Source organism: Burkholderia sp. BCC1972 (assembly GCF_905339605.1).
Lineage (GTDB): Bacteria > Pseudomonadota > Gammaproteobacteria > Burkholderiales > Burkholderiaceae > Burkholderia.
In genome coordinates this window covers 170,390-227,638 of record NZ_CAJPGH010000009.1, presented here as the reverse complement: position 1 = coordinate 227,638, position 57,249 = coordinate 170,390, and the positions used below count along the sequence as shown (strand labels likewise).

Annotated in this window: 53 protein-coding genes and 1 pseudogene (2 of these 54 only partly in view); 36 read left to right on the top strand and 18 right to left on the bottom strand. The window is 60.9% G+C overall.

What is annotated here, in order from left to right; genetic code table 11:
• The 3 genes from U5798_RS15965 to U5798_RS15955 form a co-directional block, all read right to left on the bottom strand.
• Positions 1-650 carry the 5' portion of a hypothetical protein gene (locus U5798_RS15965; RefSeq protein ID WP_322082618.1) on the bottom strand. It extends 139 nt beyond the left edge of the window, so the window shows 650 of its 789 coding nt (coding positions 1-650); its start codon is at positions 648-650; its stop codon lies off the left edge, out of view.
• A 182-nt stretch (positions 651-832) separates the two neighbouring features.
• Positions 833-1,780 (bottom strand): aldo/keto reductase, encoded by a 948-nt coding sequence (locus U5798_RS15960; protein ID WP_322082617.1) that lies wholly within the window; start codon positions 1,778-1,780, stop codon positions 833-835.
• A gap of 346 nt (positions 1,781-2,126) precedes the next feature.
• The gene (locus U5798_RS15955) at positions 2,127-2,747 is read right to left on the bottom strand and encodes a LysE/ArgO family amino acid transporter (protein ID WP_124456754.1); all 621 of its coding nucleotides are present in this window, start codon (positions 2,745-2,747) and stop codon (positions 2,127-2,129) included.
• Positions 2,748-2,857: 110 nt separating this feature from the next.
• Here U5798_RS15955 and U5798_RS15950 point away from each other — a divergent pair, with 110 nt between their 5' ends.
• The gene (locus U5798_RS15950) at positions 2,858-3,751 is read left to right on the top strand and encodes a LysR family transcriptional regulator ArgP (protein WP_085038216.1); all 894 of its coding nucleotides are present in this window, start codon (positions 2,858-2,860) and stop codon (positions 3,749-3,751) included.
• A gap of 48 nt (positions 3,752-3,799) precedes the next feature.
• On the opposite strand, the gene fnr is transcribed toward U5798_RS15950, so the two are convergent.
• The 3 genes from fnr to U5798_RS15935 form a co-directional block, all read right to left on the bottom strand.
• Positions 3,800-4,546: a fumarate/nitrate reduction transcriptional regulator Fnr gene (gene fnr / locus U5798_RS15945; RefSeq protein ID WP_124456753.1), complete on the bottom strand. Its 747-nt coding sequence runs from the start codon at positions 4,544-4,546 to the stop codon at positions 3,800-3,802.
• 102 nt (positions 4,547-4,648) lie between these two features.
• Positions 4,649-5,116, bottom strand: a complete 468-nt coding sequence (locus U5798_RS15940) for a universal stress protein (RefSeq protein ID WP_124456752.1) — start codon at positions 5,114-5,116, stop codon at positions 4,649-4,651.
• Positions 5,117-5,573: 457 nt separating this feature from the next.
• Positions 5,574-5,981, bottom strand: a complete 408-nt coding sequence (locus tag U5798_RS15935; protein WP_322082616.1) for a DUF3005 domain-containing protein — start codon at positions 5,979-5,981, stop codon at positions 5,574-5,576.
• A gap of 281 nt (positions 5,982-6,262) precedes the next feature.
• On the opposite strand from U5798_RS15935, the gene U5798_RS15930 reads away from it, so the two are divergent.
• Together U5798_RS15930 and epsC are read left to right on the top strand one after the other, a co-directional pair.
• Positions 6,263-6,496, top strand: a complete 234-nt coding sequence (locus tag U5798_RS15930; protein ID WP_034189753.1) for a hypothetical protein — start codon at positions 6,263-6,265, stop codon at positions 6,494-6,496.
• Between the two features lie 137 nt (positions 6,497-6,633).
• Positions 6,634-7,554: a serine O-acetyltransferase EpsC gene (epsC, locus tag U5798_RS15925; RefSeq protein WP_124456750.1), complete on the top strand. Its 921-nt coding sequence runs from the start codon at positions 6,634-6,636 to the stop codon at positions 7,552-7,554.
• 49 nt (positions 7,555-7,603) lie between these two features.
• Here epsC and U5798_RS15920 read toward each other — a convergent pair whose 3' ends face one another.
• The 3 genes from U5798_RS15920 to U5798_RS15910 all read right to left on the bottom strand — a co-directional run bounded on the left by U5798_RS15920 (position 7,604) and on the right by U5798_RS15910 (position 10,065).
• Positions 7,604-8,407 (bottom strand): SDR family oxidoreductase, encoded by an 804-nt coding sequence (locus U5798_RS15920; protein WP_124456749.1) that lies wholly within the window; start codon positions 8,405-8,407, stop codon positions 7,604-7,606.
• Positions 8,407-9,042 carry a GTP cyclohydrolase I FolE gene (folE, locus tag U5798_RS15915; RefSeq protein WP_322082615.1) on the bottom strand — a complete coding sequence of 212 codons (636 nt, stop codon included), beginning with the start codon at positions 9,040-9,042 and terminating at the stop codon, positions 8,407-8,409. Before folE ends, U5798_RS15920 begins: the two co-directional genes overlap by 1 nt.
• A gap of 96 nt (positions 9,043-9,138) precedes the next feature.
• Positions 9,139-10,065, bottom strand: coding sequence for a LysR family transcriptional regulator (locus U5798_RS15910; protein WP_124456747.1), 927 nt, complete (start codon positions 10,063-10,065; stop codon positions 9,139-9,141).
• Between the two features lie 116 nt (positions 10,066-10,181).
• Between U5798_RS15910 and pobA the strand changes: the two genes are divergently transcribed.
• From pobA to U5798_RS15875, 7 genes are all read left to right on the top strand, one after another.
• Complete coding sequence (gene pobA / locus U5798_RS15905) at positions 10,182-11,414, top strand: 4-hydroxybenzoate 3-monooxygenase (protein WP_124456746.1); 1,233 nt, start codon at positions 10,182-10,184, stop codon at positions 11,412-11,414.
• Between the two features lie 144 nt (positions 11,415-11,558).
• The gene (locus U5798_RS15900; protein ID WP_124456745.1) at positions 11,559-12,275 is read left to right on the top strand and encodes a 3-oxoacid CoA-transferase subunit A; all 717 of its coding nucleotides are present in this window, start codon (positions 11,559-11,561) and stop codon (positions 12,273-12,275) included.
• Between the two features lie 19 nt (positions 12,276-12,294).
• Positions 12,295-12,951 (top strand): CoA transferase subunit B, encoded by a 657-nt coding sequence (locus U5798_RS15895; protein WP_124456744.1) that lies wholly within the window; start codon positions 12,295-12,297, stop codon positions 12,949-12,951.
• 88 nt (positions 12,952-13,039) lie between these two features.
• A complete protein-coding gene (locus U5798_RS15890; protein ID WP_124456743.1) occupies positions 13,040-14,413 on the top strand; it encodes a 3-carboxy-cis,cis-muconate cycloisomerase in 1,374 nt (457 codons plus the stop codon).
• Positions 14,413-15,198, top strand: coding sequence for a 3-oxoadipate enol-lactonase (gene pcaD / locus U5798_RS15885; RefSeq protein WP_322082614.1), 786 nt, complete (start codon positions 14,413-14,415; stop codon positions 15,196-15,198). The genes U5798_RS15890 and pcaD overlap by 1 nt, the downstream gene beginning before the upstream one ends.
• A 10-nt stretch (positions 15,199-15,208) precedes the next feature.
• Positions 15,209-15,595: a 4-carboxymuconolactone decarboxylase gene (pcaC, locus tag U5798_RS15880; protein WP_006480129.1), complete on the top strand. Its 387-nt coding sequence runs from the start codon at positions 15,209-15,211 to the stop codon at positions 15,593-15,595.
• 195 nt (positions 15,596-15,790) lie between these two features.
• Complete coding sequence (locus U5798_RS15875) at positions 15,791-17,149, top strand: MFS transporter (protein WP_322082613.1); 1,359 nt, start codon at positions 15,791-15,793, stop codon at positions 17,147-17,149.
• A gap of 57 nt (positions 17,150-17,206) precedes the next feature.
• On the opposite strand, the gene U5798_RS15870 is transcribed toward U5798_RS15875, so the two are convergent.
• Both U5798_RS15870 and U5798_RS15865 read right to left on the bottom strand, forming a co-directional pair.
• Positions 17,207-17,455: a hypothetical protein gene (locus tag U5798_RS15870; protein ID WP_124456740.1), complete on the bottom strand. Its 249-nt coding sequence runs from the start codon at positions 17,453-17,455 to the stop codon at positions 17,207-17,209.
• Positions 17,456-17,565: 110 nt separating this feature from the next.
• A complete protein-coding gene (locus U5798_RS15865) occupies positions 17,566-18,183 on the bottom strand; it encodes a LysE family translocator (RefSeq protein ID WP_124456739.1) in 618 nt (205 codons plus the stop codon).
• A gap of 537 nt (positions 18,184-18,720) precedes the next feature.
• On the opposite strand from U5798_RS15865, the gene U5798_RS15860 reads away from it, so the two are divergent.
• Positions 18,721-19,008: a hypothetical protein gene (locus U5798_RS15860; RefSeq protein WP_322082612.1), complete on the top strand. Its 288-nt coding sequence runs from the start codon at positions 18,721-18,723 to the stop codon at positions 19,006-19,008.
• 13 nt (positions 19,009-19,021) lie between these two features.
• Here the strand turns inward: U5798_RS15860 and U5798_RS15855 are convergent, their stop codons facing one another.
• Genes U5798_RS15855 through U5798_RS15845 form a run of 3 tightly spaced genes read right to left on the bottom strand, consistent with a single transcriptional unit; the run spans position 19,022 to position 21,360 of the window.
• Positions 19,022-20,170: a hypothetical protein gene (locus U5798_RS15855; protein ID WP_322082611.1), complete on the bottom strand. Its 1,149-nt coding sequence runs from the start codon at positions 20,168-20,170 to the stop codon at positions 19,022-19,024.
• Entirely contained in the window at positions 20,142-21,017 is an 876-nt protein-coding gene (locus U5798_RS15850) for a serine/threonine-protein kinase (RefSeq protein WP_322082610.1), read from the bottom strand. Before U5798_RS15850 ends, U5798_RS15855 begins: the two co-directional genes overlap by 29 nt.
• Positions 20,962-21,360, bottom strand: a complete 399-nt coding sequence (locus tag U5798_RS15845; RefSeq protein WP_158380845.1) for a hypothetical protein — start codon at positions 21,358-21,360, stop codon at positions 20,962-20,964. The genes U5798_RS15850 and U5798_RS15845 overlap by 56 nt, the downstream gene beginning before the upstream one ends.
• Before the next feature lie 179 nt (positions 21,361-21,539).
• Here U5798_RS15845 and U5798_RS15840 point away from each other — a divergent pair, with 179 nt between their 5' ends.
• From U5798_RS15840 to U5798_RS15805, 8 genes are all read left to right on the top strand, one after another.
• The gene (locus U5798_RS15840; protein WP_043204599.1) at positions 21,540-21,752 is read left to right on the top strand and encodes a hypothetical protein; all 213 of its coding nucleotides are present in this window, start codon (positions 21,540-21,542) and stop codon (positions 21,750-21,752) included.
• Positions 21,753-22,247: 495 nt separating this feature from the next.
• On the top strand, positions 22,248-22,604 hold the full coding sequence (locus tag U5798_RS15835) for a helix-turn-helix domain-containing protein (protein ID WP_049029389.1): 357 nt from the start codon (positions 22,248-22,250) through the stop codon (positions 22,602-22,604).
• A gap of 283 nt (positions 22,605-22,887) precedes the next feature.
• Positions 22,888-23,523, top strand: a complete 636-nt coding sequence (locus tag U5798_RS15830; protein ID WP_231883151.1) for a TnsA endonuclease N-terminal domain-containing protein — start codon at positions 22,888-22,890, stop codon at positions 23,521-23,523.
• Positions 23,504-25,453, top strand: a complete 1,950-nt coding sequence (locus U5798_RS15825) for a Mu transposase C-terminal domain-containing protein (RefSeq protein WP_301794349.1) — start codon at positions 23,504-23,506, stop codon at positions 25,451-25,453. Before U5798_RS15830 ends, U5798_RS15825 begins: the two co-directional genes overlap by 20 nt.
• 10 nt (positions 25,454-25,463) lie before the next feature.
• A complete protein-coding gene (locus U5798_RS15820; RefSeq protein ID WP_049029391.1) occupies positions 25,464-26,372 on the top strand; it encodes a TniB family NTP-binding protein in 909 nt (302 codons plus the stop codon).
• Entirely contained in the window at positions 26,369-27,337 is a 969-nt protein-coding gene (locus tag U5798_RS15815; protein ID WP_322082609.1) for a TniQ family protein, read from the top strand. Before U5798_RS15820 ends, U5798_RS15815 begins: the two co-directional genes overlap by 4 nt.
• A 399-nt stretch (positions 27,338-27,736) precedes the next feature.
• Positions 27,737-28,507 carry a TniQ family protein gene (locus U5798_RS37130; protein ID WP_080346084.1) on the top strand — a complete coding sequence of 257 codons (771 nt, stop codon included), beginning with the start codon at positions 27,737-27,739 and terminating at the stop codon, positions 28,505-28,507.
• Positions 28,508-28,881: 374 nt separating this feature from the next.
• Positions 28,882-29,499, top strand: coding sequence for a hypothetical protein (locus U5798_RS15805; RefSeq protein ID WP_043204592.1), 618 nt, complete (start codon positions 28,882-28,884; stop codon positions 29,497-29,499).
• Between the two features lie 334 nt (positions 29,500-29,833).
• On the opposite strand, the gene U5798_RS15800 is transcribed toward U5798_RS15805, so the two are convergent.
• Positions 29,834-30,346 carry a hypothetical protein gene (locus tag U5798_RS15800; RefSeq protein WP_043204591.1) on the bottom strand — a complete coding sequence of 171 codons (513 nt, stop codon included), beginning with the start codon at positions 30,344-30,346 and terminating at the stop codon, positions 29,834-29,836.
• A gap of 533 nt (positions 30,347-30,879) precedes the next feature.
• On the opposite strand from U5798_RS15800, the gene U5798_RS15795 reads away from it, so the two are divergent.
• The 9 genes from U5798_RS15795 to U5798_RS15755 all read left to right on the top strand — a co-directional run bounded on the left by U5798_RS15795 (position 30,880) and on the right by U5798_RS15755 (position 42,846).
• A complete protein-coding gene (locus tag U5798_RS15795; protein WP_322082608.1) occupies positions 30,880-35,316 on the top strand; it encodes an H-NS family nucleoid-associated regulatory protein in 4,437 nt (1,478 codons plus the stop codon).
• Between the two features lie 371 nt (positions 35,317-35,687).
• Entirely contained in the window at positions 35,688-36,560 is an 873-nt protein-coding gene (locus U5798_RS15790; protein WP_322082607.1) for a hypothetical protein, read from the top strand.
• 95 nt (positions 36,561-36,655) lie between these two features.
• Positions 36,656-37,096: a hypothetical protein gene (locus U5798_RS15785; protein WP_080346085.1), complete on the top strand. Its 441-nt coding sequence runs from the start codon at positions 36,656-36,658 to the stop codon at positions 37,094-37,096.
• A 26-nt stretch (positions 37,097-37,122) separates the two neighbouring features.
• Complete coding sequence (locus U5798_RS15780) at positions 37,123-37,659, top strand: hypothetical protein (RefSeq protein ID WP_322082606.1); 537 nt, start codon at positions 37,123-37,125, stop codon at positions 37,657-37,659.
• 70 nt (positions 37,660-37,729) lie between these two features.
• Positions 37,730-38,491 carry a hypothetical protein gene (locus U5798_RS15775; RefSeq protein WP_043204589.1) on the top strand — a complete coding sequence of 254 codons (762 nt, stop codon included), beginning with the start codon at positions 37,730-37,732 and terminating at the stop codon, positions 38,489-38,491.
• Between the two features lie 612 nt (positions 38,492-39,103).
• Complete coding sequence (locus tag U5798_RS15770; RefSeq protein ID WP_322082605.1) at positions 39,104-40,180, top strand: Swt1 family HEPN domain-containing protein; 1,077 nt, start codon at positions 39,104-39,106, stop codon at positions 40,178-40,180.
• A 170-nt stretch (positions 40,181-40,350) separates the two neighbouring features.
• On the top strand, positions 40,351-41,043 hold the full coding sequence (locus U5798_RS15765) for an ATP-binding protein (protein WP_322082604.1): 693 nt from the start codon (positions 40,351-40,353) through the stop codon (positions 41,041-41,043).
• 250 nt (positions 41,044-41,293) lie between these two features.
• Positions 41,294-42,058, top strand: a complete 765-nt coding sequence (locus U5798_RS15760) for a hypothetical protein (protein WP_144417389.1) — start codon at positions 41,294-41,296, stop codon at positions 42,056-42,058.
• On the top strand, positions 42,055-42,846 hold the full coding sequence (locus U5798_RS15755; protein WP_322082603.1) for a hypothetical protein: 792 nt from the start codon (positions 42,055-42,057) through the stop codon (positions 42,844-42,846). Before U5798_RS15760 ends, U5798_RS15755 begins: the two co-directional genes overlap by 4 nt.
• A gap of 905 nt (positions 42,847-43,751) precedes the next feature.
• Here U5798_RS15755 and U5798_RS15750 read toward each other — a convergent pair.
• Positions 43,752-44,156, bottom strand: a complete 405-nt coding sequence (locus U5798_RS15750; protein WP_006494573.1) for a hypothetical protein — start codon at positions 44,154-44,156, stop codon at positions 43,752-43,754.
• 291 nt (positions 44,157-44,447) lie between these two features.
• A pseudogene (locus U5798_RS15745) lies at positions 44,448-44,770 on the bottom strand (TetR/AcrR family transcriptional regulator); the annotation flags it as partial.
• A gap of 112 nt (positions 44,771-44,882) precedes the next feature.
• Here U5798_RS15745 and U5798_RS15740 point away from each other — a divergent pair.
• From U5798_RS15740 to U5798_RS15710, 7 genes are all read left to right on the top strand, one after another.
• Positions 44,883-46,595 (top strand): bifunctional 3-(3-hydroxy-phenyl)propionate/3-hydroxycinnamic acid hydroxylase, encoded by a 1,713-nt coding sequence (locus tag U5798_RS15740; protein ID WP_322082636.1) that lies wholly within the window; start codon positions 44,883-44,885, stop codon positions 46,593-46,595.
• An 8-nt stretch (positions 46,596-46,603) separates the two neighbouring features.
• Positions 46,604-47,674, top strand: coding sequence for a VOC family protein (locus U5798_RS15735; protein ID WP_322082602.1), 1,071 nt, complete (start codon positions 46,604-46,606; stop codon positions 47,672-47,674).
• Positions 47,675-47,710: 36 nt separating this feature from the next.
• Positions 47,711-48,667: a fumarylacetoacetate hydrolase family protein gene (locus U5798_RS15730; RefSeq protein ID WP_322082601.1), complete on the top strand. Its 957-nt coding sequence runs from the start codon at positions 47,711-47,713 to the stop codon at positions 48,665-48,667.
• Positions 48,664-50,625, top strand: a complete 1,962-nt coding sequence (locus U5798_RS15725; protein ID WP_322082635.1) for an acyl-CoA synthetase — start codon at positions 48,664-48,666, stop codon at positions 50,623-50,625. The genes U5798_RS15730 and U5798_RS15725 overlap by 4 nt, the downstream gene beginning before the upstream one ends.
• 211 nt (positions 50,626-50,836) lie before the next feature.
• Positions 50,837-51,562: an OmpW/AlkL family protein gene (locus U5798_RS15720; protein ID WP_124454210.1), complete on the top strand. Its 726-nt coding sequence runs from the start codon at positions 50,837-50,839 to the stop codon at positions 51,560-51,562.
• A 472-nt stretch (positions 51,563-52,034) separates the two neighbouring features.
• The gene (locus U5798_RS15715) at positions 52,035-52,475 is read left to right on the top strand and encodes a DUF2844 domain-containing protein (protein WP_322082634.1); all 441 of its coding nucleotides are present in this window, start codon (positions 52,035-52,037) and stop codon (positions 52,473-52,475) included.
• 5 nt (positions 52,476-52,480) lie between these two features.
• On the top strand, positions 52,481-53,728 hold the full coding sequence (locus tag U5798_RS15710; protein ID WP_322082600.1) for a DUF3443 domain-containing protein: 1,248 nt from the start codon (positions 52,481-52,483) through the stop codon (positions 53,726-53,728).
• Positions 53,729-53,837: 109 nt separating this feature from the next.
• Here the strand turns inward: U5798_RS15710 and U5798_RS15705 are convergent, their stop codons facing one another.
• Complete coding sequence (locus U5798_RS15705; RefSeq protein WP_322082599.1) at positions 53,838-54,956, bottom strand: helix-turn-helix transcriptional regulator; 1,119 nt, start codon at positions 54,954-54,956, stop codon at positions 53,838-53,840.
• Positions 54,957-55,193: 237 nt separating this feature from the next.
• Here U5798_RS15705 and U5798_RS15700 point away from each other — a divergent pair, with 237 nt between their 5' ends.
• Positions 55,194-57,249: the 5' portion of a hypothetical protein gene (locus U5798_RS15700; protein WP_322082598.1), read on the top strand. 26 nt of this gene lie beyond the right edge of the window; only the first 2,056 of its 2,082 coding nucleotides appear in the window; its start codon is at positions 55,194-55,196; its stop codon lies beyond the right edge, outside the window.

The following is a 57,249-nucleotide window of genomic DNA, read 5'->3' as shown; positions in this document are numbered from 1 at the left end:
GCGTCGCAACCCAGCGTGATCGTGCGATCGACGCGGCCTGTCGCGATGTTCACGGCGCGCAGCGACTGCATCGCGATACCGCACTTGTCGGATAGCGCATAGGTGCCGACCAGCATGTGCGTCTTCGTGCGGTACCACATCGGAATATCGACGGTGCCGTCGAGCTGGAAGTGACCCTGGTCGTTGTCGTTCAGTCGCCCGACTTCGTTCAGCGTGATCGGGAGCGTGTTGCGGCCGTCGTCCCAGGTGCCGGTTGCCGTTTTACCGACGACCGTCAGTGCAATCGGGCAAGGCTTCGGCCGTGCTGGCGATGCAGCCGGCACGACCGGCGAATCGGCGTTCGATGCGGGCGATGAGGCTTCGCACAGCGTCATGCGGCCGTCGGGCTCGCGATGGCCCCGCAACGGGATCGGCTTGCGATGCGCGTCGTAGTAATAGCTGCCGTCGACGCGCCAGCGGCCCGCGTCGTTGCGGTTGATTGCGTCGTAGGTCTGCAGCGACACGTGAACGGGGGCATTGCCGATCGTGCCGGTGTAGTTCGCGATTTCGTACCAGCCAGCGAAGGACGCGGCCGGCGCGCAGGCGAGCAGTGCGGCAATCGTTGCGGAGAACAGGCGGGAGAATCGGGCGCGGCGCGTGATTCGGGTCATCGGCGGTCGTGTGCGTGGGTGGGATCGGGCGCGAAGGATGCTCGCATTGTATCCATCCGTCATTTCCGAACTTTCCGCCTCCGCACACACGGCGAAACCGAAGCACCTATGACACAGGCCGGTCGCGAAACCGCGCGGATTGCGCGACTCCACCGACCGCCCTGCTGCCGCCGCCGCGAATGTCAGGTCGCGCTGGCGTCGTCGATCTGTCGGATGTCGTCCTGATCGAGCTGAATGCGGATCGCTTCGCCGAGCAGCTCGAGCTGCGCGAGCGACGTCGCGCTGGCGATCGGCGCGGTGATCGTCGGCCGCGCGATCTGCCACGCGAGCGCGATCGCGGCCGGCTGCGTGTGGTGCTTCGCCGACACGGCGTCGAGTGCCGCGAGGATGCGCAGCCCGCGTTCGTTGAGATAGCCGGCGACGCGGTCGCCGCGCACGCTCTTCTTCAGGTCGGCCTCGCTGCGGTACTTGCCCGACAGGAAGCCGCTCGCGAGCGCGTAGTAGTTGACGACGCCGAGCTTCAGGTCGCGCACGACCGGCTCGAGATCGCGCTCGTAGCCGGCGCGGTCGACCAGGTTGTACTCGGGCTGGATGACCTGGTACGCGGGCAGCCCGTCGCGCTGGCTTATGGTGGCGGCTTCGCGCAGGCGCGCGCCGCTGTAGTTCGACGCGCCGATGATGCGCACCTTGCCTGCTTCGATCAGCGTCTGATACGCACCGAGCGTTTCTTCGAGCGGGGCCGTGTCGGCGAGATCGCGGTGCGAGAAATACAGGTCGATGTAGTCGGTCTGCAGGCGGCCGAGCGACTCGTCGACGGCCTTCAGGATGTTGTCCTTCGTCAGCCCCGCGCGTGCGCCCAGCAGGCCGACCTTGGTCGCGATCACGACCTGCTCGCGCTTGCCGGAGCGCTTGAGCCACTTGCCGATGATCGTTTCCGATTCGCCGCCGCTGTTGCCGGGTACCCAGGCCGAATAGACGTCGGCCGTGTCGATGAAGTTGATGCCGGTGTCGGCGAGTGCGTCGAGCAGCGAAAACGACGCGTTCTCGTCGACGGTCCAGCCGAAGACGTTGCCGCCGAACGCGAGCGGCGAAACCTGGATGGTCGATGTGCCGAGTGTGCGATGTGCCATGTTCCTCTCCGATAACTGCGGGTAACGGGATTGAACTGCGGGATGGGGCGATGCGAATGCGGCGGGACGGTGCGGTGCGCGGTGCGCATCCACCGTTGTCGCGGGACACAGGACATTCTCGCCGATCGCTTCGGTTCGTGCAGCCGGCGCGTGGCCGCGATGACGCGTGACTTGCAGCAGATGGCGGACGCTTCGTCCGTTACGTGAGTGTTTCGTATGGCTGCGTTCGATCGGGTGCGATTTTATGCAGCGGGGAGCGCGAAGAGGAGCGGCGGCCTGCCCGGCGTTGCGCCGGCGCGGAAGGGGACGCGGGCGGCAGTCGGCCGCCCGTGCGAGAGGGAGTCGGTCAGCGCAACTGCACAGCCGCGAGAAACAGCACCATGCTGCCGATCGCGCCATCCAGCACGCGCCACGCGACGGCCTTGCGGAACCACGGCGCCAGCAGTCGCGCGCCGTAACCGAGCCCGAGGAACCACACGACGCTGACGGTCATCGCGCCGATCGCGAACGCGAGCCGCGCGCCTTCCGGCTCGCGTGCGCCGGCCGTGCCGATCAGCAGGAACGTGTCGAGATACACGTGCGGATTGAGCCATGTGAACGCAAGCGTCATCAGCACGATCGAGAGTGCGCCTTGCGATGGCGGCGCGACCGCGTCGCCGCGCACGTCGAGCGTTGCGTGACCCGGCTTGAACGCGCGGCGCAGCGCGTTGATGCCGAACCAGGCGAGATACGCGAGGCCGACGTACAGCACCGCATGAACGAAGGTCGGATAGCGTTCGACGAGCACCGACGCGCCACCGACGCCCGCGCCGATCAGGATCATGTCGGACACCGCGCACAGCAGCACGATCTTGCCGACATGCGCGCGCATGATGCCTTGGCGGAGGACGAACGCGTTCTGCGCGCCGATGGTGACGATGAGCGAACCGCACAGGGCGGCGCCGTGGGAAAAAGCGAGCCAGTTCATGATGATGGGCAGCGGTGGAAGCAGTAGACGAATGAATCGGGTAGCGCTAGTCTGCGGTCAGCATGAAAATAAGAGAAGCTAATTCACCTAATGCGGATTAAGGAAATCTAATGCTCGACTACGCGTTGCTCGATGCCCTCGCGGCCGTGATCCGGCACGGTTCGTTCGAGCGGGCGGCCAAGGAGCTGAATGTCACGCCGTCGGCCGTGTCGCAGCGCGTGAAGCTGCTGGAGGAGCGCGTCGGCAGCGTGCTCGTCAAGCGCGGGCAGCCGTGCGTCGCGACAACGTCGGGTGCGCTGCTGTGCCGGCATACCGAGCGCGTGCAGTTGCTCGAAGCCGAACTGGGCGGCCGGATGCCGGCGCTGCCGGGCCAGATCGCGAGCGCGTGGCCGACGTTGCGCGTGGCCGTCAACGACGACAGCGTCGCGACGTGGTTCATCGACGCGGTCGGGCCGTTCTGCACGGAGCGCGAGACGTTGCTCGACCTCGTGATCGACGACCAGGATTACACGGCGTCGCGCATTCGCGACGGCAGCGTGCAGGGCGCCGTGACCGCGCAGGCCGAGCCGATCCAGGGATGCCGCTCCGAGCGGCTCGGGCGCATCCGCTATCGCGCGGTGTGCTCGCCGGTGTTTTACGAACGCTATTTCGGTGCGGGCATCACGCGCGACGCGCTGCGCCGCGCGCCGTGCGTGATGTTCAATCCGAAGGACGGGCTGCAGGCGCGTTTCATCCGGCGCGTGACACGCGCGGATCTCGATCCGCCGCAGCACTGGATACCGCACGTCGCAGGCTACCTGCGCGCATGCGAAACGGGATTGGGATGGGGGATGTGCCCGGACCGGATGGTCGATCGCCAACTGGCGGCGGGCGAGCTGGTGGACATGTCGCGCGGGCGGACCGTCGACATCGATCTCTACTGGCAGAGCTGGCGTCTGTCGATCGGCTGGCTCGACGACTTCAGCGCGGCGCTGAAGGCGCGCGCTGCGCTGTTTCTCGATTGATTCGGGGTGCGATGCAGGCGGCGCGCGAGCCGTGCGCGCCGCGCGGGATCAGACGTGCTGCAGGCCGTCGAAGTCGACGATCTGCACGTGGCGGCCCTGCATTTCGATCAGGCCGCGCTTCTGGAACTTCGACAGCGTGCGGCTGACCGTTTCGAGCGTCATGCCGAGATAGCTGCCGATGTCTTCGCGCGTCATCCGCAGGTTGAATTCCGAGGGCGAGTAACCGCGCTTCAGGTAGCGCGACGACACGTCGAGCAGGAAAGCGGCGACGCGCTCCTCGGCATTCAGCGAACCGAGCAGCATCGTTTGCGACGTTTCGCGCACGATCTGTTCGCTCATCAGCTTGTGCATGCGCAACTGCATCGAGCCGGCTTCGGAGCACAAGGTTTTCAGCGCGCTGTACGGGATCACGCAGACGGAGCTGTCTTCCAGCGCGACTGCGGTGCGCGGGTGGGTATCGTCGCAGATGCCGTCGAGGCCGAGCGCTTCACCGGCGAGATGCAGGCCCGTGACCTGTTCGCGGCCGTCATGGCGCGTCGCGACGGTTTTCAGCGAACCCGAGCGCACGGCGTACAGGTTGTCGAATGCGTCGCCTTCGCGGAACAGCGCTTCGCCGCGCTTGACGGGGCGAGCCGCGCAGATGACCGACTCGAGGCGGCTGAGTGCTTCGGGTGCCAGGCCCTGCGGCATGCACAGGTGCCGCATTGCGCATGACGAGCAGTGCGCGGCCTGGCGAGGCGCCCAGCTACCGGCATGAGGCGTGGCGGCGGGACGTGTGGCGACGGGCGTCAGCATGATCGTTTACTCCGGCGTTGAATCGACGGAATCATTGTCCCACCGCAAGTTGCCGCTGTCGGGTGACAAAACGTCGCGACCGGCGGCGCATGCCGGATGCCGTCAGGCTGCGGGTTCGTCGACGTTCGCGGCCGCCGGAATCAGCAGCACGGGCAGCGTGGCGTGCCGCACGCATTGCTCGGCGATGCTGCCGAGCACGAGGCGGCGGAACCCGCGGCGGCCGTGCGTGCCGAGCACGAGCAGATCGGCGCCGAACGCCTTCGCGCCGTCGAGGATCAGCGACGACACATCGTTGATCGACGTCGCCTCGTTCAGCCGCGTTTCGCCTTTCACGCCGGCGGCCTGCATCCGCTTCGTGAAATCCTGCGCGAGTTCGTTGCCCTGCGCGACGAGCTGATCGCGCAGCACGGACGGATCATAGCCGGGCACGTTGTAGTAGATCGCGGCGTTCTCGACGACGTAGAACGGCTGCAGCTCGGCGCCGTGCGCTTTCGCGAGCGCCAGCGCGGCATCGAACGCGTGACGGGACGTGTCGCTGCCGTCGACGGCAACCAGAATACGCTTGTACATAGTGTCTCCGAGTGGCGAGTTGAAACGAAGTCGGCCGGATGGCCGATCAGGCTGGGCAATGCGCGATGCTGCGAGGCAGAGTAAACCAACGGCGGGGACTTTGCAGTGAGGTGCTCGTCGGGGCGCGTGGCTGCACCGCGCGACGTGCGGTGCGTGGCTCGGTCATGGCTGCCGCTGTTCGCATCGGTGGCGGGAACGCATGAGCAGGCAGCGGCGTGACGCGTTGCGTGGGTACGCGCATCGATGCACCGCACGTATCGCCATTCAATCGCAATCGCGCCGTTTCGGCATGACTTCGATCAACGCATGTGCATCGGCACGATTCGCGGCGTGCATAAAGCCGCGGATGCGTGAAATCGTTCACTCGAGCGTCGGTCGATCCCGCGCCGATCCATCGGCATCGGTCGCCGGCCGGTGCCGGCACGCGAACGAACGATCGATTCAAACGCCGCGCCGGCTACCCCGGCACGGCGGTCAGCTCGATGATGCGTTCCGGCCGCCGTCCGTGGCCGGGCCAGTACGTGCTGCCGTACATCCGGTGAACGGGACCGAACAGCGCGTCGCCCGGCGCCGGCGCGTCGAAGCCTTTCTCGATCACCATGTAGCCCGCGCGCAGCGCGAACGCCGGATGGTTGCCGCCGGGTCGGCTGTCGAAACCGGCGAAGCCGTCGCCGGTTTCCGGCACCGCATTGACGAGCGACGCATTGCTGCGCGTGATCTGGTCGGGCGAGATCGGCCCGCCGCCGGCGAGGCGCGACGCCTCGCGATTCTTGCCGTCGGTGTCGACCGTGCTGTCGTGCGTGTCGTCGTTGTCGAGCTCGACGCTGCGCGGATGCACGCGACCCGTTTGACCGGATGATTCCATCGCGGCTCTCCTGGCGGCGAAAACGCTCCGGATCGAAGCAAATCCCGTTCCGGGCACGACGGGAAAAAGGCGCGCGGGCGATCGCCGCGGTCGCGCGACGCGCACTGATTTGTCATGATTTATTTCAGCTAGAAGACGCGTTTTCTACAGAGTATGATTCTTTTCCTGCGAAGCGGCGACAGGGGATGCAGTCTCGCCGCCTCTGCCCGCGCCGGGGGCGCCGCAGCACCCTTAAAGACGGGTAGTGAACAACAAAGCAAGGGACTAGAGGTGGCGGATTCATGCAAGCGACTACTGCCTTCACGCACCGCGGTTATCTGTTGAACTGCGCGCCCGCGCGCGCCAGCGATGGTTCGTTCAAGCCCTACGTCGTGATCTCCCGATCGAGCGACGGGGAGCTCGTTGCGAACCGTTTTTTTCCGATCGAGCTCCAGTTCAACGACGAAGGCGACGCGATCGCGCACGCACGCGACTGGGCCGTGCGATGGATCGACGCGAGCAGCGTCACGATGTGACGCCGCCGCGCTCGCGCCGCGCCGGCCGTCCGGCCGATCCCCGGTGTACCGCCCGCGGGCAGAAAACGCGGTAATCTTGTGGAACCCGTCACTTTATTAGCGGCCGTGCGACCGAGCGCGGCCGCCCGCATTGGCATATGTCGACATCACCCGCCCGTCAGTGGGGCCTCGAAGAAATCGTCGCCGGCTTGCGCGAGTCGCGCGAGGAACTCCATCGCACGCGCCATCCGCGCGGCATCCGTGAGCTGCCGTCGCGCGATGCGATCTGCAAGATTGTGACCGGCCTGCGCGCGTCGATGTTTCCGACGCACTACGGCGCGCCGGACCTGACGGACGAAAGCGTCGACTACTACGTCGGCCACACGCTCGAAAGCACGCTGCGCATCCTGTCCGAGCAGATTCGCCGTGCGCTGCCGTTCCTGCCCGAGCATGCCGATACGCCGTTCGCCGAACTCGACGAACGCGCGTTCGAGATCGCGCGCGAATTCGGCCGGCAGTTGCCGGCGGTGCGCGCTCTGCTCGTCAGCGACATCCAGGCCGCGTACGCGGGCGATCCGGCCGCGCAACACATCACCGAGATCCTGCTCTGCTACCCCGGCGTGCTGGCGATGATGCACCATCGGCTCGCCCATGCGCTGCACCGGCTCGGTGTGCCGCTGCTCGCGCGATTCATCAATGAGATCGCCCACTCGGCCACCGGCATCGACATCCACCCGGGCGCGCAGATCGGCCCGAGCTTCTTCATCGACCACGGCACCGGTGTCGTGATCGGCGAAACCGCGATCATCGGCGAGCGCGTGCGCGTGTACCAGGCCGTCACGCTCGGTGCGAAGAGTTTCCCGGCGGATGGCGAAGGCGCGCTGGTCAAGGGCAATGCGCGGCACCCGATCGTCGAGGACGACGTGGTGATCTACGCGGGTGCGACGATTCTCGGCCGCGTGACGATCGGGCGCGGCTCGGTGATCGGTGGCAACGTGTGGCTCACGCACAGCGTGCCGCCGGGCACGAGCGTCGCGCAGGGCAAGGTGCGCGAAGGCGGGAGCGCCGAGAAGCCGTAACGCGGCGGGCGGCGGCGCGCCCCGTTCGCACGGGCGCGCGCCGTGCGCGTCAGTGCTTGCCGTCCGGCGAGCGGTGCTTGTACAGCACGTCCTGGTCGACGCGGATCAGGTTCTGCCCCGCATCGACGACGAAATCCACGCCGTTGTACGCATTGCCGGTCAGCAGCAGGATTGCGCTCGCGACGTCGTCGGGGCCGGCGATGCGCGCGAGCGGCGTCGACGCGCGGCTCGCGTGTTCGAAGTCGGCCTGCGTCTGGTCGTCGCTCGGCAGCATCAGCCCGGGGAACACGGCATTCACGCGCAGCACCGGCGCGGACGACAGCGCGAGCATCTGCGTGAGGTTGCCGAGCGCGGCCTTGGCGACCGTGTAGCTGAAGTGGTCGCGGTGAAAGTTTTCCTTGATCTTCTGGTCGACCACGTTCACGACGACGCCCTGCGTGCCGGCCGCACGTGCCCGTTCGTAGAACGCGCGCGTGAGCAGGATCGGCGCGCGGCAGTTGACGGCCCACGCCTGGTCGAACGCCGCGAGGTCGAAGCTCGGGAAATGGTCCTGCCAGAACACCGACGCGTTGTTGACCAGCACGTCGAGGCGCCCGAAGCGCGCATACACCTGGTCGATCAGCGCGGTGATCTGTGCGGCATCCGACAGGTCGGCCTGCAGCGCCGCCGAATCGTGCCCGCGCTCGGCGATCGCACGGGCAGCCGCTTGCGCGGCATCGGCCGAACGGTCGTAGTGCACCGCGGTGCGATAGCCATGCTTCGCGAAATACTCGGCGAACGCGCGCCCGGCCCGGCGCGCGGCGCCGGTCACGAGCACGACGGGCGCGTGCGCCGTTTGCTTCGTCTGCTCCATCAGGTATTCGTCAGGTTGACTGAAGAAGGATTGGCGACGATCGACAGGAATTCGCGCCGCGTCGACGGATCGGTGCGGAACGTGCCGAGCATGCGCGACGTGACCATCTCGACGCCCGGCTTGTGCACACCGCGCGTCGAGATGCACTGGTGCGCGGCTTCGAGGATCACGCCGACGCCCTTCGGCTGCAGCACGTCGAACAGCGTGTCGGCGATCTGCACGGTCATCTTTTCCTGGATCTGCAGGCGCTTCGCGAATGCGTCGACGAGGCGCGCGAGCTTCGAGATGCCGACCACGCGATGATTCGGCAGATACGCGACGTGCGCGCGGCCGATGATCGGCACCATGTGGTGCTCGCAGTAGCTCTCGAAGCGGATGTCCTTCAGCACGATCATCTCGTCGTAGCCGTCGACTTCGCTGAACGTGCGCGCGAGGATGTCGCGCGGCTCCAGCGCATAGCCGGCGAAGAACTGCTCGTACGCGCGCACGACGCGGGCGGGCGTATCGATCAGCCCTTCGCGTGCGGGATCGTCGCCGGCCCAGCGCAACAGCACGCGGACGGCGTCTTCCGCTTCTTCACGGCTCGGCCGGGACACGGCCGGCTCGGGCCGCGCGGTTTTCTTTCCTTTACCCATGTAGTGGCTCCATCGAAGGCCGTCAGCGGCGGCCGATATCCGGCCATTGTTTCATGCTTTCGCGGGTCGTGCGTGCGGCCTGCCGCTCGTGCTTCGTCACTTCGGCCATTCGTCCTGCTCGTCGTTGAACAGCGATGCGACGACGCTGCGCAGCCACGCGGTGCGCGGATCGTTGTGGTACTTGCGGTGCCAGTGCTGCTTCAGGTCGAAGCGCGGCAGTGCGAGCGGCGGCTCGACCGGCACGATGAACGCGTGCTCGGCCGCATACGCATAGCCGATCGCGTGCGGCACCGTCGCGATCAGGTCGGTGCGGCTCAGGATGAACGGCAGGCTCATGAAGTGCGGCGTCTCGAGCACCGCGCGGCGCTGCATGCGCTGCTTCGCGAGATATTTCTCGAGCACCTCCTGGCTGCGGCCTTCAGCGCGCACCACCGCGTGTCCGCACGCGAGGAACTGCTCGACCGTGAACGGCGCTGCCTGCTCGAACGGATGGCCGCGCCGCATCAGGCAGACGAACCGGTGCGTGAACAACCGCTGCTGGAAGAAATTGTTGCCGTCGAGGTCCGGGAAGTAGCCGACCGCGAGATCGATCGACCCGGCTTCGAGGCCGCGCCCGACTTCGTCGTGCGCGAGCGAGACCGAGCGCAGGTTCGCGTGCGGCGCGCGCGTCGCGAACGCCTGCAGCAGCTTCGGCAGGAACACGATCTCGCCGACGTCCGACAGCGCGATCGAGAACGTATGCGCGCTCGCGGCCGGGTCGAAGTCGTGCGGCGCGACGAGGCCGCGCTCGATCTGCGCGAGCGCGTCGCGGGCGGCCGGCAGCAGCGCGAGCGCGCGCGGCGTCGGCTCCATCCCGCGCGACGTGCGTACGAACAGCGGATCGCCGAAGTACTCGCGCAGCCGGCCGAGCGCGGTACTCACGCGTGGCTGGCTCACGCCGAGCAGGTCGCCCGCACGGCTCACGTTGCGCGTGTCGTCGAGCGCGACGAGGTAGGGAATCAGGTTCAGATCGAGCGTTTCCATCGCCGGGCCGATATCTCCAAAACGTATACAACATATCTCCTGAATCGCGTTGCCGCATAGTCGGGAAAGCGCTCAAATGTGTTCCACGATTCGAATTAATGTTCTGGAGACGAACAATGCGCACCCAAGTCGCGATCATCGGCGCCGGTCCGTCCGGCCTTCTGCTTTCCCATCTGCTGCGCCTGCAAGGCGTCGATTCCATCCTCGTCGAAGCGCGTTCGCGCGAATACTGCGAGAACCGCATCCGCGCCGGCGTGCTGGAGCAGGGCACGGTCGACACGCTGAACGAAGCCGGCCTCGGCGACCGGATGCGCCGCGAAGGGCTCGAACATCACGGCATCGAGCTGCTGTTCCACGGCCAGCGCCACCGTATCGACCTGTCGGAACTGACCGGCGGGCGCGCGATTACCGTCTACAGCCAGCACGAAGTCGTGCGCGACCTGATCGCGGCCGGCGTCGAGCACGGCCACCAGATGCATTTCGAAGTCAGCGACGTCGCGCTGCACGACGTCGAAAGCGAGCACCCGTTCGTCACGTTCAAGCACGCGGACGGCCGCGCGGACCGCATCGACTGCGACTACATCGCCGGCTGCGACGGCTTCCACGGCATCGCGCGGCAGACGATTCCCGCCGAGCGGCTGAACACGTTCGAGCGCGTCTACCCGTTCGCGTGGCTCGGCATCCTCGCCGACGCGGCGCCGTCGCTCGACGAACTCGTCTACGCGCACCACGACAACGGTTTCGCGCTGTTCTCGATGCGTTCGCCGACGGTCACGCGCCTGTACCTGCAGTGCAAGCCCGACGAAGACCTCGCCGAATGGTCCGACACGCGGATCTGGGACGAGCTGCACACGCGCTTCTCGAACGACACCGGCTGGACGCCGACCGAGGGCCGGATCACGCAGAAGAGCGTGACGCCGATGCGCAGCTTCGTGTCGGAGACGATGCAGCACGGTCGCCTGTTCCTCGCCGGCGACGCCGCGCACATCGTGCCGCCCACCGGCGCGAAGGGGATGAACCTCGCGGTGGCCGACGTCCGCGCGCTGTCCCGCGCGCTCGGCGCACGCTACCGGACGGGCGACGCGACGCCGCTCGACACCTATTCGGCGACCTGCCTCGAACGCGTGTGGCGCGCCGAGCACTTCTCGTACTTCATGACGAACATGCTGCATTCGTCGCCGGATGACTCGCCGTTCGTCAATCGCCTGAAGTTTGCCGAGCTGAAATACGTGACGCGCTCGCGCGCCGCCGCGCAGTCGCTCGCCGAAAACTATGTCGGCTTGCCGTTCGACGATGCGACGGCCCCCGAGGGAACCCGCCTTGACAACGCGCTGTGCGCGACTCTATGATCGGCCCATCGTTCGCTAATCGAATCTAGGTTCGAATAGCGAACAAAAGCCGAGGGTCGACGAAGGCCTCCGGCGTGGCACGCGGCACGCGCGTGTCCCCTCGACAGGCCGCGCACGAGCCGCGGGTTCGCATCAGGAAGAGACATGGTCAACAAGATTTTCGAATCGCTTCAGTCGGCGGTTGCCGACATCCACGATGGCGCGACAATCATGATCGGCGGCTTCGGCACGGCCGGCATGCCGTCCGAGCTGATCGACGCGCTGATCGAACAGGGCGCGCGCGACCTGACGATCGTCAACAACAACGCGGGCAACGGCGAGACGGGCCTCGCAGCGCTGCTGAAGGCGAAGCAGGTGCGCAAGATCATCTGCTCGTTCCCGCGCCAGAGCGATTCGCAGGTGTTCGACGGGCTGTACCGCGCGGGCGAGATCGAGCTGGAGCTCGTGCCCCAGGGCAACCTCGCGGAGCGCATCCGCGCGGCGGGCGCCGGCATCGGCGGCTTCTTCACGCCGACGGGCTACGGCACCAAGCTTGCGGAAGGCAAGGAAACGCGCGTGATCGACGGCAAGCAGTATGTGTTCGAGACGCCGATTCACGCCGATTTCGCGCTCGTAAAGGCATACAAGGGCGATCGCTGGGGCAACCTCGTGTATCGCAAGACCGCGCGCAACTTCGGGCCGATCATGGCCAGCGCCGCGAAGGTCGCGATCGTGCAGGTGTCGGAAGTCGTGCCGCTCGGCGCGTTGAACCCGGAACACATCGTGACGCCGGGCATTTTCGTCCAGCGCGTCGTCGAGGTGCCGCAGGCCGCGCATGCGGCCGAGCTGGCCGCCGAACACGCTGCATCGCAAGCCGCCTGACCGCCTGAGGAGACCCGACATGAAACGACTGACCCGCGATGAAATGGCCAAGCGCGTCGCCCAGGACATCCCCGAAGGCGCGTACGTGAACCTCGGCATCGGTGTGCCGACGCTGGTGGCGAACCACCTCGACCCGAGCAAGGAGATCTTCCTGCACAGCGAGAACGGCCTGCTCGGCATGGGCCCGGCGCCCGCGCCCGGCGAGGAGGACGACGAACTGATCAACGCCGGCAAGCAGCACGTGACGCTGCTCACCGGCGGCGCGTATTTCCACCACTCCGATTCGTTCGCGATGATGCGCGGCGGCCATCTCGACTACTGCGTGCTCGGCGCGTTCCAGGTGTCGGCGACCGGCGACCTCGCGAACTGGCATACGGGCGCGCCCGACGCGATTCCGGCGGTCGGCGGCGCGATGGATCTCGCGATCGGCGCGAAGCAGGTGTTCGTGATGATGGAGCACCTGACGAAGCAGGGCGAAAGCAAGATCGTCGCGCAGTGCTCGTACCCCGTCACCGGCGTGCAATGCGTGAGCCGCATCTATACGGATCTCGCGGTGCTCGACGTGACGGCCGACGGCCTCGCGGTGAGCGAGATCTTCACCGACCTGTCGTTCGACGAACTGCAGAAGCTGACCGGCGTGCCGCTGATCGACGCGACGCAGAAGGCCGCTGCCTGAACCGCAGGCGTGCCGGCGCGTGCGCTCGCGCGCAGGCCGGCGCGCTTGGGTGGACAATAGGCGCACGCCGTTTCCCCTATCTGATGCCATGCTCGAAGACAGCGCCCGCCTGACCTCCCTCATCTGCGGCACCGAGCCGCTCAACCGGATCTGGTCGCCCCGCGCGACGATCCAGCGGATGCTCGACGTCGAGGCCGCGCTCGCGCGCGCGCTCGCCGCGCGGCAGGTGATTCCCGCCGCTGCAGTCGCGCCGATCGAGCGCGCATGCGACGCCGGCCGGCTCGACGCCGACGCGCTCGCGCACGGCGCGGCGCTCGGCGGCAATCTCGCGATTCCGCTCGTCAAGCAGCTCACCGCGCAGGTGAAGGCCGACGACCCCGAGGCCGCGAAGTTCGTGCACTGGGGCGCGACGAGCCAGGACATCATCGATACCGCGACCGTGCTGCAGCTGCGCGATACGCTCGACGTGCTGGAGCCGATGCTCGACGAAGCCTGCGCGTCGCTCGCGGCGCTCGCGCGCACGCATCGCGCGACGCCGATGATCGGCCGCACGTGGCTGCAGCAGGCGCTGCCGATCACGCTCGGCCTGAAATTCGCCCAATGGCTCGATGCGCTGCTGCGCCATCGCGCGCGCTTCGCCGAATTGCGCGAGCGTGCGCTGGTGCTGCAGTTCGGCGGTGCGGCCGGCACGCTCGCGAGCCTGCGCGAGCAGGCGGCGGGCGTCACGGCCGCGCTCGCGGCCGACCTGAAGCTCGCGGTGCCGGCGGTGCCGTGGCACACGCAGCGCGACCGCATCGCGGAAGCCGCGTCCTGCTTCGGCATGCTGACGGGGACGCTCGGCAAGATCGCGCGCGACGTGTCGCTGCAGATGCAGACCGAAGTCGGCGAGCTCGGCGAACCGGTCGCCGCCGGCAAGGGTGGCTCGTCGACGATGCCGCACAAGCGCAACCCGGTCGGCTGCGCGGCCGTGCTGACCGCTGCGGTGCGCGCGCCGAACCTCGTCGCGACCGTGTTCGCGGGGATGGTGCAGGAACACGAGCGCGCGCTCGGCGGCTGGCAGGCCGAATGGGATGCGCTGCCCGACCTCGCACGCCTGACGGGCGGCGCGCTCGCGCAGATCGCCCAGATCGTCGCGGGCCTCGACGTCAATACCGAACGCCTCGCCGCAAACCTCGACCTGACGCATGGGCTGATTCTCGGCGAAGCCGTGATGCTCGCGCTCGGCGACCGCATCGGCCGGCTCGATGCGCACCATGTCGTCGAGCACGCGTCGAAGGAAGCCGTTCGCACCGGCGCGACGCTGTTCGACGTGCTCGCCGCCGATGCGACCGTGTCGGCCCACCTGTCGCGCGACGCACTCGCGCGGCTGCTCGATCCCGCACATTACGTCGGCGAGGCGCAGGCCTACGTCGACGCCGTGCTCGCGCTGCATGCGGGCACGATCCAACCAGGAGAACATTGATGCCTTTCGCCACTGTCAACGGCGTGAAACTGCATTACCGGATCGACCGTGCCGCGCGCGCCGACGCGCCGTGGCTCGTCTTCTCGAACTCGCTCGGCGCCGACCTGCAGATGTGGGCGCCGCAGATTCGTCCGCTCACGCCGCACTTCAACATCCTGCGCTACGACACGCGCGGCCACGGCCATTCCGACGCGCCGGCCGGTTCGTACACGATCGAGCAGCTCGCGGGCGACGTGATCGGCCTGCTCGACCACGTCGGCATCGATTGCGCGCATTTTTGCGGGATCTCGATGGGCGGGCTGACGGGCGCGGCACTCGCCGCGCGCCACCCGTCGCGCATCGTACGTGCGGTGCTGTCGAATACCGCCGCGAAGATCGGCTCGCCGGAAGTGTGGGTGCCGCGTGCGCAGAAGGCGCGCGCCGAAGGGATGGCCGCGCTCGCCGACGCCGTGCTGCCGCGCTGGTTCACGGACGCGTTCGTCGAACGCGAGCCGCGCCTGTTCGACGCGATCCGCGACACCTTCGTGCATACCGACAAGGACGGCTACGCGGCGAACTGCGACGCGCTGAACGCGGCCGACCTGCGCGAGGAAGTGAAGGGCATCACGCTGCCGGTGCTCGTCGTGACCGGCGCGAAGGACATGTCGACGCCGCCCGACCAGGGCCGCGCGCTCGCTGCCGCGATTCCCGGTGCGCTGCACGTCGAATTCGACGCCGCGCACATTTCGAACATCGAGTGCACCGACGGCTTCAACCGTGCGCTGCTCGATTTCCTGAACGCGTGAGGCAATGGCGATGGACGACCAGGAACGTTACGAAGCAGGGATGAAGGTGCGCCGCGCGGTGCTTGGCGACGCGCACGTCGACCGTTCGATCGAGAACCGCACCGAAGTGACCGATGAATTCCAGAACCTGATCACGCGCTATGCATGGGGCGAGATCTGGACGCGCGACGGCCTGCCGCGCCATACGCGCAGCCTGCTGACCATCGCGATGATGGTCGCGCTGAACCGTGGCGAGGAACTGGCGCTGCACCTGCGTGCCGCGCGCAACAACGGCGTGACGCGCGACGAGATCAAGGAAGTACTGCTGCAAACCGCGATCTATTGCGGCGTGCCGGCTGCGAATTCCGCGTTCCATCTCGCGGACAAGATTTTCAAGGAACAGGATGCGGCCGGTTAAGCGCCGGCGGTGATCCGATCGCGCGGCCCGCTGATACTGGCGGGCGGTTGACGATGAACGAGCGCGCCGGCAGCGAATCGGTGCGTGAACGAAGGAAAGGCGCGGCCACGAGGCCGCGCTTGTTGCATATATCAATGTTGGATACGACCGGAACCCGCGCTGAAGCGCCCGTTTCGGCCGACAAGGAGACTAGCGATGAATCGCACACCCGTGGTCGACGTCCAGACCTTCATCAACGAGCAGCCGTTCGGCGGCTTTCAATGGCTCGTGTTCCTCATGTGTTTCGTGATCGTGCTGCTCGACGGCTTCGATACGGCCGCGATCGGCTTCATCGCGCCGTCGCTGCTCGGCGAATGGAACCTGACCAAGCCCGATCTCGCGCCGGTACTCAGCGCCGCGCTGTTCGGCCTCGCGTGCGGCGCGCTCGTGTCGGGCCCGCTGTCCGACCGGCTCGGCCGCCGTTCGCTGCTGCTCGGCTCGGTGTTCCTGTTCGGCGTCGCATGCCTGATGTCCGCCTTCTCGAACACCATCGGACACCTGACGATCCTGCGCTTCATCACCGGCGTCGGGCTCGGCGCGGCCATGCCGAACGCGGTCACGATGATGGGCGAGTTCTGCCCGGACAAGCGCCGTGCGACCGTTATCAACCTGATGTTCTGCGGCTTCCCGCTCGGCGCCGCGTTCGGCGGTTTCCTGGCCGCGTGGATGATTCCGCATTTCGGCTGGCGCAGCGTGCTGGTGCTCGGCGGCGTGACGCCGCTGCTGCTCGGTGTGCTGTTGCTGCTGAAGATGCCGGAATCGGTGCGCTTCATGGTCGCGAGCGGCCAGCAGGTCGACAAGATCCGCGCCACGCTCGCGCGCATTTCGCGCGACGCGCTGAACGCCGGCTCGTTCGCGATGACCGAAGCCGCGCCGCAGACCGGCAGCAAGGGCCTCGGCGTCGTGCTGTCGCGCTCGTACATCGTCGGCTCGGTGATGCTGTGGCTCGCGTACTTCATGGGCCTCGTGATCTTCTACGCGTCGATCAACTGGATGCCGATCCTGCTGAAGGATGCGGGGCTGACGCCGAAGAGCGCGACGCTGATCTCGGCGCTGTTCCCGCTCGGCGGCGTGGGCGCGGTGCTGTGCGGCGTGCTGATGGATCGCTTCAACGCGAACCGCGTGATCGCCGTGTGCTACGCGCTGACGGCGGTGAGCGTGTATGCGATCGGGCAGGCGGCCGGCAACGTCGGGCTGCTCGTGCTGGTCGTGTTCGTGGCCGGCGTGCTGATGAATACCGCGCAATCGTCGATGCCGGCGCTGGCCGCCGCGTTCTATCCGACCGAAGGGCGCGGCACGGGCGTCGCGTGGATGCTCGGCGTCGGCCGCTTCGGCGGGATCGCGGGGTCGTTCCTCGTTGCCGAACTGACGCGCCGGCACTTCACGTTCGCTGGCGTGTTCGCGACGATCGCCGTCGCGGGCGTGCTCGCGTGCATCGCATTGCTGATCAAGCAGATGGCGCGGCCGCATGGCGTCGCGCAGCCGGCAGGCAAGATCGAGTCGCTCGGGCATTGAGCGACGTGCGGGCCGGTGCGCTGCACCGGTCCGTTGTGAGCGGCGTCGTTCGGGCCGCTATTCTTCCGCGTCGTGTTCCTTGACGAAGTTGCGCAGATACGCGCGCAGCGCGGCCTCCCGGCCGCGATGATCGGCGAGGTTCGCGGCGCCCATCCCTTCCTCGTCGCCGAACAGCGTCGGCGGCGCGCAGTAAGTGCCGACTTCGATGTTCTCGCGCAGCACGCGGATGTCGTGCGTGAGCGGGTGATACTCGGCGATCCAGTGCATGCCTTCGATGTGCTCGCCCGCTCTCAGCATTGGCTTCATCAGCAACCTCCATGCAGAGCAGCGGTGCAACCGCCGAAGCGGTTGCACGCGCCCGTACCGAAAGGGTACGCCTGCATCACGTGAAGCTCAACGGGCGCGCTTGTGAGCGCTTACTGCGGCAGCAGATGGGCGACGAGCGGGTACAGCGACAGGATCAGCAGCACGGCCATCGTCACGTTGAAGATGCGCAGCGCGCGCGGATTCGACAGGAAGCGGCGCAGGCCGAGGCCGAACGCGGCCCACAGGCAGATGCACGGGAAGCCGATCAGGATGAACACGACGGACATCCACGCGGCGTTCATCCCGTAGTCGGCGGACAGGCGGACCGTCGTCGCGGCGGTCAGCACCATCATCCACGCCTTCGGGTTGACCCACTGGAACGCGGCGGCTTCGACGAACGTCATCGGCCGCGGCTTGGCGCCGTGCGCCTTCACTTCGCCCGACGTGCCGATGCGCCACGCGAGGTACAGCAGGTACACGACGCTTGCGGTTTCGAGGATCGTGTACAGCAACGGCAGGCGCTTGAACGCCTCGCCGAGGCCGAAGCCGACGCACAGCATCAGGATCGCGACGCCGATGCTGATGCCGAACAGGTGCGGCATCGTGCGGCGGAACCCGAAGTTGACGCCGGACGCGAGCAGCATCGTGTTGTTCGGGCCGGGGGTGATCGACGTGACGAGCGCGAACAGCATGCCGGCAGGCAATGCGCTGAGGGTCAGGAATTCCATCGCGGATTCTCCGTTCAGTTCTAGGCTGGGATGGAGATCAGTTTAGCGACGGTTTTCTGTACAGTACCGGTACAGTTGGTTTGACGAATACCGGTACGGGGGAGGAGGTGAGGTTCGCTCGCCTGGCTAACTGTTGTTGTCTCTCAGAAAAGATGTCCGCAGTCTCGATATGTTGTCTTTGAATAATTGGCTACCATCCACGTGTCAGGGACGTAATTCATATCGACAGACAGAGAATGATCAGAGAATATTTTGCGATGGTGATCTAGGACGCAATGTTTGATCGACGGTGTCAAATTTGTCGCATCAGAAGCGCTCATTGTCATTTCATGTGTGGCGCTCGTTCACACAAAGGTATCGTCGATCACGACCGTCAAGCAGCGTGCAACAGCGACCCGTCACCTGTTCGACTGAATCATCACCGGCCAGGTTGTGCCGTACAATCCGGTCGCGTCGGGGGCCCGAGCCACACTACAAAGCAGGGCAAGATGCCGGTGCTCGACACGACCGAACCGGGGCAACTGCTCGACAGTATCGATGTGGGGACGCCAATCGGGCATCGCGACCGCCATCGGCAACCACGCGCTTTACGCTACGATCGCGTCGATGTCAGAGCACGGCATTGAGTGGATGCGCGGTGGACTTTTTTGTCAATCCGATCAGGCAAAAATGGAGGTCGGTCTGCGAGCCACAGGAGCATGGGATCGCATCAAGCAAGCTCGAGCATCAAGAGCAGCATGGAGTGTTGACGCTTCGTGGATACTGGCCGCCGAACGACTTGCCAGTAAGTTTGGTTTAGTGTTCGCCGGCGGCCTTGAGACTTAGGAGAGTCTGAGCGCTAGCGCGAAGCCTCTACGATGGCGTTTATCCACGGCCTAATCCACTCACCAGTGTTAAGTCGGTCATACAGTTGTATCTCGGATTTCTCTATTTCCCCCCACTTCCTGTCAGCTGACCGCAGTAGTTCCAGAGCGTAGCTCGGATCCTGGCCTATGCTTTGTTCTATCTCTTGAAACCAGTAGAGATACTGTCTCCAGCCGATGGCAACCCAGGGCGTGCCTGATTTAGAGTCGAGAATTTGTAAAATTTCGGCCGAATGTGGATTGTGTGAAGCCGCTTGGCGATCGATTAATTTGGCGTTCAAAAGGAGTTGGACATCTGGTTCGCGAAGCCAGGTTATCAGCCCGTCGTCCGTCCAGTAAGGTACAACCTTGCCACCGTCAGCCGCATCGTCCCATCTTCCGGGAACGAAGCGTCGAAGGTTGAAGAACTTGCCGGTCGCGAGATCCGTGGCGCCCGCGTGCTTCCACAAAATTCCATCTAACCCGCTGAAGCCAATAATCACTTTTGTGCCGGCCTGTTCGAGCAATCTTATAAGTTTTATGGCATTTGCCAATGATTCGTAGTCGGTGCGTTGCTGTCTTGGTTTGAGATCATCTGAAAATATCAAATAAGCGCGTGCTACTTTTGTCCGAGTCAAAACTGTGGCGATACGGTGAGGTGAATTCTTATCTGCCAAGGCTTTAAGATCAACAATTGCAGTCAAGATTATTTCTATTTTTGACTCGAGTGCAATTGGTTGTAGTTGATTTGTAATATCAACTATTTGGCTGTAGTATGCGTCATCATAAACTCGTGGCAACATGGCAGGAGAGCAAATGGCTGTCGCCCCGATTTCATTGGCACATTTTACGAGTGCTTCACCGCGTTGAACCCACCAGGCGACTTTTGTCAAGTCAGCAGAATCGAGATCGCCCGGGAAATATGGCCAAGTTGCTAGCTTGCCACGATCACTTCGTGGTTTGTAAAGTTGCGGATCGAGAATAATGTCGATCATGTTTCGGGTAAAACCCAGCTGGTCGAGACGATCCAATATTTCAACGGGAGAATTGTTGACAGGGCTTAAAATGATGCCGCGGTATTTTTGCAATTCTGGCCTGTCAATTAAATTCCATGAATCATGGCCCATTTGATGATATACGCCCATTTCCAGTCCCCGATAGAGCGTTGATGAAATCAGACGGCCAACGATACCGTGAAATCGGCCAGGGTTGCAAGGCGCGAATGAGTGCGGTCAATCCGGCGCTCGTCAAATCGTGTGCAGTGCGCTCCGGTATTTCATTATATTCAGCAACGGCTTGAACAATTTCCTGTCTGGTCATGCCGGGCGACGAGTACGGGTGGTAGTTAAGTGCGCACTCAGCTAGAACTACTGCTAGTCCGAACTGATCTGTTCGCCAGTCTATGGCGGTCTTGTTATTGTTAAGCTGCTCTGGTGCAGAATAAAAAGGTGTGCCTGGACCTTGAAAAATGAAATCTTCGGTCAATGAAGATGCATCAAGCATTCGGACTAGGCCAAAATCTGTTAAAACGGGATCATTTTTAGATCTGAATAAAATATTCGCAGGCTTAATATCGCGGTGGACTAAATTTTTCGAATCCAGATGTGCGAGAGCGTCGGCGAGCGGAATCGCAATAGCGCGGATTTCGTCAGGGGATATCGCTCCGATCCGTTGACGAGCACTCAGTGTCCCACCGGAAAGGTACTCCTCGATGGTTGTCCAGTAGACAAACTCTCTTTCCTTGTACGGGAAGCACTCAAATATCTTGGTAATAGATGAGTGATTACATCCACGGAGTGCGGCTACTTCTCGCTCGAATCGTGGTTGTAAGCCATCTGAGATGGCTGAAATTTTGAGCGCAAGGTGCTCACCGGCTTTCTCGATCAGGAAAACCTGCTTAAACGCCCCGCTGCCCAGTGGACGGACAAGGGAGGCGTCAATTGTGACGCACAGCCTCTTGGCTACGTTTGCGAGGTCTACCGTATTGTTCATTGGCCATTTGATCGAAATGATTTTGAGCCTTTTGATGCAAATACGGGAGCAAGGGATCGCAATCGTGAGGCTCGATGAGAACCTTTATACCATCAATCCCCATAACGCAAAGTCCGATTTTATAGGTTGAGAAGATCTCAGGATGCGCGAGTGCCCGCTGTGCGGCTCGTTCAGGCATCACCACATAGGCATGTCGAGCATACATGGTGTTCCGGTATGCCTGATGAGTTGCTCGTCTCCAATCGGACAGCTTTGCCTCAAACGCGACCAGATCACCGTTCTCGGTTCTGACGAGCACATCGGTGAAGCCGGACTTGTAGTCCCATTCCGTCGTGGACAGCACTGCGCCCCACGGCGACCGACCGTTTTCAATTGTCTTAAGAAATGCTTGTACAAGGTCCGCTTCCGATGCGAAGCGAGGAATCTTTTCGGCGCTCCTGGTAGCACACATAGTCGGAGTTGAAACCCTATTTAAATACGATTAAATTCCACAGAAGTGTAGCCCGATCCTGGAGAAATGTCATGGCTGGTGCAGGGCGCAAGTCGACCGCTGACGCAACTCGACTCGTTCAGTTGACCCTTCCCGTACAGGTGGATGCAGCACTCGAACGCATCGCCAAGATCGGCTACTACGGCCGTTCGAAATCGGAAGTTGTCGTGACCTTGCTGTCGCGAGAATTTGAGCGAATCGCCAAGGATGGTCTTATCGATCGCCTCGATGGCCTCACGAAGTAAGTCTGAGCGTGCTTGCGCAGCCGTCTGACGACGAGCACGCCGTTGTTGGCGTGCAAGTTCTTTCGTCTTTATGGTCCAGCATGGCCACAAACTGGCCATCCATGTCGACCTGCAATCCAGTTCGGACTTGCACCAGAAGTGTAACTTTGACACAACAGGATGCCTGTCGGCCGGCGGGCGCCGTTTATCCGTCGCCGCAAATCTGTGTGTTGTTTGAACACCTATAGATCAATTTTCGTCAATTCCGCAGCGTACGCCGTTCAGAAGTTTGACGAATGAATTGACCCTATTCGGGAAACGTACGAGCCGGGACTTGTACAAAAAGGGAAATTATTTTCTTCTCATTTTCTGCGTCTCCATAACACGCCCCACTATTTTTCTATTCACACGAGACTTCTTCTGCCTGTGTTGTCAGGCAGAAAAAGAAAAATTCCCTTGCCGGCCGGCTGGGTCACGACATAAATTGAGAGACAGGAAACGTCCATGTGAGAAGCAATGACCCCGTTCTCGAATGCACTGGTGAATTACCGGAAGCGCGCCGGCCTCAGTCAGACGAATCTGGCCAAGCAACTCGGGGTCGCAATCCAGTACGTGTGGAAGCTTGAGCGCGGAGTGAAGCCACCGCCGTCAGTCGAGCAAATCGAGCGCATTGCCGCGGCACTGAGCATGGGCGAAGCAGATGTCGCTTCATTGCTCGAGGCGGCCCGGGATTCACAAAAGAAACTGCGACTACCTGACGACCTGCACTCGGATACGTTGCGTCTGATCAATCGCTTGGTGCGAGCGTCGACGCGTCTGAGCGGTGGCGAAGTCACCTTGCTTGATGAACTGGTGATGAGGCTCGACCGGTAACGTTCCTCAAATGTCTTTTCCCATCAACCTAACGGATTAGGAGTGCTGCCTATTTGACAAAAAAGAAAAAACCAACCCATCGAGGACGGATTGGTTTCTTCGACCCGGGCGAGCCGGGGGCACTGGCGATCTGGTAAGTCCCAGTATAGCCCTCCGCTCGTCCGCGTCAAGCCCAACTCGTCTCCTCGTTGCGTGGAAATGACATCCACGCGGCCGGCGCTCGTCCATGCGGACCGGCGCCCCCGACATCCACGCGCCCAAAAAGGGCGCAGGAGACATCACCATGCCTTCCCACGATACCCGCAGCGGCGGGAATTTTCGAGGTTTCACGCCTTCCATCAAAAACGCTTGCTCGATGCCCTGGTACTCGTTGGCCGAAGAGGCGTCGACCCTCCTGCTCGAGTTCAGCCCGGAGGTACTGCGCTTTCGCAGTGCTCAAGATAGAACATTTCTTCTCCGCGAGAGCGGCCAGACTTTTCGATACACGCCCGACTACGAAATTGTGCGTCGCGACGGTTCGACTGTATTCGTCGAAGCCAAGCCTGCAAAGGATTTACAAAAGCCTTCAGTGCAGGCCCGCATGGCGCGTGCGAGAGCCGTCCTCGCGCAGCATGGACACGCACTCTTCATTTGGGATGAACGCACCTACATCTGCGGCACGCGTCACGAGACACTGCGGCTCCTGCGGCCGTGGCGAGGGCGAATGTCGGCCGAACGGATTCAGGAAGCGCAGAGGCTCGTTGAAAAGAAGCATCCGAAGACTTTCCGAAACCTCGTGCATCTGGCCCATACGCGCAACGTCGCGTTGACTTGGATCGCCAATGGCGCCGCGGGTATCGATCTCGATGTGCCGCTGACCTCCGACGCAGCCATTTACGTTGCTCCTTCGGAGGTGCGTCATGCAAAAATTTTTGATTAAGCGTGGTGTCGAGTTTCGTGAGGGTGAGTACGTCTGGCGTGTCCAGAGTGCGCTGCCCGATGGGCGAATCGAGCTCAGCTCAGACTACGGCTCGCCAATACGCCTGCACGAAACGGAAGTCTGGGCACGACACGGTAACGGGACATGGTCCGTCAGTATCGAATCGCTACGCGAAACGGGTGCCTCACCGATTGTTGTTGCTCGACGCGATGTCACCACCTTCGAGGAGAAGGATCTTGTCGTGATGCGTGCGCGACTCGTCTACCTAAGAGCCGTCGAGGAGGCGAAGTGCTCGCGCGTGCGTGAAGTCGAGACCGTCATCAACCGGGTGGCATGTGAGGTTGGTGCATCGATACCGCCAACCTATCGATCCTTCTGTCGGTGGAGAGAACGCTACCAACCGTCACGTGATGCCATGGACGTGGTGCCGCGCCATGAAAACAAGGGACGGCGCGAAATCCTCGATGGTCCACTGCTCACGCTGGTGGAGGATGTCATCGAAACGCACTATCTCAATGGCCAGAAACTCAATGTTGCGAGATTGTACGATCAAGTAGAGGATGCCATTGACGCTCATAACGAACGTGACGTGGAAAATCCGTTACGCAAGATTAGTAGAGCGACGCTTTATCGTCATGTCGAGAAACTGAACAGCTATCTCGTTACCGTAGCCCGGGAGGGCCGCACCGAAGCGCTGAAGCGGTATCGGCCAGTGTTTCGTCGCCTCAAGACAAAAAGGCTCAACGAACGATGGGAGATTGACCATACGCCGGTGAACTTGCTGTGCGTCTGTGAGCGTACCCGCATGGTCATCGTTCGCCCCGTACTGACACTGATCATTGATGCGCATACTCGCATGGTGATGGGGTTTCATATCGGGGCGCGCTCACCAGGCCAGGAGGAGGTCGGATGGGCAATGCAAATGGCCATGCTCAGCAAGCGCGATCTGTTGAATCGATTGGGCCTAGGACACCTTGAATGGCTGGCGCGAGGTGTGGCCGAGATGGTCTTTGGCGACAACGCTTGGGAATTCCACGGCTCCGCCACGCGTTCAGGCTGTGATGAGCTAGGGATTTCACTTGTGTACTGCCCGAAGCGTGCACCCTGGTTCAAAGGCCGCGTCGAACGGTTCATGCGCACGATCGCGGAACAACTCTTCCATTTGATTCCCGGAACGACTTGGTCGAATACCAAGGATCGTGGAGAGTACCCGTCCGAGAAGCTTGCATGCGTGACGCTCGAGGAACTGACGGTGTTTGTCGTGCGCTGGATTGTGGAGTGTTATCAGCACGCACCTCATCGCGGCTTGAAGGGCAAGACACCGGCTCAGGCATGGCAGGAAAGTGCACGGTTGATCCCTATCTACATGCCTGCCGATCCCGATCAGCTTTCCGTTGCGTTCACGAACACCATCATGCGGCCGATCACGAACAGCGGCGTGACATTCGATCACCTGTCCTACAACTCCAGCGCGCTGCAGTTGCTGCGTCACGGCATCCCCGACGATGAAAAAGTCAAGGTGCGGTATTTCAACGAGCAGACCGGCTACGTCTACGTATATGACCCACGACAGAAGGAATACTTTCGCGTTGATTGTACCGATCCGGATTACACGAAGGACTTGACCAGATGGATGCACAACGAAGTCACTGGTGCCATGCGCGACAGCCGCATCGATATCAACTCTGTCGCGCTGCGTAAGGCACGTATTCGTCTCGCGGACGACATTGCCAAGGCGGAGCTTGATCAGAAACTCAAGAAGCGGAAATGGGTTGCGCAGATCAAGGGGAAGTCGAGCAAGGAAGTTGTGTTCGGAGCCGCTGGCGGGGCCGCCATGAACAACTCCGATCAGTCCAATCAAGAGGATCCCATGGTCGTCAGATTCGATAGTGTTCCTGAATTTTCAGTCATGAAGCGTACCGAACGGTAAGGATATCATCATGAAACGATTCAATGTCCGTAAAAGCATCGTCGAACATCCGGATTTCGTTGCTGCGCTCAAGAGTATCGAGGACGTTCATCAGTGGCTGCGGGAATCCGGCGAGGCCGGTTGTCTGGCAACGATCGGGGAATCCGGCGCTGGGAAATCGACCGTGCTGGAATGCTACCGCGCTAAATTCCCGGTGCGAGAGGAGGTCCTGCGCCGGCACGTGCCCGTGCTCTACGTCATCGTGCCTGCGGTGCCAACCGTTCGGTCTCTTGCAGAGGCGATCCTGATTGCCTTGGGCGAGATTCCGCAGGTCGGTCAATCGAGCGCGCGCCTGACGGAGCAGATTGTCAAGCTGGTGCACGGTTGCGGCGTGGAGATCATCATGCTCGACGAGTTTCAGCACTTTGTCGAGGGCGATCGTCGTTCACTGAGACAGGTTGCGAACTGGTTGAAGGTGCTGCTGGACCGGCTGCCCGCCGCTGTTGTGCTCGCTGGTCTACCGTCACTACTGGGTGTGCTCCGGGTCAACGGACAGTTGAGACGCCGTTTCTCGCGAGTGACGGAAATCCGTCGGTTCGATGTGAACACCCAGGAGGGCGCTCAGACTTTTATCGGTGTGATGCAGGCGCTTGCCAAGGATATGCCCATACCGATGATGGACATTGCTGACAAGCGGGTTGCGATGAAGCTGTACTACGCGAGTGCAGGCCTCGTGGATTACATGTGCAAGCTGTTGAACGGCGCTTACCAGATCGCCGAAAGACGCGGTGCGAAAGCCGTCGCACTACATGATTTCGCCGCAGCTTTCCGCGTTCACATCTGGAAGGACGCGCCCCCGTCGCGCAATCCCTTCGATGCGAAGTTCAATGGTGTGCCGCTCGATCAACCGGGTGAGCCGTTTGCGGGGGACGTGCAATGACGACCCCTCTTCTTCTTAGCGTCACGCCGCGTCGCGGCGAATCGCTCTCGTCGGTGCTGCATCGCGTTGCTGAAGTCAATGGGCTGAGTGGGCCAGGGATGGTGCTGCGACGGGCGGGCGTGGCCGCAGCTCGGCCGCGTTTCCCGTCGGAGGTCGATGCGCTTGCCAGTGTTTGCCGGCTTTCCCCGAAACTGGTCCGTGCGATGACACCGATGAGCATAGGCGCGATGGACTGTAACGGGGTGAAGCACCCGAAGATCAGCTTGTACGGTCACTGGGTTGAGCCCGATGCAATCCTCGTTGGCACCAACGAGCGCGTATGCCCGATGTGTATCGCCGAGCACCGACATGTGCTGGGCGTGAATGCTTACGTATTCGCGACGTGCTGCGCTGTCCACGGCGTCCAACTCCTCGATCGCTGTCCAGGCTGTCGACGTGATGTGTCGTCGATGCGACCGGGTCTGGCGCGTTGTCAGTGCGGTACGGATCTCGGCTCGGCCGCGTGTCAACCTGCGACGCCGGACGAATTGATGATCACTCGGCTCATCGATCGACGCTGGCGCATGAGCTTTGAGCATGAGGTGCCGGACTGTCCACCTGGCGTCTCTTCCGATTTCGCCGCGTTTGACCTTGGGGAACTGCTGCGTGTGCTTTCGTTTCTGTATCGCGTCAGTGGTGCAACGATCGGGTCGACAGACAAGGGGCTGCGCTCGAAGGCTATTCATGAGCTTGCGCCGCGCATGCAGAAAATCGGACGGATCATGTCGGACTGGCCTCGGGGATTCGCGGAACTGGTCAACGAAGAACGGCAATACCGACCTCGGTCGGGTTCGATCCTGAGTTCGGTCCGAAGCGTTGAGCACATTTCCTTGCGTTTGTTCACGGAGTTGCCGGAGCCACCGTTCGCATTCCTTCATCGCGCATTGGTCGACGCAATAGGCGGTCCGGTGGTGCAGGCCGTGTGACGCGGTGTTCTCAATGAACCGTGGCGATCCGATTCGAATCGGATCGCCACGGGTTCCGGCGTGGGACTTCGAATCTGGGTGAGGTGAATATCATGAAAACGTGTCGTTGCGGCACATGGCGATCCGAATGTATGGTCGAGCACGTGCCAGAAGCAGTCTGGAACAGGCTTGTGAATCTTGTGCAGGAAATGGTCAACGAGTCAGGCGAACCGGACGGGTTTGACGCGAAACGGTGGTTGTGTACATGGCTACACGAAGAGGTTCCGTCGCTCGGGTGGAAGAAGCCGGTCACGTACCTCGATACCGCCGACGGAGAGGAGCTGGTGACTCTAACGCTGCAGAGCATGCAGACAGGCGCCTACCGCTAGGAACGAGCACTGAATCGATCTGGAGTTCGATATGGAAAATCAAAGTTGGGTGCCGTGCTCCGCAAGGCCAGCGAATGCGATGTCACGGCTGCCGCTTGCGCTTCGCGTCGAACCCTATCCTGACGAGTCGTTGTCGTCGGTGCTCATGCGCCTAGTGGATGTCAACGGTCTGAGAAGCGTTGGGGCGTTGCTGCGCGATGCCGGTTGCGTCTCGTTCGGTCCATTGGTTTCCGCCGAGATTGCGGAATTGTCTCGTGTTTGCCGGATCGGGCAATCGACCATGAGATCGATGTGCCCGGTCGAAGTCGGCGGGCGAGCACGAGGGGCCGCCTTCAGTTACGCGGTGAGGCATCACGTGATTGAGGCCCGACACTTGCTTGTTCGAGCGCGAGAGAGGATTTGTCCGCTGTGTCTGCTCGACGGCGGGATCATGCTTGCCGCACATCGTCTTACCTGGATGACGGGATGTCCCGTTCACGCAGTTCAGTTGCTTGACGTCTGCCCTCAGTGCGAGAAGCCGATCGCGGTGACACGGCCGAACATGACGCGATGTCCTTGCGGCGTGGATTTTTCTCTCATTTCGCCTATTACCTGCACACCGGAGGAGGCTGAGAACGCGCGCTCACTGTACCAGGGCTGGTGCTTGCCGGCGACTTTGGGATCCAGACTTTCTGAAGGGCTGGCTGTGGCCGAGAAGCAAATCGACTGTCGGCGTGTCGCAGGGGCCGAGAATGGGAGCGGCACGGTCGACCAGAGAGCAGTCCCGTTGTATAAGATAAGGGGGGCGTTGGGTTTTACATGACTCGCGCGAACGCCGGCATGATTGAGGTGTATCGATCGGTTCTCGAGGATCACGCGCTGCGGAAAGATTGCCAAGGTTGACCAAGATAGATGGCCTTCGTGCCTCCGTTACGTAGTGAACAGAATGCACGCGCTCGAGGCATCCGTGCGGCCTTCAAAGCACCGGACGAGTGGATAATCAGCGTCTGCTTACCTTTCGATCGCTGTGCTCGCGGACCATTTCGCGGAAATGAGTGCCGTGTCGCCTGATGGTTGGTTGGTATCTAGCGTCGCTTGTTCGGTAATTGGTACAGGTCGATTTCCCACAATTTGGCAATGTAATTGCCGAATATTGGAAAAATGAACTACCAACTCCTTTTCGGAGAATAATGAACGATGGGAACTCCTTTGTCGTTGGGTGGCTTGTTTGACGTATGGTCTGAGGCTGTGGCGCGTGATGAGCCTACAATCGCGTTCGAAGTCCGTAATGGACGAGGGCGATTCTTGTTTATGATGTTCTTTGATCCAGACGACAAGGCCACAAATGACCGCCTGCTTGTGTTCCTGCAGAATACTCGGCACATGCTTGAATTGAAGCTCTACGGAGCTCATGAGCGGGGACAGTTTGATATCTATCTTAAACAACAGGACGTGACGGCGATCAAGCGAGAGCTTGAATTAGAGGACGGAGTTGGCCTGCCGTTCGACGAAATCCGCTTCGTCAAGGCATTGAATGCCATGTTGCCTACTTCTTTGCCATTGGCGGCAAAAGTCGAAGTGCTTCGAACCAATATGCCAGCCATCCGAAATAGGTTGAATGCCATTCTTGATGATCATAATAAAACTGAGCTTATTGGTGAAAGGCAGCTCCCGCAGCAGCAGCGGCCGAGGGAGAAGACATTAAGAAAGCTGTATCTATATTCGACCGATGCTCCGGCAGCCGTCGCAGCTTACATTGAGAACCTTAAGAAGAGAAACTGCACCGTGGCGTGGCGCGTACCGGGTACGCCATAAGTTTGGCTATATGTTATTTTTGCCACTCTCGGACCGGTTGCGCATGAATGGGTGGTGAAAGGTGTGTCGCGCACAGCGGTGCCTTCGCACTGTAGTAAGTGTGTCATGGATTTTTAGATTCGGGGCGCGAATCGAATAATTTACAGATCGAATTCTGAGAAAGTGTGATATTTAAAATGATCGTAGTTCTCGCGGAGGGCACCGGACGGTAGATGATTCCTGGGTCAGAAATCGTCGTGATTTTTTACCTCTCTGCCTACTACACCTCGGTCCGTTGGGCATCACCGAACGAGCGCTCACACGGCGCGAATTAGGCCGGATCGACCTGCGGCGTCTACTTTTTGTCCCACTGGAACAGTGTGCTCAGTTTTGTGCCGGGAGGGATTTTCGGCGCCCCCTCGTGCTCAAGTTTCTCCGCGGTCTCTTTGAGCGGTAGTGCTTGCATGAAGAAGGCCTCCAATTGCTTGTTGAGGTCGCGGATCCATATCTCACTATCTTGCTTGTCCAGGAAGTCAATCAATTTATCGTTGAGCGGGTCTGCCTGGAAGTGAAAGGTTGCATTGCGGAATCTGCGCAGCAGATCCACGTATTCGGCCTTCGCCAAGACTTCTTCGAGAGGTTGATATTCTTGTCCTAGTTCCCGGTAGCCTTCGACGACCACATACAGTAACGAGTACCAGACCTGCATACGGCAAACCATTGACGCGTGCTCGCCAAAGGCTACGTACTCGACGCCGAATTGTTTGATGGCTTGCTCTTCCTGTTCGGGAGTAACTGTTTTCTGTTGTAAAACGATGCGCACGGAGTCAGCTATGATCCAATGCCGGTGAAGGGCAGCTAGCTTCACGATATTGTCATTATTCATTTTTTACGTTTGATGTGGTTGGAGCTAGACTGGATAAGAATAACGAGTCCCAGTGGGAATCTTCATGAAGTTTTTCAATAGCCCAAAAGATGATTGATCTGGTACCAACGTATCAATTATCCAGAGCTGGGCAATATTGAGGCCGGGCGACCAACTGGGTCGGATCGAACGAGGCGTGCCGGTTAAGATGGATGGCCACTACGATGTCGTCAGAGTCAACGTATTTTGCTAATGCGTCAACAGTGGCTTGCACGGATGTCGTCGGGTTTAGCTTGGCCAGCACGACCTCTTTGATTTCGACTGGCGCTGGATGTTGCATGTAGCAGACGCGCATCGGAGAAAACTGTGTAGGTCCTTCAGGAATTCCTCTGGCCGCGCCCACCGGCGGAGTTTTCTTACGCAGCCTAGGGGCTTGTCCGGACTGTCAATAAATCCCAAAATAGTCCACAGGCCGCCGTGCTCGAACTCGGCCTAGCCGACGATGACGAAGAAGAATCCGACCGAACTGCCCTGCGATGACTGATTATCTCGACCTAGAACGACGTTTTGGCCTCTTGACCGAGTACTCTGTCAAGGAGCTTCTGGGCCTGGATATCATGAGCCGCAAGCGCCTGGGCTGGGAGCAACTCCTCGCCGGACGCTTCTCGCTCATCACCGCGCGTGCAAATTTCGGCAAAACGACGGAACTGCGAGCTTGTGCACAGCGCCTCCGTGACGAAGGGCAGCACGCAGTGTTCGTTGCTCTTCACCGGCTTCTCGAAGAGCCCGACTTTCACATCGCTCTTGAAGCGACCGAGGCCAAAGCATTTGGGGCATGGGAGGCCTCTCCCACCGACCGACTGCACCTGTTTGTTGATTCTCTGGACGAGGCGCTGCTAGGTCGGGAGTCGGGGCTACAGTCGGCACTTCGTAGGGTGTCCAGGGCAGTTGGGCGTCCAGGCGCAGATGTCAGTTGGATTCTCTCGTCGCGCCCCGCTACTCTCACATCTTCGGTTCTTGACGTTGTTCAAGAAGAGCTTTGTACAACGCTCTATGCGGGCGACGCGAAGGATGAGTCGCCAGACGACATGTCAGAAGAAGTGGATTTACCGGAAGCTCCGAGCGCGGGGCTTGCCACGGTTGATGCCGACAGCACAGTTAAGGCGAAGTCTTTCCCGAGGGAACATTTGAAGGTCTTCCGCTTGCTTCCTCTCTCAAGGAGAGCGGCGAGGCTGTACCTCGAGAATCGCCATGGTGTCGCTGACGGCAAGGCCTTGTTGGACGCAGCGCGGCGTTTCGGGCTAAACGAACTCGCGGATGGTCCCGGAAGCCTCGACGTCCTGGTCTACGTCGATCCGGTGGCCCATCCGCCGGGCGACCTAACCTCCATCTTTGAGCGGATGATTTCTGGTGTTCAGGCTCAGCAGCGCTCAGACCGCCGCGAAGCGCTGGTGGGACTGCCTTCCCCGGAGAGCTTGAACGAGGCCTTGGAGAAGCTCGCGGCAGCTTCCGCCGTTTGTCAGGTTCCAAACATGGAGTTGGCCGCCGACGTTCTCAAGGTGCGGGATGGGGTGCTGTCGTGTCGGCCGCTTGTAGGTTCCCTGCTCTCCGAAAGTTCATTGACGTATCTGCTTGGTTCCAGGCTGTTCATCGATTCTGGCCGGCATCAGGTCAAGCTTTATCCCGATCAACTGCTTCCCTATCTCGCCGCAAAGCGCCTCTCGTCCCTGGTTCAGTCTCCCGAAGACGCGCGCCGGCTTGTCGCGGCGCTATCGTGGAGGGCAGCGACTGGTGAATGTGGGGTACATCGGACGTACCTGACTCTCGCTGGCTGGCTATCCACATTCAATGTGGACTGCAGATTGGAGTTGCTGGAGGTTGAGCCGCAGGCCGTTGCATTCTTCGGCGACCTGCGGAGCACGCAGATTCCGTTGGCGCAAGCGAGCGCAGCGCTGAAGCGCAGTCTGGAGCGACTGGACACTTGCGGCGACACGCTAGGACGCAACCATTTCACCCTGACGGCGGAGAACTACTGGCAAGCCGCGAAACCGGGAATTGAACCGACTCTTCTGGAGGCATACGACAGCGTTGGCTCTGACTGGCACGCACGCGCCGCGCTTCTCGATGTCGCAACCTACGCTCGTCTGGAGGTCTTCCGCAACAAGGTTCTGTCCGAGCATGGCAACGACTACGCGAGGCTACTGGGTCATTCGGCCGAACTCGTGTATCTGATGTCGCTCGAACGAGATGACGATGCCCAGTCACTTGCCGATGCAGCTAAGACGAGCCCGCACCTTGAAGAACGAACGCTGCAGCTGCTGCTTGGCGAGCTTGCGTGGAGGAAATTCGACGCCGACACGATCGCTAATCTGGCAAGCAAGCAGTACATGTGCAACGGCGGCGGGTTCAATCTTACTTGGGCTCTCACACACGATGTCGCAGACTCAGCAAGCCCTGAGCAACTAGCGGCGCTCGCCGAAGGGTTGCTATGCCGCATGGTGAAGAGCTTTGATGCGAAGCGCTACGAGCACAGCGAAAGGTGCGACAACTTCGCTGAGGCTGTTCAAGGCGTGATTGCGCTCGTTGTTGGAGTCGATAGCCTTCCTGTCGAACGCGTCACCGAACTGTGCCTGACGTATTATCAGGCGCACGGCAAGCTCCACTTTGGGACCGGCGAGCAGGCTGAGCTCCGCGGCGCGTTGAAGATGTCCGATGCTGTTCGCCGGGGCCTACTTCGAGCGGTCATCGCTCAAAGTGACCGAACGCCTGACGGAATATGGAAGACCCTTGTCTCCTACGGAATCCACTCGCTTTGGCAAGACGGGGACGTTGCTGCGCTTGCCGAGCCTGGATTTACCGAACTGGTATCCACGCTCAAGGAGAGGGCTGCTGCACAGAAGTCGGTTGCTCGGCCTCAAAAGGCGAAGCGAGATAAGTTGGAGCTGGATAAACCTTCGAAGGACGCGCTGTTGGCCGAAATTGTTAGCGTGAGAGACGGCTCGAACACGAATGCACTTGTCTGGATTGCCAATTGGCTACGTCGGACAAACCATGACTCACGCTACGGCGAGTGCGACTTCTCGGCGTTCGAAAAGGCAGCGGGAGTTGACCTTGCCAGTGCCGCTCGAGCAGGGCTGAGCGTCATATGGCGCACCCGCGCTCCAGAGTTCCGTGAGCACGAGCGTAATACCACATACTACGTGACCGTCGCAGGCCTTCAGGGGCTTCACCTTGACCTTGGCGACGGCTCCAAGCTTCCGGCGCTGTCCGCGGCCGAGGTTAGACGAGCTCTCTCCTACGGTCGCTTTGAAATCAACGGATATCCGAAGTGGTTCTGGCCCGTCGCGCGCGCCAATGAGGCGGCAGCCCTCGAGGAATTCCACGCAGTACTGGCCAAAGCAGACGCTGGCGCGGTGTCGGCTGACCAGGCAGATGCTCTGATTCGGCATTTGCCGGACGCGCCTTCCACGATTCAGCGCGGCCTGTGTGGCGCGGCGTGGACGTTCGCGACAGGCTCAGCTAACGTTGAATCGTATGCGCTTGCGGCTGCCCTGAGCTGCGCGGTGGTTGACGGGGCAGATCTAGACCAGGGCACTTTCGAAGGCGAAGCTTGGTCACGCATGTCTGTAGCGTTCCGCGACCCGCTTCCCGGCCGTGGCTCCCTCGCCTCGCCTGGGGATGCGGAGGAGCAGAGGGCGCGTAGTGAGCTTGAGGACCGTATCCGCACCATGACGCGCCTCCGCTCAAATGCGGTCGTGTGGGGGCAGTTCTGGCTGTTTCACTACCCGGCAACCTTCAGCGTGCGGTGGGACAGTTGGCGTGCAGCCGAGCAGCGCTCCGCGGAAGAATTCATGTTCGATCTAGCCGCGTATGTCGGCCAAGACCAGCGGAGCCGTTTGAGCGGTTTAACAGAGAGAGGCATGAACGGCCTGAGGGCTCTCGCAGCCCTATACGAGTGGGTGGTGACTGTCGTGCGTGAGTCCGACGATGTCGTTCACGAAGATGGACGGGTGTTTCACGTTGGCGCCCGCGATCACGCACAGCGTCTTCGCGACTCGCTGCTCCCCGTAATCGCAAGTGCAAAGTCCCAAGCGGCCTACGTCATATTGGACGATCTTCGAAAGAAGACCAGTGGAGCGCGAGCGAAATACATCAGGCAGTTGCAATTTCAGATGCGCGAAGAGGAAGCCTATGTCGTTCCTGTCGCCCAGCAGAACTACGCCAAGTTCGAGCGCGACTTCGCACCGCCAACGATTGGATTCGTTGCTTTCGCTCAAGCCGTCCATAATGACCTGCTCGCAGTGCAGCGTAACATCGAACATGGCGAATTCAGCCTTCGGCGAATGTTCAATCTGGTGGTCATGGAGCACATCAAGACGGAAACCGAAGGCTTGGCCCTCGAAGAAGACTTCCAGGCGCTTCTTGGGAGTGAGTTAAATCATGCAAGCGGCGGCCGTTATGTTGTGACACTGGAGCCAATCCTTCCAGCAGCAACCCGGCGCGATGTATTGTGTCAGGTGGGTGACCTTCGAGCCACGATTGAGCTCAAAATGTCCGAGCGTTGGACTGTTACCGACTACCTCGTGGCCTTGGAGGAGCAGTTGAAGGGGCAGTACATGCAGACTCCGAACTCTAAAATTGGCTTCTTTGTAGTTGTGCTCCAGCGCCGCAGGAAGTGGAACAACCCGGCTGGCGGTAAGTTGGATTTTGAGGGCTTGATTGTGCTCCTCAAACGGAAGGCGCTGGAGTTACAAGCGGCGGACCCCGCCCTCTTTTTGCGCATCGTTGGCATTGACGCGGCGCCGCAAGACGATTTTCGCAAAACGATGGCCGCCGCGAAGGCCGCCCTAAACGGGCCTTCGAAGTATGCGGACACGCGTGGCAACACGTGGTCTGGCAAGGGGCGCCGGCCAAAGTGGGTGAACGACGCTCTCACTGAGGGGAAGACGCTAGCCGACTTTGAGATTGGCTAACCTAATGCTGGGACTGATTCGGCAATATGCGCCCGGTGGGCTTCTGCTCCTTGTTCGTGAGGATTGATAAGGCTATAGCACTGGGCCGCCACCCGGCTAGCTCATTGGAAAGGAACCGGCCGAGACTGGTTAATCCGAGCCGACAGCCGCCCAACGTGGGCGGCAGCATTCGACCCGAAGCGCTCAGTCGTATGCGGAAAAATAAACGGCCGGATTGCGAAGCTCACCAGCCGGGCGGTTCAGTTTAGAACCGACGGAACGGCCGCAAATGGACATATGAGACTCTAAATTTTTTCACGCATTTGCCGATAACAAGGTGATTGACGCACGAACAATCCACCAGAGACTGAGATCGGACAAGAATTAAGAAAATGATCAAGAATTCGATAGATGCAGATCGTCTTATCGGTGCGCTCAAGCGAAAGCTCGGCGTTCAAAGTACACCCGAACTCGGGAAGCTATTGGGCCTTAGCCAGGCCAATTTCCGAGATTGGGAAACAAATGGGCTGACTGAAGAGAAGCTAGCGCGCGCCATCGTTAAAGCGATACGGTGTAGCGAGCAGAATGAACGTATCAAGATAGCGAAGGAAGCGATTGCAAGCCTACGCAACAAATTCGACGCCGGGACGAACGGGCGATTCAGTCACGAACTCGGTATCTCTGCCGGGACGGTAAGCAATTGGTTGAAGTACGGTCTAACGGGAAGAAAGCTATCCGATGGGCTGTTGAAGGCGAGGCAGCGTGCAGTCAAGTCGGCGCATGAATGCGCGATTGCGCCGGTCGTTGAATATTTTCAGCTTTCGGCTTATCGAAGGTCAACTAACGGAACCGCAGAACTGTTTCCAACGCGGCCGCCGAACACAACCAAGGCGCTGCTGGGTCTTAAGGGTGCGCTAGAGGAAAGTCACGGAATATATGTCTTCTACGACTCACGGGGGCGTGCTCTGTATGTAGGCAAGGCGCAACGTCAAAGTCTGTGGAAGGAGATGAATCTGGCCTTCAACCGGGACCGCGACACGACCCAACGCGTGTACCGTGTTCAGCATCCGGAACGTGGTGAGTTCAGGACGTCTGATGAATATGCCCGTCAAGTAAGGCTGACGAGACGCCATTTGAGTCACCTTGCTACGTATTTTTCCGCTTACAAGGTGGACGATGCGCTGATTAACGAACTGGAGGCTTTACTCGTCCGGAGCTTCGCAAACGACCTTCTCAATGTGAAGATGGAGCGCTTCGGCAAATGAATGGAGCAGCCCGGTTGGTTTCCGCGGTGGCCGCGAAGGCTGTTTCTCGTCATGTCCGCCGGTCGAACACGCCCTAATCAAGACGAGGTGGACACGTGCCTACTCAAACCTACCGTCGCATCGATCTCGCACTCGCACAACTCGATGCGGCGCTTAGGCTGTTTCTCGAGTGCCACGCCTTCGCCGCGGTGATCACCCTCGCCGGTGCAGCCGAGGAGATTTTGGGCAAAGAGGTGGGAAGGTGTGGCCTGCAGATCGCCCGCGATCGCCGCCTCAATGGTTACGCGCCACGGGATCGCAAAGCGGCCGCCGACGAGCTGAATCGTGTCCGAAATGCGCTCAAGCATTTTGGTGACGTAGACGAACCCGAATTCACTGCGGATCTCGAAGAGACGGCACGCTGGATGCTCGAACGAGCTTGCGAGAACGCTTACCAATTGGGGCTGGAGGTTCCGCGTTCAGCAGCATTTGGCGCGTGGTATCACGCGACACTGATCGAGCGCCACGCCGCATATCAAGAAGTACCACCAACCTAATAGTCAACGATCCAGCGGGGCTAGGCATGGAGACCAAAGTGACCGGTGTTGCCGACGCTAGGGCAAGGCATGCCGCATATTCTGTGTTGCGCGAGCGGATCGTTGAACATGTCTTCGTCGGCGAGGCTATGCGGCGCCTCTGGCAGCTCGGGGTCGTGAACGTCGAGATCCTGCGCGCGGAGTTCGACGCGAGCGGATACGACCTCGTCATGTGCTGCGACAGCGTGATGCGACACGTCCAGTTCAAGGTGTCGTTGGTCAACGGCACGCGTACGCAGGTGGCCATCAACCAACAGTTGGCTCGCGCGCCAAGTGGCTGCGTGGTTTGGCTCGGCGTCACGGAAGATCTCGAAATCAGGGAGTATCGTTGGTTCGGCGCGGAAGCGGGTTGTCCCTTACCGGACATCACCAATCACGCGACTGCGCGTCATACACGTGCTAATGCACAAGGCATCAAGGCCGAAAGAGCGAATCAGCGTGTGCTCCCGAAAGGCGCGTTCGAGAGGCTCGCGGGTCTCGACGAGATGCTCCAGCGTCTCTTTACCATTCCGCCAACGCTCTAGGAGCCCGCTTAGTCGCTATACCTATACACTTGGCACGAGCACCACCAATTCACATCGACCGAGCTCGATCATGACCAAATTTAACCGTTCTCGCGTGGAAGACGGCGAATATAACTTCGTTGCCGGCGTGGGTCTCATCAATGCCTCGCGACTGCTGTTTTGGGATGGCGAGAAGAACTGCTTCAGGATGCCGGGCATCGACCCTGTCACTGGCATGCGGGACGAAAACTTCGAGCAGGCGTGGCAGCGCTTTGACCCACACTTCGGTCGCGTGGTGTTCTGGAACACCTTCAGCAACGGGGCTGAATATCTCATCAAAGGTCTTTTTCTGGCTCACGATCTCGGTGGGTCTCGCAAATTAAACACCGCCGCGATGACACTGCAACCAAGCCTCGAGCAACTGTCGAACTTGGCGGCCTGGGCGAAGTTGGTGAGGAAGCAAGATACTGCGGTTTTTAAGTCATGTGCGCGAGCAGACTATGGAAGCCTCAATGATGCGATGAGTGGACCGTGGAAAGCGATGTGGACCAGGAAGTATGGAAAGCTTCCGAAGAACTCGTCTGCGCGCGACGAACTGGAATCGGAAGCCAACATCATTTACGCTGCATATGACGTTCTGCGCAGTTCGATACGGAACCGCGACACGCATGCGTACGTACCCAATGTCCGAGAGAATCATCGCTACCTCGTTGAAGGGCTTTTCCTTCCTGCGTTCAACCTCGTTCTGAAGTGGATGCCAGATCCCAATGCGATCGCGGAGATGATTAATCGGAAGACCAGAAATTCTCATGCGAGCGAGCCGGTTAGCGAGGAAGGTGAGTACGACGCATGACTCTTGCCTCTACCCTTGACGACGTAGTCGCTTCTCAGGATTGGCTGACAATATGATTGCACATTCGAAGTTCGAAATGCTCGACCCAGTCGCGATCGCGCTCACCGCCGGGCGGCATCGTTGCGCGTCAGGAATGAACGGTGGGCGACAGTCGTAGGCAAGCGCTCGAAGCTTTGAGAGAGCGGGAAGTTCAATTGATGCGGGAGCGTTTGGGAACGCGGTGTTGGATGTTGCCAGACATGCTCGTGCATCACACGATAAGCCCGAGCTTTCGCAGCACAGCCTCAATGACCGGACGCCACTTTGGCGGGCAAGCGACCTTTCTAGGGGACGTGCGGTTCGTCCGAAGAACAATGCCATTTCTTTCCTTCGTGTCAGCGATCCAGCACGGCTTTACGGTCTTCCCGTGCGATTTTCTGATTTCGTCAATGACAACCTGATACGTGTTCATCTGCACCTCCTGGCGTTAGATACAAACGATCGTAGCGAAATATCAATCGGCTTGCGAAGAACTATTTAGTTGCTCTTTGTTCCTCGAGTCTGGCTATGTCGTTTTCGGAGCGGCGCCTGGGCGGAAGTCGCAGTGGAGGTCGGGCGCTGGTAAGGTACTGTTTGGCAGGAATCGATCACACCATTGGGGAAAACATGGGCCCTTCAGACGGTTCGGCTTGGCAAACTTTGCCCGCACAGGTTCAACGCGCATTGTCGGCGGGGTGGAACACGGGTGGAGTGCCCACCGCGGCGTCGGCGCTGTATAGCCGCTGGTGGCAGCTGGAAACGTGGTTGCGCTCGCTGGTCTATGTGGAACTGCGCAGCGAAAAGGGAGGTGCATGGGCAGACGGATTGCCGTCAACCTCTGCCGATCGCCAGCAACGCGGCGCGGCGTACCACTACATGCAAACGCCCGATGCGCAGGACCAGCTTGCGTATCTGGATGCCGCGCCCCTTCTGCAGCTGACTCACGATCAGTGGTCGCTGTTTGGTTCGTATCTGCCTGCCCAAAAGATCTGGGCAGGTCGAATCGAGGAGCTCCGGGAGATTCGAAATCGCATTGGTCATTGTCGCCGGCCCCATGAGGACGATCTCAATCGCGTCGAGCAGACGCTCAAAGATCTTGAGGGCGGGGCCTTTCGGGCCATGTCGTCGTTCAATGACCGTTCCCCGGCCAGTCCGCAATGGTCGGATGTCCTGGTCCAGGACTGGATTCACGGAAGCCATGCCGATGCATCGTTGATTGCGCATGGAGCCGGACAATACCAAACTTCCTTCAGGCTCCTGGTTTCGCGCCGTCCGTGGGCAAAGCCTATGGCTCCAGGTGAACAGCAGCTTGGCCCGCGACCGGGTTATGTTTGGCATGCCTGTTGGTATTTCAGGGGCGGTCGATTCTTTGACCTCGCGCAATTCTGGCAGGACATCGAAGATGACAGGGAGCACGTCATGTTGGCGTGCGCGGCCTCCTCATCAAGCCTTGAGCTCTCGTTTTCGGCAGTCGAAGATTCGCAACACGTTAGCGACGTGATCGGCCACTGCTTTGTCGCCGCGCTCGAGAACCAACGTTTTACACCGTGCGACGAAGATCCTGATGCCTGGGCTCGCCGTTTTGCGAATGTGGATCCGCGGGTGCATGCCGGTACACCTTGGGCGACTTTGGGCCCTAGCATGGCGGGGGCGAGCATATTTTTTGCGTGACGGACTGCCCTATTTTCGAAAGGAATACAAGTCAATGATTCAGCTTATTCAGATCGCCCCGGGCGTGTTGTTCTCAACGTCGCGAAAACGATCCTGAAAGCGGAGGACAGGATGCGTCGAAAGGCAGCGAATTATCATGCACGCTTGGCTCGCGACAATGGGGAACATCGATGATGACCGATGGCGAACTGCGGAAACGCCTGGTTGACCACGAGGACCAACAGGTCGAGCGCAAATCAGAAGGCGTAAGGCCAGCTGAATTGCGGCAGACGCTGAGTGCCTTTGCGAACACGCTTCAACGGAGCGATGTCGGGATTCTATTTATCGGCGTCGCGGACAAGAACGGGGCGATCACGGGCGTAGCCAACTCCGATAGCCTCCAGAAGCGCGTGCGCGAAGCAGCTGGGGATTGCTTTCCACCGATCCGCTGTTACGAGTCCCATGCCTTCACGGTCGACGACAAGACGGTCGTGGCCGTCGTGGTCAGTGCGAGTAACGAGCGTCCCCATTTCACGGGACCTGCGTACGTGCGAGTTGGCTCGGAGTCGGTCAATGCGTCGGCCGAGCAATTCGACGAGCTTATTGCGAGCCGTAACGAAAAGGCAGGAGCCATTCTGCGAATGAGAGGTCAGCCCATTACGGTTGACGCGATCGGCCGCCGCTTCGATAGTCCAATGCCAGCGCCGGGAGCTCGGTACCAGAGCGAAGGGCGAGTTGGAGGCTGCGACGCCCACAGTGTGCGTCTCACCGTTTATGCCGCCGGCGCGCCTGCCTGGGCAATCTCCGAACCGCTCGAGCGAATTTCGATTAGCCACGACGAGCGGCTACACAGGCCGATGTTAATTCTCCGTCCCGAACCTTGATTGGGGTTTGGGGGTATCGACGGACCGCGAAGGGGGCTCACCAAGCGCAAAATAAACGTGTCTCGGTCCCTGAATGGCACAATGGTAGATATGAGGAAGTCCCACGGCCCTGTTACGCCAAGCTGTCGTGCAAATCGAGCGTTTCGTGCAAAGGCCGTACGGAAAATGCGTGTCGATTGGGGTAGGTTGTGCGACATTCAAGCAATATGTGTTATTTGCAGTATTTCAACGGATGAAACGAAGAACTCCGATGACTAGCACGCTACAAGATTGGCTCGATAAACATGAGCCCACGACCCCCTTGCTGTACTGGTGTCATACGACAAATGTGTCCGGATTTCGTGAGATGCTGCGTGGGGATGCGCTTAACCCACAGATGTGCAACGTATTCAAGAGCGATCTCAGTTATTTTTTCTATGGACGACCGGCATATCGTTTCAAAGGCGATCCTTCGTTGCTAGACGCCCATGCTTGGCCGGTGGTCCTTGTTTTTAAAAACACAATCGAGAATTTTTCATGCTCGGCATTTCCATTCGATAGTGGCGCATTCAGAAGCGGACGCTATCAGAAATGGTTAGATTCGGCATGGGAGATTGATTCATTTAAGATCGATGTGGCGAGTACAACTCACGCGCGTCACGTCGCGGCGTTCTACGAGGGTAACGGAGACTATCTGGACGGTAATGGAAAGCGCTTTCATTCGACGAGTTTCGGACTCAACCTTGAAGCTAAGGCTGTTTCAGAGATGATTCGAGAGTGCAGAGACGGGGGCGCCGACGACAGAAGATTTACGGTTGAAATGATTGTCGACGCTCCAATTCCATTGGATCCTCAGTATGTGGCGATGGTGATCATCCCAAGCGCATTAGCTGATTCTGTTGAGGTGGCACCTCTGGCTTCCCGGGGCATTCGCGTCTATCCTTATCGCGTGATCACGCACCTTACAGCGAGCCACCATCATGCTCTGCTGGAGAATGTCGTATTTGATCGTCAGAACGAGGAGGGTAAGCTTTGACTACTCCGCAGCTAGAGGGATATGTTCCCATTATTGAAGATATGCCTTCATTCGGTATACCAATATTTAAGATAAATGGGGCCTTCTACGTTCAAGAGATTGATGGAGACGGTCGGATCAGTGGTTTCGTCTACCAGGACAAGTCCCTAATGTCGCGTCTTCAAGTTGTCCCGGTGGAAGCTCGACCCATATCCAGATTCGCCGTTGGTGATGAAGCCTATTTCGTGTTCGAGACACCAGACAAGATCTTCATGGGAACTGGAGTGGAAGTGGCTTGGAAAATCAATCAGACCCAGCATGAAGGCTATTATCGAAGCTATCCATTCCTGTTTTTGGAGGTTTCTGATTTCTGTGCATTTTATCTCGATCAAGATCGTAAGCGCTCGGCGTCACCAATGAGATTGGTGGATGCATTTTTGGAAATAAAACAAAAGCAGGCGTTACAGGGTGGGTTGTTAGGAGGACATCGAGCAGAACGTTTTTCTATTTTTACTCTTTTTAGGAATAAAAATCAGAAAGAAACCCTCAACGCAATAGGGCGCCAGCAATATCGACAATACAATCTTGATTTGGCGGAGAACGGGGGCGCAAATTCGTATGACGCTACCCTACGCTTCATCGAAAACAACAACGAGGTCGGCCTATTGGTCTGCAATATCTCGATGGAAGATCGCTTGGGTGAACGACTCGCGAGGCGATTCTCGAAAGCAGGCTTGACGCGGATCGATATTCAGACGCCTGAGGATTATCACAGGGTGCTTTCCGCTTTCGATCTATTCTCGCGGTGATGACGGAGGTGACGGTTACGACGTCGGGGGCAAGGTCCGGCACATAAATCGCGGTGAATTTGCGCGTTGAACGCCGTGATGGATGAGCGATGCGCATGCACGATTGTGTCCAAGCCGTCAGGGGAAATGGCGTGGAGGCCTCGGGCGAAGTCGTAGACCAAAGCAAAGTTGTCACCGTTTGCGAAGTAAAAGTGTCACTTCGTTCTGCAGCATTGGCCACCAGAAGAGAAATCCACGAAAAATCATGAAGTTACCTGCTGAGAATTAATATTGTCACAGCGCGCTGCGTCGCGAAGAACCCTGTCAATTTCCCGCGGCAGCCCCGGCGGGCGCAGTGACGCGTTGTACAGCCCCCAAGTTTGAACAGGCCATCGTGCTATCGCGATAAGCAGGCTTACCTCGTTATCATGCCGTTCGGCGATGACTGCAAATACCCCCCGCAACATCGAGTGGCCGTTGCGGGGCCGGGCGAAAAGCGCATGCCGACCCTTCTCCGCCACTCGACACTCAGTTCTCCGCCACTCGACACTCAGTTGTTTCAAAGTCTCTTGCGAAGGCTGAACGATTCCATCAAGCTGTTGCATCGACCGGTTGAATCCGCCGCCAGATACGGACGCCGGTCACGACGCAGTCTCAATTGCACGCTACACCCGATATGGAGGTCCACGAACTGCCGTTCGTGGTGCGTGCTGGTCCGAAATTCACAATTTTCGAGTGGCCGTACGATTAAGTGGGCGCGAAGAAGAAAATGCCCGCTCATCAGGCGGGCATTTGAAGAGGTGGGGCAAGAACATACCGCGGAACCACGTCCAAGCCGGTAGGCCCCGCTCCCTGTTTTCTTTCGCCGACAGCTACGACGTGAGAGTAGCCGCCATTTTTCAGGCCCGCAACGAGTGTACCCGACCCTATCCGGCCGCACCGGTCTCGAGCGATGTGACGTAACGCAGCAGGTCTTCAGTGCGCCCTTCTGAGACGAGCTGTTCAGCAGTCTTGTAATCAAAGGTCGGCAACGGTTCATTGCGATACCAGAACAGCGCCCTCTGAACGTCGCTGGAGATATCGGTAGCCGCGCGGATGATCCGAAGCGCGTCCCGAAGGAATTTCTGCACGCTTTCGGAGCCCGCCAGTCGACTCACTGTATTGCGATGGACATGGGCTAGCCGCGCGAGCGTTTGCATATCGATATGCAAGGCGGCCGCGAAGCGGCGCGCTGAGACGATCGGCGCGCCGCTATCACGGTCCCTCAAGGACTCCATGAACTGGTCGAAACCACCGGATGTCGTTGGGTCGTAGTCGACGTATGGATTCATGGCAGATTGCTCAACGCACACGACATGCACATTTGTAGCACATTCCGATCAGCACGGTCGGATTCTGATGCGCACTTCTGCACCGATGCTCGTTGCCAAGCTCCGCCGAGCCAGGTGGTCGGAAGCGGGCAACATCCCAAAGACGACTTTTCTGAGAATTTCCGTGCCCAAGGACACTTTTTCTGAGACGAGCGCCACTCAGTCGTCTCAAAAAAGATGTCCAAGCCCTTGATTCATATAGGGTGCCAAAGACATCTTTTCTGAGAGCCCACAACTGTTGGCTCTCAGAAAAGGTGCCTGCGATGCGGTCCAGGGCATCCGCGAACGCCTCGAACACGATTTCCAAAACCGCAGCATGAATCGCTCCTTTCGATTCGACGTGGTTATAGAACGAGCCGAACCCCAACGTCCGCGGCTTCCGTCATTTCATTGATCGCGACGCCTTCCATCCCCTTTTGTGCCATGAGCACAAAGGCGACATCCAGCAGGCGCGCCCGCGTCTCGCGCTTTCGGCGCGCGCCTCGAGGCTCGCGAACCTCGGGGCGCGATGGCGGTTGCTCGTTCGAGACGGCCGGCGGAGGTGTTCTGCTGCGACCGGAGGAAGCGTTGGGCATCGGCGTGCGCCTGGGTTCGGTGTTTGAGTATACGTTCGAACGTCATAATTGACAAAAACATCAACTATGACTTTAATGTCACCAAGGCGGCCTGCAGTGGCCAGTCTCAAGAATTGGAGACAGAACGGTGACGGAGACAAAACTGACGTACGAGTCGGGCGTCCATGACAGCAATGACAACGCGGGCTGCGCCGGCGGCCGCGACTTGCCGTCGGATGTAGACGTGCTTGTCGTGGGCTGCGGCCCCGTCGGCGCGGCGGTCGGCGCGCTTCTTGGCCGGGAAGGCGTGCGCGTGCTGGTCGTCGACAGGGCGGCGGAGATCTTCATGGCGCCGCGTGCGATCGCGCTCGACAACGACGCGCTTCGCATCCTGCAGTACGTCGGGGTGAACGAAGCCGATCTCGATACGGTGGCGATTCCGTACGTCCGGATGCGCTCGCCCTGGTTCGGCGAGTTCGGGCGCATCAATACGCTCGGAAGCATCGATGGCCATCCAAAGCTCGTGACGTTCTATCAACCGGACCTCGAGCGATGCTTGCGTGCGCGACTGACCGCGCACCGCACCGCCCGAATGGCGCTCGGTGTGACGCTCGTCTCGCTCGACGAGAACGCCGATCACGTCGCCGCCACGCTCGACAGCGGGCAGGGCGCGCGGCACGTCGTGCGCGCCCGCTACGTCGTCGGTGCCGACGGTGCCAGCTCGATCGTGCGCCAGTTGATCGGACAGGATTTCAAGGGCAAGACGTTCGCGGAAGACTGGCTGATCGTCGACGCGCGAAACGTGCGCCGACCCATCGACCATGTCGAGTTCATCTGTGACCACCGGCGGCCGACGCCTCATATGACTGCCCCCGGTGGGCGCGAGCGTTGGGAGTTCATGCTCCACCCCGACGAGACGCGAGAGGAGATGGAATCCGACGAACGCATCCGCGAACTGCTCGCGCCGTGGGGCGGCATCAAGGACATGGTGATCGAACGCAAGGCCGTGTACCGATTTCATGCCCGAACCGTCACGACATTCAGCAAGGGACGCGTTTTTCTTGCAGGCGACGCCGCCCATATCACGCCGCCGTTCGTCGGCCAGGGGCTCGTCGCCGGTCTGCGTGACGCCGCGAATCTCGGCTGGAAACTGGCGTGGGTCGTCAAAGGCTACGCAACCCCGCAAATTCTCGAGTCCTACGATCGGGAACGCCGACCTCACGCCAAGGCGATGATCGGCGTCGCGAAATTCATGGGGAAGCTCGTGATGCCGCGCAATGCCGGGATCGCGTTGTTCACGCATGGCCTGATGCGATTGACGCGGCTCGTTCCGCCGCTACGGAATCACTTCGACGAACTCGGCATCAAGCCGAAGAACGCGTTCCGGAGCGGTCTGTTCGTCCCCGGCCATTCGTCCACGCGGCTCGTGCGCGGAGCAGCCCTTCCGCAGGGATGGCTGCGCAAGCACGATGGGGCGATCCGCCTGAGCGACGACGTGTTCGGTAGCGGTCTCGCGTTGATCGGATTCGGACGGGATCCGGGCGTCGAGCTCGACGCCGGCGCGCGAGCCGCGCTGATTGCGGCGGGCGGCATCGTGGTGCAGGTCGTGCACCGCGGGCAGCGCCTTCATCGCATCGAGAACGACGGATGGGAGGACCTGAACGGTACGTTCATGCCGGGTGTCGTGCGGTTTGGCTGGGCGGCCGTGATTCGGCCGGACAAAACGGTCCTGCACGAGGGCCCGGTGGCCGACTCGACCCGCCTCGTTCTCGAATCCCTGCAATTGCTTGGTGCGCGCACCACCTTGTCGCCGCTAGCCGGTCACATTGCCCAGCCGACTGCCTGAGGCCCCCCATGAAGCTCATGACTGCACAACCCGCACGAAATCCCCGGCCGACGACGAAGGCCCGGGCGCTTTCCTATTTGATGTTCGAGCGTCCCGATCTGGAACGGGCCGAACGATTTCTCAACGATTTCGGTTTGCGAACGGTATCCCGTGACGGCGAATATCTGTTCCTCCGCGGCACGGCCGGCACACCGTTCTGCTACGTCGTCCGGCGGGCCGAAAAAAACCGCTTCGTCGGCTTCGGGCTTGAAGTTGACGACATCGACGCACTGCGCAAGCTTGCCCATGTACCGGGCGCGTCGAACGTGGAGCCGTCACCGTGGCCCGGCGGCGGGCATCGCGTCACGCTGGTCGATCCATCGGGTTTTCGTGTCGACGCAGTCGCGGGACAAGCACGTGCCGGCGCCCTGCCGCACCGGTCGGCGTTGCCGTTCAACTCGCCCGATGCCGTCGTTCGCGTGAACGATACCCAGCGTCCGCCGCTGGAGGCGCCGGAAGTGATTCGCCTCGGTCATGTCGTGCTCGAACTCGCCGATTTCCAGGCGACCTGCGCGTGGTACACGTCTCACTTCGGCTTCATCCCGAGCGACGTTCAGGTGTTGCCGGATGGATCGCCCGCCGTCGCGTTCCTGCGACTCGATCGCGGGGCGACACCCGCGGATCACCATACCCTGGCATTGGCACAGGGATTCGCGGCGCTGTACAGCCACTCGGCATTCGAGCTGGTTGACGCGGACGCCGTGGGGATCGGGCAGCGTGTGCTGAGCGAAAAAGGATGGACGCACGCATGGGGGATCGGTCGTCACATTCTCGGCAGCCAGGTCTTCGACTATTGGCAGGACCCTTGGGGCGACAAGCACGAACACTATTGCGACGGGGACATGTTCACGGCAGACGTGGCGACGGGCATCCACGAAGTCAGCCGTGAAGCGATGTCGCAGTGGGGCCCCCGGATGCCGCGCAGCTTCACCAAACCGAAGATCACCGCGGCAAGCATCGCATCGCTCATCCGAAACCTCCGGACCAGTCCGGACGTCACGTTCGCGAAGCTGCGCACGCTCGCGAAGCTGTTTGCGTGACCTTCATCTTCACTCAGACCTGTTCGAGGCATCTTCATGGCATTGCACGTCTTGCACTACCGGCATCAGGGGCGCGCCCAATGGGGCGTGGTGACGAATGGCCGGATCACGCCGATACCGGGCGACTACCCGACGACCGGCGAATTCGTGCGAGCGCATCGGATCGATGAACTCGCCGCGCTCGGCGGAGAAACGATTCCCGAGTCGGATGTCGAGTGGCTGTCGCCGGTCACGCGCAATCAACAGTTCGTTTGCCAGGGCGCCAACTATCGCCAGCACATGATCGAGTCCGGCATGAATCCGGACGCCAAGTCATTCAACATGATCTTCACGAAGGCGACCAGCTGCATCGTCGCCGCCGATTCCGACGTCGTCCGGCCGCACCATGTGCAGTTTCTGGACTACGAGATCGAACTGGGGCTCGTGCTTCGCCGCGATATCACGTCCCGGCAAGCCATCACGGACACGAACCTGCACGAGTACGTGGCCGGCCTCGTGATCGTCAACGACTATTCCGCACGCGATATCCAGATTCCCCAAATGCAGTTCTACAAGGGGAAGAGCTATCGAACGTTCGGACCGGTGGGGCCGTATCTGTGCCTGCTGGAGGCAAGCGATATCGCGCGGCTGCGCACGCTGACACTGACACTGACCGTGAACGGTGAAGTGCGGCAGAGCGATTCGACCGGGAACCTCGTGTACGGTTCGGCCGAAACACTCACCGAACTGTCGGGCGTTCAGGATCTGAGCGCCGGCGACTTGCTTGCAACGGGCACGCCGTCCGGATGCGCACTCAGCATTCCATCGCCGGCGAAGCAACGGATTGCCGCGTTGCTGCCCGAGCACATGAAGTGGCGGATCTTCGCGAAGGTTCAGGCCGCGCGCCCGCAGTACCTGAAGGCCGGGGATCTGGTCGAATCACGCATCCGGAGCAAGGACGGGGCGATCGACCTCGGTGTGCAACGCAACCGAATCGTGGACGAGCTCGCATGAACGCCATCGCAACCGAAGCGGACGTGCTGCGGATCGAAAACCAGGGGCCGCCCGCCGACCTCCCGGCCAGCACCTACGAGATGATCGGCCGTGGTGCGGCGATCGACCCGAGCGCGCCGGCCTTGTCATTTTTCCTGCGCGCCGACGATCATCGCAAGCCATTGCGCTGGACTTATTCGGAGCTCCTGCGAGATATAAATCGGACTGCGAACATGTTTTCGCGCCTCGGCATCGATCGCCACTCGGTGGTCGCCTACGTGCTGCCGAACTTGCCGGAGACGCATTTCGTCATCTGGGGAGGCGAAGCGGCCGGGATCGTATGCGCGATCAATCCGTTGCTGGAGGGGCCGGCAATCGCATCGCTGCTCAAGGCTGCGAACGCGAAAGTGCTGGTGACGCTGGCACCCTTTCCGGGAACGGATATCTGGTCGAAGGTCCAGCCCGTCCTGAGCCAGGTGCCGTCGCTGCGAAGCCTCGTCCTGGTCGACCTGGCCGGGCGTGTGCAGGGATGGCGCCGAATGGCGGCACGCGTGATGCAGCGTCGCGAATGCAAACGGTTGCACGGGCGCGCGGGTGTGCGCGGCGCCGTTCCGCGCCACATCGCGATCCACGATTTCGACGATGCGATGTCGCGTGAATCCGGCGATTCGCTGCTGATCCCACGGCGTTTCGAAGCCGACGACGTATCGTCCTACTTCTGCACGGGCGGCACGACGGGTTTGCCGAAAATCGCGATTCGCCGGCACGGCAACGAGGTGGCCAATGCCTGGAGCGTCGGGCAGGTCGTCGGTGCCGGGATGGGCCCGGGGAAGACCGTTTTCTGCGGACTCCCGCTGTTCCATGTCAATGCGGTGCTGGCAACCGGCCTGGTACCGTTCTCGCGCGGCGCACATGTGGTGCTGGGTACGCCGCAGGGCTATCGCGGCGACGGCGTCGTCAAACGATTCTGGGAAATCGTCGAGCAACACAGGATCAATTTCTTCAGCGCGGTGCCGACCTTGTATTCGGCGTTGCTCGACGTGCCCGTCGACGGCTGGAATATCGACTCGCTCGAGTATGGGCTCTGCGGCGCCGCGCCGATGCCCGTGGAAGTATTCCGCACGTTCCAGGAGCGCACCGGGGTCCGGATCCTCGAAGGTTACGGGCTCACCGAGGGCGCATGCGTCAGCAGCGTCAATCCGCCAGGCGGCGAACGGCGTCTCGGTTCGATCGGTTTGCGCATCCCCGACCAGATGATGAAGGCGGTGATACTCGACGACGCCGGCCGCTACGTGCGCGATTGCGTCGAGAACGAAATCGGCCTGCTGACGATTTCCGGGCCGAACGTTTTCGCGGGCTATCTTCAGGAAGACCAGAACAAGAGCCTGTGGCTCGATCTTGGCGACGGCCGGCAGTGGCTCAACACCGGGGATCTCGCGCGACGCGATGCGCAGGGCTACTTCTGGCTCACGGGCCGCCGCAAGGAGCTCATCATCCGGGGCGGTCACAACATCGATCCGGCGACGATCGAAGAACCGCTGCATCGCCACCCGGCCGTGCAGATCGCTGCGGCAATCGGACGTCCCGACGTGCATGCAGGCGAGCTGCCGGTCGCCTACGTGCAGTTGAAAGCCGGCGCAACTGCAACGGAGACGGAGCTCGACACATTCATACGCAGCTCGATCGGCGAGCGTGCTGCGATACCGAAGCGGATTCATATCATCGATGCGATGCCGCTCACGGCGGTCGGCAAGATCTTCAAGCCCGAACTCAAACGACGGGAGACGCTCGACGCGCTGATCGCTGCGCTGAAGGATGCCGGCGTCGAGGGTGCCCGAGTGAGCATGGCGGACGACCCGTCGCGCGGGCTCGCCTTGCATGTGGCGCTGAGCGATCACGCACAGACAGCGAAGACCAATACGGTGATGGGCCGCTTCCCGTTTGCTTTTTCAACTTCGGTCGAACCCGAACATCAGTGATTGCCGATTCTCGGAATATTTTGGGTTGAAGTAGGCAAATAATTTTGGAATCCGAAGTTAAAGAAATGAAATTTCGATATGAGGAAGAACCCGACGCTTTGAGCGTCGTGCTTCATACGCGCAGGAACAGCCCGCGAGCCACGCCTGGCGCACGGGGATGAAGGCAGGTTTCACGATTCTTGAACATCGACACCAAAATCTGGAGACAATCATGAAACGAATCAGCGCAGGAATCGTCGTACTGGTCGCGGCCATCTCTGGCGCGCATGCGCAATCAGCCGGTCAGTGGGTAGTCAATGCCGGCTGGTCCCACTTTGCGCCGCAGGGGTCGGCGGATCCGCTGACCGTCAATGCGCTCGGCCAGTCGCAAGTGATGACCGGCAGCGGTGCGGACATCGCAAGCGGTGATACGTTCGGACTTACCGCGACCTACTTCGTGACCGATCACATCGCGGCGACGACGGTCATGGGTTTTCCGCCGACATGGCACTTGAGCGGCTCAGGTACGCTCAGCGGTTTCGGTGAACTGGGGACCGCTCGGGCCTGGAGTCCCGCGATCATCTTCAACTACTACTTCGGCGAGCCGAATGCGCGGTTCAGGCCGTATCTGGGCGCCGGTGTCACCTATACGTGGTTCAGCAACGTCAAGCTCAGCAATCCCGTTTCCACCGGGCAGATCTTTTTTTCGCCAACTGTCGGTACGGCGCTCGAGGGACCGACATCCGTGTCACTCAGGAAATCCTTTGCGCCCGTCGTCAACGGCGGCCTGACCTACAACATCGATTCTCACTGGTCGATCAACGCGTCGGTAGCGTATTCGTGGGTATCGACGCGCGCGACGCTGACTACCCGGTCATCCGTCGGCACGGTCACGAGCACCACCAAGTTCCGGGTCAACCCGATCGTGACGTTCCTTTCGGTCGGATACCGCTTCTGAACCGCATCGACCAGGACACGGCGCACGCATGTTTCTGCCGGCGCTCGAGTGCGGCGTGACGATCGCCGTCGAGCCTCGGCGGCGCGCGGCTCGTTCGCGGACGTTTTCGTGATCCTTGCTTGCAACGTGCGCCGAGTACGGTCGAAACATGAAGGACTGCTAACCCGAACGAAGAATATGACAAAACAGGTGCGGATGATGAATGTGACATCGACGCGACGAAACGCTCGAGCACGTGCTCGATTAATTTAAATGACAAAAATATCAATAATGAGTTTAATGTCACGCAATGTCGTGCCCAGCCTCTACGAGGGGCACTGGGTTACCGGTCCAGGCGTCGAGGGTTGCTTGATTCCTGTGGAGCGAACTTGCAGCGGAGGCGTTCCGAACCGTTTCACGCTGGCATTACCCCCGGGAGGGAGATTTGAAGTCGATTCGCTGTATATACGCCGCGCTCATCGCGGGATTGGCAATGCCACATGCACATGCCGAACTGGGCGGCGCACCGATATCGCTGTCCGCCGCCGATCATGCCGCGAAAGTGCGTGTGATGCGGCCTGCGAATCGAGCGGCCGCTGGCCTCGCGGCGAATCCAGCCGCTTACATCATCCGTGAATCCACGCTCGAATCTGGAACCGTGATTCGCGAATACACGTCGGGCGACGGAATCGTCTTCGGCATAGCGTGGCAAGGGCCGACGATCCCCGATCTCGCGTCGCTGCTCGGCGGTTATCTTCACGACTACAGCGCAGGCGTGGAAGCGGCGCATGCACTGCGTGGCTGGCGTACGCCGGTATCCGTTTCGACGAGCAAGCTCGTGATCAGGACAGGAGGACACATGGGAGCCTTTTCCGGACAAGCCTGGTTGCCGCCTGCGCTTCCGTCCGGGCTGACCGGCAACGATATTCTGTAACTCCCATGAAAATGATCATGAGCATTTTTCGTACTGTCGATCGGTGGTTCAGCATATTCAGCCTGATGATCGTCTCGACAGCTTTCCTCGTTGCGTGCGGCGGCGGCGATTCAGGTTCCGGCGAAACGGGTGTCAGCAGTTCCGGGACATCGGACGGCAACACCGGGAATACCGCCATCATCACGGTCGCGCGAGGTGTTGCACGCGTCATCAACATTCCGACCGTCAACATCAAGATTTGCGCGCCCGGGACGTCACGCTGCCAGGTTGTGTCCAATGTGCTCGTCGACACTGCATCATATGGCTTGCGGATCGTACGTGATGCAATTCCAGGCGTCGTCGACAGCCTGCCTAAAACAACCACAAGCGACGGATCGACACTTTCCGAATGCGGCCAGTTCGTTTCGAGCTACACGTGGGGCACGGTTCGAACGATTGACCTTTCCATCGGCGATGAACGTGCGAGCTCCTTGCCGGTGCAGATCATCGGCGATCTCGGAACGGACAACGTGCCGAGTTCCTGTACAAACGGGAATAAAGCGGTGAGCTCGGCCACTGGTCTGGGTGCAAACGGCATTCTTGGAATTGGTCCGGCGCCCTATGATTGCGGCGCAACCTGTGTGAACGTCGCGTCTTTGAGCAACTACTACTCGTGCGCGGACGGAAACGCGAGCTGCGTACAAGTCACCGTCCCGCTATCGCAGCAGATCAGCAATCCTGTCGGTCGGTTTGCCGCGGACAACAACGGCGTGATCGTGAAAATGCCGCAGATTTCGGCAGACGGTCAGGAAAGCGCGCCGGGCTCGTTGATCTTTGGCATCGGCACTCGAGGCAACAATGCATTCGGTGCCACCACGAAGCTGGTGTCGACGACGACGGGCGATGTGCCGGGGGCGTTTCTTTCCAGAAAGGTCACCGCGTTCTTCGATACTGGATCAAACGCGAATTTCTTCGAGGACTCGTCGCAGATTACGTGTTCAAAGAACACGCAATTCTATTGCCCGTCAACGACGACCACCTATGCCGCAACGCTGGTTGGGCTCGACGGCACAGTGAGCATGATTTCCATGCCCGTTGCGAATGCGGATACGTTGTTCTCGAGAAGTTCGACCTATGCATTCAATGACGTCGCGGGTCACTTCGGATCGTCCTCCTGGCTCGATCTCGGGCTGCCATACTTTTTCGGTCGGACGATCTATTTTGGCCTCGATCGTTCGGCGGCAGGCGGGTCCGCGCCTTACATCGCATACTGATGCTTCCGAGAATTTTCGCGGCCGGGAACATCTTTTCCGAGACGAGTGGCATGGAGCTTTCTCGGAAAAGATATCCGAAATCTTGACGACCGTTCGTCCCTTCGACGTATCAATCCGTGCGCTTCTGTTGCGGGAGCACCCAAAGCATCCGTCCGACCGCTTCGGCCTGGTTCCGCGAATGGGTCTTTTCATAGATCGCCCGCAATTGGGTGCGCACCGTCGCCAGCGACACACCCGCGCTCGCAGCACATTCATCAGGCGTCTTGCCATTGATCAACGCCTCGGCCACCGCCGCTTCGGCGCTCGACAAGCCGAACGACTGCCGCAACTGTTGTGCGACGACGAGCGGGGCGGCGCTGCGTCGCCTGACCGTGATCAGCATCGTCGCATCGCCGAACGTCGCATGGAGCGCCTGTCCGGACAGCGCCGCGATGCCGAGAAAAACTTCATGCGCCGCCACCAGCGTGCCGGAAAGCGCAAGGCACTCGCTCTTGCGGGTCTTCGCGACACGCGTCAACGCTGCCTTGAGTGCATCGTTCTGCGGCGCGCTCGTCGCGCTCAGGTATCCGTTCTCGAGCTTGAGGCAGGTGGTGGCGCGCAGCATCGACTCTGCCGCCCGGTTGACGAAGACGACGCGCGCGTGCCTGTCCAGCGCAAAGACGGAAAGGCCCAACTCCTCCATCAGTTCGGTGCCGAGGGTGGCGTCGCGATGCAGCACGCGCGCGTCTCGCCACAGGTTGATCGAGCGTTGCAGATGCCCGGCCATACCGGTCAGGGTCGCGCGTTCTTCCGGCGAATACGGCGCGCGGCCGCGCGCTCGCAGTAACCCGAGAAGAATGTTGTCGCTGCCGGGGCGCGCGAAGCGGATCCCCATCAGGTAGCGAAATCCCGACGGAATCTGAAAGTCCTGGAAGAACTCGCTGCGTTCGACGTCGCGGTCGGTGAGGTGATCCTGGCAGCAAACGAATTCGCCGAGCCGTGCGTTCTCGACGAAGCCGCGGCGCGGATCGAGCGCACCGTAATACTGGTCGTAAAGGGCGATGATCTCGTCGAACTCCGCGCGCGGCGAATAGATCGAGAATTGCGGGGCATTGCGCGCGGCGTCCCAACTGAACATGTGAAAGACGTTTGCGCCGAGCGATTCGGAGACCCGATGAAAAACTTCGAGAAAACCGTCCGGCTGCAGCGCGGCCTCATAGAGGTCCCCGATGAGTTGGTCCCGTTCCATGCTTCCCCCGTCGCTTCGCGATCTTCGTATGTGGTTTTTGTCTGACGATATTGCTTCGAATACCGTATTTTTTTCAGGCTAACACAGGTTGTTTGCGTTTCACCCCGTGTTATTTCCCGATTTTCATCCACCTGAATGATGATCGCGAAAATCGGCTTTGCGAGAATCCTCGCCATCCAGCGTGCATGAGCGGTGCATATGACACGCATTAACCAGAAGGATGTCGGGGGAAACGCAATGAAACTCACGCCTGTCGTATCCGGTATTGCAGCGCTCGTCCTGTCGGCTTGCGGCGGTAGCGACAGTTCTTCGCCGCCGCCCGGGCAACCTGCGGCTCAGACGGTCAGCGGGGTCGCGGCGGCCGGCGCGGCGATGCAGGCCGCCACCGTGAAACTGGTCGATGCGACCGGCAAGACGGTCGACTGCCCGGCCGACGCGTCAACCGGCGCGTTTCATTGCGCAGTGTCCGGCCTGAGCGCGCCTTTTGCGTTGTCCGCATACGGCAACGTCGCCGATTCGCAGGCCACGCTGATCGCGCTCAGCGCCACGGCCGGCACGCAGACGATCAACATCACGCCGATCACGAACGCGATCGCCGCCACGATCGTCGGCGACAATCCGACGAAGCTGCTGACCGACACCGGTTTGCTGAAAAGCAAGGTCACGGCCCAGGCTGTTGCCGGCACGGTGCAGGCTTATTCGACGGCGCTGGCCGACCTGCTGGCCGCCACCGGCAATACGGGCGTCGACCTGATTTCCGGCCCGCTGACAGCCGGTGCGCCGGGGCTCGACCGGTTGCTGGACCAGGTGAAGATCAACGTGCTGCCGGACGGCGGCGTGCAGATCAGCTCGGTGGCGGGCGCGTCCAGCGATACGCCGGTGCAGCTTCAGCTCGCGCCCGGCGTCGCGCCGCAGGCGAGCGACAAGGCCAGCCTGCCGGCTGCCGCGACGATCAACGGCGCGGTCGTGTCGAACCTGCCGAGCGCCAGTGATCTGGCGGCATTGCAGCGTGCGCTCAACCAGTGTTTCGCCGGTTCGACGGGCGCCGCGCGCACGGGTGGCAGCGTATCGGCGTGCGGCCAGATCTTCGTCGACGATGTCGCGTCCGGCGCGCTGAATGCAGGCGTGCCCGCCGCGTATCTGAACAACGGGATGTCGGTCGACCGGGAATTCGGTGCGCCGGCCGGCGGCACGCCGGGCATCGTGGCCGACGATGCGATGAACAACGCCAGCTTCAGCTTGCCGGAAGTCATCCGCGTCGTCGCCAGCGACACGATGTGGGTCAAGCTCGCGTGGACGCGCAGCGACGGCATTCGCGACGGCATGCAGCAACATGTGCAGCTCGCGGTGCGGCCGGGCAGTCTCGCAAACGGCGATACCGGCTGGCGCGTGGTCGGCAATCAGCGCGCGGTATTGAGCAAGGTCAACGCGAACGCGCAAAAGTGGGACTGGTTGAATCCGGCCAATCCGTCGACGGGCACCGACGCGTTCGTCGATTCGCTGAACCTGCAGGTGGGTGCCGTCGACGCGGCTGGCACCGCGGTGGACTTCGCGATCGTCAACGGCCCCGGCTTGCGCAACGGCGTGTTCCTCCAGCCGTCGAGCGGCACCTGCGACACGCTGAATATCCGTGCGCAGATTGCAAGCGGGCAGACGCCGGCGCAGCTCGCCGCACTGGCGAAGAGTGCGCAGTGCCGCAACAACTTCCGCCTGGCCGGCGTCGCGCAGGACCCGGCGAACCAGGGCCTGTTCACGTGGCCCGGCGACGCGCCGCGCAACAACACCGCGTGGGCGAATCCGCAGCTGAGCGCCGCCGAGCTGGCCGACATCAAGCCATTCAGCGCTTATACGATCGACGTCTACCAGAACGGCAACACATCGACGCCGGCCAGGCACTACACGGTGCGGGTGCGTACGCCGTCGCCGTCGCCCGATGCGCTGCGCCAGTACGCGTGGCACGATCTCGCGCAGTCCACGCGCGACAGGCTGACGCCGGGCGCCGCCGGCACGTTCGCGGGCGGCGCGACCTTCCCGCTGGGCTGGACGTCGAAAGCGGGGCTGCCGTTCGTCAAGCGCGGCAACGTGCAGATTCGCGCAACCGCGACCGGGCAGACAGTCGCGACGTTCGTCAACGGTACTGCGTCGGCGCCGCCGGTCCAGCCGGGTGCGGCGGTGACGCTCAACGTGCCGGGTGATCAGGGCGTCGCGTTCCCGTCGGTGGCCGGCTGGGCCGGCGCCACGGACTTCTCGTTCGTGAGCCTGACCTGGTCCGATTCGATCGACACGGTCTTCA

What these genes read in the sequence shown, in the direction of transcription:
- U5798_RS15960 (WP_322082617.1), bottom strand. Translation starts at nt 1,780, where the DNA reads ATGGCACATCGCACACTCGGCACATCGACCATCCAGGTTTCGCCGCTC.
- U5798_RS15955 (WP_124456754.1), bottom strand. Translation starts at nt 2,747, where the DNA reads ATGAACTGGCTCGCTTTTTCCCACGGCGCCGCCCTGTGCGGTTCGCTC.
- U5798_RS15950 (WP_085038216.1), top strand. Translation starts at nt 2,858, where the DNA reads ATGCTCGACTACGCGTTGCTCGATGCCCTCGCGGCCGTGATCCGGCAC.
- fnr (WP_124456753.1), bottom strand. Translation starts at nt 4,546, where the DNA reads ATGCTGACGCCCGTCGCCACACGTCCCGCCGCCACGCCTCATGCCGGT.
- U5798_RS15940 (WP_124456752.1), bottom strand. Translation starts at nt 5,116, where the DNA reads ATGTACAAGCGTATTCTGGTTGCCGTCGACGGCAGCGACACGTCCCGT.
- U5798_RS15935 (WP_322082616.1), bottom strand. Translation starts at nt 5,981, where the DNA reads ATGGAATCATCCGGTCAAACGGGTCGCGTGCATCCGCGCAGCGTCGAG.
- U5798_RS15930 (WP_034189753.1), top strand. Translation starts at nt 6,263, where the DNA reads ATGCAAGCGACTACTGCCTTCACGCACCGCGGTTATCTGTTGAACTGC.
- epsC (WP_124456750.1), top strand. Translation starts at nt 6,634, where the DNA reads ATGTCGACATCACCCGCCCGTCAGTGGGGCCTCGAAGAAATCGTCGCC.
- U5798_RS15920 (WP_124456749.1), bottom strand. Translation starts at nt 8,407, where the DNA reads ATGGAGCAGACGAAGCAAACGGCGCACGCGCCCGTCGTGCTCGTGACC.
- folE (WP_322082615.1), bottom strand. Translation starts at nt 9,042, where the DNA reads ATGGGTAAAGGAAAGAAAACCGCGCGGCCCGAGCCGGCCGTGTCCCGG.
- U5798_RS15910 (WP_124456747.1), bottom strand. Translation starts at nt 10,065, where the DNA reads ATGGAAACGCTCGATCTGAACCTGATTCCCTACCTCGTCGCGCTCGAC.
- pobA (WP_124456746.1), top strand. Translation starts at nt 10,182, where the DNA reads ATGCGCACCCAAGTCGCGATCATCGGCGCCGGTCCGTCCGGCCTTCTG.
- U5798_RS15900 (WP_124456745.1), top strand. Translation starts at nt 11,559, where the DNA reads ATGGTCAACAAGATTTTCGAATCGCTTCAGTCGGCGGTTGCCGACATC.
- U5798_RS15895 (WP_124456744.1), top strand. Translation starts at nt 12,295, where the DNA reads ATGAAACGACTGACCCGCGATGAAATGGCCAAGCGCGTCGCCCAGGAC.
- U5798_RS15890 (WP_124456743.1), top strand. Translation starts at nt 13,040, where the DNA reads ATGCTCGAAGACAGCGCCCGCCTGACCTCCCTCATCTGCGGCACCGAG.
- pcaD (WP_322082614.1), top strand. Translation starts at nt 14,413, where the DNA reads ATGCCTTTCGCCACTGTCAACGGCGTGAAACTGCATTACCGGATCGAC.
- pcaC (WP_006480129.1), top strand. Translation starts at nt 15,209, where the DNA reads ATGGACGACCAGGAACGTTACGAAGCAGGGATGAAGGTGCGCCGCGCG.
- U5798_RS15875 (WP_322082613.1), top strand. Translation starts at nt 15,791, where the DNA reads ATGAATCGCACACCCGTGGTCGACGTCCAGACCTTCATCAACGAGCAG.
- U5798_RS15870 (WP_124456740.1), bottom strand. Translation starts at nt 17,455, where the DNA reads ATGAAGCCAATGCTGAGAGCGGGCGAGCACATCGAAGGCATGCACTGG.
- U5798_RS15865 (WP_124456739.1), bottom strand. Translation starts at nt 18,183, where the DNA reads ATGGAATTCCTGACCCTCAGCGCATTGCCTGCCGGCATGCTGTTCGCG.
- U5798_RS15860 (WP_322082612.1), top strand. Translation starts at nt 18,721, where the DNA reads ATGTGGGGACGCCAATCGGGCATCGCGACCGCCATCGGCAACCACGCG.
- U5798_RS15855 (WP_322082611.1), bottom strand. Translation starts at nt 20,170, where the DNA reads ATGGGCGTATATCATCAAATGGGCCATGATTCATGGAATTTAATTGAC.
- U5798_RS15850 (WP_322082610.1), bottom strand. Translation starts at nt 21,017, where the DNA reads ATGAACAATACGGTAGACCTCGCAAACGTAGCCAAGAGGCTGTGCGTC.
- U5798_RS15840 (WP_043204599.1), top strand. Translation starts at nt 21,540, where the DNA reads ATGGCTGGTGCAGGGCGCAAGTCGACCGCTGACGCAACTCGACTCGTT.
- U5798_RS15835 (WP_049029389.1), top strand. Translation starts at nt 22,248, where the DNA reads ATGACCCCGTTCTCGAATGCACTGGTGAATTACCGGAAGCGCGCCGGC.
- U5798_RS15830 (WP_231883151.1), top strand. Translation starts at nt 22,888, where the DNA reads ATGCCTTCCCACGATACCCGCAGCGGCGGGAATTTTCGAGGTTTCACG.
- U5798_RS15825 (WP_301794349.1), top strand. Translation starts at nt 23,504, where the DNA reads ATGCAAAAATTTTTGATTAAGCGTGGTGTCGAGTTTCGTGAGGGTGAG.
- U5798_RS15820 (WP_049029391.1), top strand. Translation starts at nt 25,464, where the DNA reads ATGAAACGATTCAATGTCCGTAAAAGCATCGTCGAACATCCGGATTTC.
- U5798_RS15815 (WP_322082609.1), top strand. Translation starts at nt 26,369, where the DNA reads ATGACGACCCCTCTTCTTCTTAGCGTCACGCCGCGTCGCGGCGAATCG.
- U5798_RS37130 (WP_080346084.1), top strand. Translation starts at nt 27,737, where the DNA reads ATGGAAAATCAAAGTTGGGTGCCGTGCTCCGCAAGGCCAGCGAATGCG.
- U5798_RS15805 (WP_043204592.1), top strand. Translation starts at nt 28,882, where the DNA reads ATGGGAACTCCTTTGTCGTTGGGTGGCTTGTTTGACGTATGGTCTGAG.
- U5798_RS15795 (WP_322082608.1), top strand. Translation starts at nt 30,880, where the DNA reads ATGACTGATTATCTCGACCTAGAACGACGTTTTGGCCTCTTGACCGAG.
- U5798_RS15790 (WP_322082607.1), top strand. Translation starts at nt 35,688, where the DNA reads ATGATCAAGAATTCGATAGATGCAGATCGTCTTATCGGTGCGCTCAAG.
- U5798_RS15780 (WP_322082606.1), top strand. Translation starts at nt 37,123, where the DNA reads ATGGAGACCAAAGTGACCGGTGTTGCCGACGCTAGGGCAAGGCATGCC.
- U5798_RS15775 (WP_043204589.1), top strand. Translation starts at nt 37,730, where the DNA reads ATGACCAAATTTAACCGTTCTCGCGTGGAAGACGGCGAATATAACTTC.
- U5798_RS15765 (WP_322082604.1), top strand. Translation starts at nt 40,351, where the DNA reads ATGATGACCGATGGCGAACTGCGGAAACGCCTGGTTGACCACGAGGAC.
- U5798_RS15760 (WP_144417389.1), top strand. Translation starts at nt 41,294, where the DNA reads ATGACTAGCACGCTACAAGATTGGCTCGATAAACATGAGCCCACGACC.
- U5798_RS15750 (WP_006494573.1), bottom strand. Translation starts at nt 44,156, where the DNA reads ATGAATCCATACGTCGACTACGACCCAACGACATCCGGTGGTTTCGAC.
- U5798_RS15735 (WP_322082602.1), top strand. Translation starts at nt 46,604, where the DNA reads ATGAAGCTCATGACTGCACAACCCGCACGAAATCCCCGGCCGACGACG.
- U5798_RS15730 (WP_322082601.1), top strand. Translation starts at nt 47,711, where the DNA reads ATGGCATTGCACGTCTTGCACTACCGGCATCAGGGGCGCGCCCAATGG.
- U5798_RS15725 (WP_322082635.1), top strand. Translation starts at nt 48,664, where the DNA reads ATGAACGCCATCGCAACCGAAGCGGACGTGCTGCGGATCGAAAACCAG.
- U5798_RS15720 (WP_124454210.1), top strand. Translation starts at nt 50,837, where the DNA reads ATGAAACGAATCAGCGCAGGAATCGTCGTACTGGTCGCGGCCATCTCT.
- U5798_RS15715 (WP_322082634.1), top strand. Translation starts at nt 52,035, where the DNA reads ATGCCACATGCACATGCCGAACTGGGCGGCGCACCGATATCGCTGTCC.
- U5798_RS15710 (WP_322082600.1), top strand. Translation starts at nt 52,481, where the DNA reads ATGAAAATGATCATGAGCATTTTTCGTACTGTCGATCGGTGGTTCAGC.
- U5798_RS15705 (WP_322082599.1), bottom strand. Translation starts at nt 54,956, where the DNA reads ATGGAACGGGACCAACTCATCGGGGACCTCTATGAGGCCGCGCTGCAG.